The organism is Flexivirga sp. (genome assembly GCF_051955415.1).
GTDB lineage: Bacteria > Actinomycetota > Actinomycetes > Actinomycetales > Dermatophilaceae > Flexivirga.
On the sequence record NZ_JBQCGS010000108.1, the window covers coordinates 1 to 57,165 of the forward strand.

The 57,165-nt window shown below is 69.8% G+C and carries 50 protein-coding genes (1 of these 50 only partly in view); 16 read left to right on the forward strand and 34 right to left on the reverse strand.

Annotated features, from left to right (window positions below; genetic code table 11):
- Positions 1–143: 143 nt before the first annotated feature.
- The 3 genes from panD to ACTHL4_RS17600 are packed head-to-tail and all read left to right on the forward strand — an operon-like array spanning position 144 to position 1,854.
- Complete coding sequence (gene panD / locus ACTHL4_RS17590; protein ID WP_440284066.1) at positions 144–557, forward strand: aspartate 1-decarboxylase; 414 nt, start codon at positions 144–146, stop codon at positions 555–557.
- Positions 558–561: 4 nt separating this feature from the next.
- Positions 562–1,398, forward strand: coding sequence for an Fpg/Nei family DNA glycosylase (locus ACTHL4_RS17595; protein WP_440284067.1), 837 nt, complete (start codon positions 562–564; stop codon positions 1,396–1,398).
- Positions 1,399–1,431: 33 nt separating this feature from the next.
- Positions 1,432–1,854 (forward strand): PPOX class F420-dependent oxidoreductase, encoded by a 423-nt coding sequence (locus tag ACTHL4_RS17600; protein ID WP_440284068.1) that lies wholly within the window; start codon positions 1,432–1,434, stop codon positions 1,852–1,854.
- 24 nt (positions 1,855–1,878) lie between these two features.
- Here the strand turns inward: ACTHL4_RS17600 and ACTHL4_RS17605 are convergent, their stop codons facing one another.
- From ACTHL4_RS17605 to ACTHL4_RS17650, 10 genes are all read right to left on the reverse strand, one after another.
- Positions 1,879–3,510 (reverse strand): PucR family transcriptional regulator, encoded by a 1,632-nt coding sequence (locus ACTHL4_RS17605; RefSeq protein WP_440284069.1) that lies wholly within the window; start codon positions 3,508–3,510, stop codon positions 1,879–1,881.
- A gap of 70 nt (positions 3,511–3,580) precedes the next feature.
- The gene (menC, locus tag ACTHL4_RS17610) at positions 3,581–4,687 is read right to left on the reverse strand and encodes an o-succinylbenzoate synthase (RefSeq protein WP_440284070.1); all 1,107 of its coding nucleotides are present in this window, start codon (positions 4,685–4,687) and stop codon (positions 3,581–3,583) included.
- Positions 4,684–5,583 (reverse strand): GNAT family N-acetyltransferase, encoded by a 900-nt coding sequence (locus tag ACTHL4_RS17615; RefSeq protein WP_440284071.1) that lies wholly within the window; start codon positions 5,581–5,583, stop codon positions 4,684–4,686. The genes menC and ACTHL4_RS17615 overlap by 4 nt, the downstream gene beginning before the upstream one ends.
- Positions 5,580–6,719, reverse strand: a complete 1,140-nt coding sequence (locus ACTHL4_RS17620; protein ID WP_440284072.1) for a M20/M25/M40 family metallo-hydrolase — start codon at positions 6,717–6,719, stop codon at positions 5,580–5,582. The genes ACTHL4_RS17615 and ACTHL4_RS17620 overlap by 4 nt, the downstream gene beginning before the upstream one ends.
- A 1-nt stretch (position 6,720) precedes the next feature.
- Entirely contained in the window at positions 6,721–10,074 is a 3,354-nt protein-coding gene (locus ACTHL4_RS17625) for a serine hydrolase (RefSeq protein WP_440284073.1), read from the reverse strand.
- Positions 10,071–10,844, reverse strand: a complete 774-nt coding sequence (locus ACTHL4_RS17630) for an ABC transporter ATP-binding protein (RefSeq protein ID WP_440284074.1) — start codon at positions 10,842–10,844, stop codon at positions 10,071–10,073. The genes ACTHL4_RS17625 and ACTHL4_RS17630 overlap by 4 nt, the downstream gene beginning before the upstream one ends.
- On the reverse strand, positions 10,841–12,793 hold the full coding sequence (locus tag ACTHL4_RS17635; RefSeq protein ID WP_440284075.1) for a dipeptide/oligopeptide/nickel ABC transporter permease/ATP-binding protein: 1,953 nt from the start codon (positions 12,791–12,793) through the stop codon (positions 10,841–10,843). Before ACTHL4_RS17635 ends, ACTHL4_RS17630 begins: the two co-directional genes overlap by 4 nt.
- Before the next feature lie 3 nt (positions 12,794–12,796).
- Positions 12,797–13,828 (reverse strand): ABC transporter permease, encoded by a 1,032-nt coding sequence (locus tag ACTHL4_RS17640; RefSeq protein WP_440284076.1) that lies wholly within the window; start codon positions 13,826–13,828, stop codon positions 12,797–12,799.
- Positions 13,829–13,839: 11 nt separating this feature from the next.
- Positions 13,840–15,450, reverse strand: a complete 1,611-nt coding sequence (locus ACTHL4_RS17645; RefSeq protein WP_440284077.1) for an ABC transporter substrate-binding protein — start codon at positions 15,448–15,450, stop codon at positions 13,840–13,842.
- Between the two features lie 528 nt (positions 15,451–15,978).
- Positions 15,979–17,589, reverse strand: coding sequence for an ABC transporter substrate-binding protein (locus tag ACTHL4_RS17650; RefSeq protein ID WP_440284078.1), 1,611 nt, complete (start codon positions 17,587–17,589; stop codon positions 15,979–15,981).
- A 197-nt stretch (positions 17,590–17,786) separates the two neighbouring features.
- Between ACTHL4_RS17650 and ACTHL4_RS17655 the strand changes: the two genes are divergently transcribed.
- Positions 17,787–19,175: a serine hydrolase domain-containing protein gene (locus tag ACTHL4_RS17655; RefSeq protein ID WP_440284079.1), complete on the forward strand. Its 1,389-nt coding sequence runs from the start codon at positions 17,787–17,789 to the stop codon at positions 19,173–19,175.
- 179 nt (positions 19,176–19,354) lie between these two features.
- On the forward strand, positions 19,355–23,254 hold the full coding sequence (purL, locus tag ACTHL4_RS17660) for a phosphoribosylformylglycinamidine synthase (RefSeq protein ID WP_440284080.1): 3,900 nt from the start codon (positions 19,355–19,357) through the stop codon (positions 23,252–23,254).
- Here the strand turns inward: purL and ACTHL4_RS17665 are convergent.
- On the reverse strand, positions 23,251–24,141 hold the full coding sequence (locus ACTHL4_RS17665; RefSeq protein WP_440284081.1) for a phosphoribosylaminoimidazolesuccinocarboxamide synthase: 891 nt from the start codon (positions 24,139–24,141) through the stop codon (positions 23,251–23,253). The genes purL and ACTHL4_RS17665 overlap by 4 nt on opposite strands.
- A gap of 108 nt (positions 24,142–24,249) precedes the next feature.
- On the opposite strand from ACTHL4_RS17665, the gene ACTHL4_RS17670 reads away from it, so the two are divergent.
- The gene (locus tag ACTHL4_RS17670; RefSeq protein WP_440284082.1) at positions 24,250–24,456 is read left to right on the forward strand and encodes a CsbD family protein; all 207 of its coding nucleotides are present in this window, start codon (positions 24,250–24,252) and stop codon (positions 24,454–24,456) included.
- A 91-nt stretch (positions 24,457–24,547) separates the two neighbouring features.
- On the opposite strand, the gene purD is transcribed toward ACTHL4_RS17670, so the two are convergent.
- Entirely contained in the window at positions 24,548–25,822 is a 1,275-nt protein-coding gene (gene purD / locus ACTHL4_RS17675) for a phosphoribosylamine--glycine ligase (protein ID WP_440284083.1), read from the reverse strand.
- A 398-nt stretch (positions 25,823–26,220) separates the two neighbouring features.
- Here purD and ACTHL4_RS17680 point away from each other — a divergent pair, with 398 nt between their 5' ends.
- The 3 genes from ACTHL4_RS17680 to ACTHL4_RS17690 all read left to right on the forward strand — a co-directional run bounded on the left by ACTHL4_RS17680 (position 26,221) and on the right by ACTHL4_RS17690 (position 29,789).
- Complete coding sequence (locus ACTHL4_RS17680) at positions 26,221–27,237, forward strand: response regulator transcription factor (RefSeq protein WP_440284084.1); 1,017 nt, start codon at positions 26,221–26,223, stop codon at positions 27,235–27,237.
- Positions 27,238–27,303: 66 nt separating this feature from the next.
- Entirely contained in the window at positions 27,304–29,508 is a 2,205-nt protein-coding gene (locus tag ACTHL4_RS17685) for a HelD family protein (RefSeq protein ID WP_440284085.1), read from the forward strand.
- Positions 29,505–29,789 carry a chorismate mutase gene (locus ACTHL4_RS17690; protein ID WP_440284086.1) on the forward strand — a complete coding sequence of 95 codons (285 nt, stop codon included), beginning with the start codon at positions 29,505–29,507 and terminating at the stop codon, positions 29,787–29,789. The genes ACTHL4_RS17685 and ACTHL4_RS17690 overlap by 4 nt, the downstream gene beginning before the upstream one ends.
- A 185-nt stretch (positions 29,790–29,974) precedes the next feature.
- Here ACTHL4_RS17690 and ACTHL4_RS17695 read toward each other — a convergent pair whose 3' ends face one another.
- A complete protein-coding gene (locus ACTHL4_RS17695; RefSeq protein WP_440284087.1) occupies positions 29,975–30,337 on the reverse strand; it encodes an ArsR/SmtB family transcription factor in 363 nt (120 codons plus the stop codon).
- 84 nt (positions 30,338–30,421) lie between these two features.
- Between ACTHL4_RS17695 and ACTHL4_RS17700 the strand changes: the two genes are divergently transcribed.
- Both ACTHL4_RS17700 and ACTHL4_RS17705 read left to right on the forward strand, forming a co-directional pair.
- Positions 30,422–31,399, forward strand: coding sequence for a cation diffusion facilitator family transporter (locus ACTHL4_RS17700; protein ID WP_440284088.1), 978 nt, complete (start codon positions 30,422–30,424; stop codon positions 31,397–31,399).
- A 67-nt stretch (positions 31,400–31,466) separates the two neighbouring features.
- On the forward strand, positions 31,467–31,931 hold the full coding sequence (locus ACTHL4_RS17705) for a nitroreductase family deazaflavin-dependent oxidoreductase (protein WP_440284089.1): 465 nt from the start codon (positions 31,467–31,469) through the stop codon (positions 31,929–31,931).
- Positions 31,932–31,936: 5 nt separating this feature from the next.
- Here the strand turns inward: ACTHL4_RS17705 and lysS are convergent, their stop codons facing one another.
- The 14 genes from lysS to ACTHL4_RS17775 form a co-directional block, all read right to left on the reverse strand.
- Entirely contained in the window at positions 31,937–33,676 is a 1,740-nt protein-coding gene (lysS, locus tag ACTHL4_RS17710; RefSeq protein WP_440284090.1) for a lysine--tRNA ligase, read from the reverse strand.
- A 24-nt stretch (positions 33,677–33,700) separates the two neighbouring features.
- A complete protein-coding gene (locus ACTHL4_RS17715) occupies positions 33,701–33,910 on the reverse strand; it encodes a hypothetical protein (RefSeq protein WP_440284091.1) in 210 nt (69 codons plus the stop codon).
- An 81-nt stretch (positions 33,911–33,991) separates the two neighbouring features.
- Complete coding sequence (locus tag ACTHL4_RS17720; RefSeq protein WP_440284092.1) at positions 33,992–34,273, reverse strand: hypothetical protein; 282 nt, start codon at positions 34,271–34,273, stop codon at positions 33,992–33,994.
- Between the two features lies 1 nt (position 34,274).
- Positions 34,275–35,579 (reverse strand): adenylosuccinate synthase, encoded by a 1,305-nt coding sequence (locus tag ACTHL4_RS17725; RefSeq protein WP_440284093.1) that lies wholly within the window; start codon positions 35,577–35,579, stop codon positions 34,275–34,277.
- Positions 35,580–35,634: 55 nt separating this feature from the next.
- Entirely contained in the window at positions 35,635–38,157 is a 2,523-nt protein-coding gene (ptsP, locus tag ACTHL4_RS17730) for a phosphoenolpyruvate--protein phosphotransferase (RefSeq protein WP_440284094.1), read from the reverse strand.
- A complete protein-coding gene (dhaL, locus tag ACTHL4_RS17735) occupies positions 38,154–38,780 on the reverse strand; it encodes a dihydroxyacetone kinase subunit DhaL (RefSeq protein ID WP_440284095.1) in 627 nt (208 codons plus the stop codon). Before dhaL ends, ptsP begins: the two co-directional genes overlap by 4 nt.
- The gene (gene dhaK / locus ACTHL4_RS17740; RefSeq protein ID WP_440284096.1) at positions 38,780–39,781 is read right to left on the reverse strand and encodes a dihydroxyacetone kinase subunit DhaK; all 1,002 of its coding nucleotides are present in this window, start codon (positions 39,779–39,781) and stop codon (positions 38,780–38,782) included. Before dhaK ends, dhaL begins: the two co-directional genes overlap by 1 nt.
- A 68-nt stretch (positions 39,782–39,849) precedes the next feature.
- A complete protein-coding gene (locus tag ACTHL4_RS17745; protein ID WP_440284097.1) occupies positions 39,850–41,211 on the reverse strand; it encodes a TerD family protein in 1,362 nt (453 codons plus the stop codon).
- A 55-nt stretch (positions 41,212–41,266) separates the two neighbouring features.
- The gene (locus tag ACTHL4_RS17750) at positions 41,267–42,220 is read right to left on the reverse strand and encodes a hypothetical protein (protein ID WP_440284098.1); all 954 of its coding nucleotides are present in this window, start codon (positions 42,218–42,220) and stop codon (positions 41,267–41,269) included.
- Between the two features lie 12 nt (positions 42,221–42,232).
- Positions 42,233–42,637 (reverse strand): DUF3151 domain-containing protein, encoded by a 405-nt coding sequence (locus ACTHL4_RS17755; RefSeq protein WP_440284099.1) that lies wholly within the window; start codon positions 42,635–42,637, stop codon positions 42,233–42,235.
- Positions 42,634–43,662, reverse strand: coding sequence for a class II fructose-bisphosphate aldolase (gene fbaA, locus ACTHL4_RS17760; RefSeq protein ID WP_440284100.1), 1,029 nt, complete (start codon positions 43,660–43,662; stop codon positions 42,634–42,636). The genes ACTHL4_RS17755 and fbaA overlap by 4 nt, the downstream gene beginning before the upstream one ends.
- An 81-nt stretch (positions 43,663–43,743) precedes the next feature.
- Complete coding sequence (locus ACTHL4_RS17765) at positions 43,744–45,036, reverse strand: RNA polymerase sigma factor (protein ID WP_440284101.1); 1,293 nt, start codon at positions 45,034–45,036, stop codon at positions 43,744–43,746.
- Positions 45,033–45,386 (reverse strand): YciI family protein, encoded by a 354-nt coding sequence (locus ACTHL4_RS17770; protein ID WP_440284102.1) that lies wholly within the window; start codon positions 45,384–45,386, stop codon positions 45,033–45,035. Before ACTHL4_RS17770 ends, ACTHL4_RS17765 begins: the two co-directional genes overlap by 4 nt.
- On the reverse strand, positions 45,379–45,741 hold the full coding sequence (locus ACTHL4_RS17775; protein ID WP_440284103.1) for a YciI family protein: 363 nt from the start codon (positions 45,739–45,741) through the stop codon (positions 45,379–45,381). The genes ACTHL4_RS17770 and ACTHL4_RS17775 overlap by 8 nt, the downstream gene beginning before the upstream one ends.
- A 162-nt stretch (positions 45,742–45,903) precedes the next feature.
- Between ACTHL4_RS17775 and ACTHL4_RS17780 the strand changes: the two genes are divergently transcribed.
- On the forward strand, positions 45,904–46,467 hold the full coding sequence (locus ACTHL4_RS17780; RefSeq protein WP_440284104.1) for a dihydrofolate reductase family protein: 564 nt from the start codon (positions 45,904–45,906) through the stop codon (positions 46,465–46,467).
- A gap of 4 nt (positions 46,468–46,471) precedes the next feature.
- Here the strand turns inward: ACTHL4_RS17780 and ACTHL4_RS17785 are convergent, their stop codons facing one another.
- Positions 46,472–47,107, reverse strand: a complete 636-nt coding sequence (locus ACTHL4_RS17785) for a TrmH family RNA methyltransferase (RefSeq protein ID WP_440284105.1) — start codon at positions 47,105–47,107, stop codon at positions 46,472–46,474.
- Positions 47,108–47,113: 6 nt separating this feature from the next.
- Entirely contained in the window at positions 47,114–48,067 is a 954-nt protein-coding gene (locus tag ACTHL4_RS17790; RefSeq protein ID WP_440284106.1) for a helix-turn-helix transcriptional regulator, read from the reverse strand.
- A gap of 123 nt (positions 48,068–48,190) precedes the next feature.
- Between ACTHL4_RS17790 and ACTHL4_RS17795 the strand changes: the two genes are divergently transcribed.
- Both ACTHL4_RS17795 and ACTHL4_RS17800 read left to right on the forward strand, forming a co-directional pair.
- The gene (locus ACTHL4_RS17795; protein ID WP_440284123.1) at positions 48,191–48,841 is read left to right on the forward strand and encodes a DedA family protein; all 651 of its coding nucleotides are present in this window, start codon (positions 48,191–48,193) and stop codon (positions 48,839–48,841) included.
- 238 nt (positions 48,842–49,079) lie between these two features.
- On the forward strand, positions 49,080–50,360 hold the full coding sequence (locus ACTHL4_RS17800) for a hypothetical protein (RefSeq protein ID WP_440284107.1): 1,281 nt from the start codon (positions 49,080–49,082) through the stop codon (positions 50,358–50,360).
- Between the two features lie 10 nt (positions 50,361–50,370).
- Here ACTHL4_RS17800 and ACTHL4_RS17805 read toward each other — a convergent pair whose 3' ends face one another.
- The 4 genes from ACTHL4_RS17805 to ACTHL4_RS17820 form a co-directional block, all read right to left on the reverse strand.
- Positions 50,371–51,114 carry a sirohydrochlorin chelatase gene (locus ACTHL4_RS17805; protein WP_440284108.1) on the reverse strand — a complete coding sequence of 248 codons (744 nt, stop codon included), beginning with the start codon at positions 51,112–51,114 and terminating at the stop codon, positions 50,371–50,373.
- Positions 51,111–51,854, reverse strand: a complete 744-nt coding sequence (gene cobA, locus ACTHL4_RS17810; RefSeq protein ID WP_440284109.1) for a uroporphyrinogen-III C-methyltransferase — start codon at positions 51,852–51,854, stop codon at positions 51,111–51,113. Before cobA ends, ACTHL4_RS17805 begins: the two co-directional genes overlap by 4 nt.
- A 171-nt stretch (positions 51,855–52,025) precedes the next feature.
- Entirely contained in the window at positions 52,026–52,583 is a 558-nt protein-coding gene (pyrE, locus tag ACTHL4_RS17815; RefSeq protein WP_440284110.1) for an orotate phosphoribosyltransferase, read from the reverse strand.
- Positions 52,584–52,621: 38 nt separating this feature from the next.
- Positions 52,622–53,389, reverse strand: coding sequence for an SDR family NAD(P)-dependent oxidoreductase (locus tag ACTHL4_RS17820; protein ID WP_440284111.1), 768 nt, complete (start codon positions 53,387–53,389; stop codon positions 52,622–52,624).
- A 121-nt stretch (positions 53,390–53,510) separates the two neighbouring features.
- On the opposite strand from ACTHL4_RS17820, the gene ACTHL4_RS17825 reads away from it, so the two are divergent.
- A complete protein-coding gene (locus ACTHL4_RS17825) occupies positions 53,511–54,302 on the forward strand; it encodes an exodeoxyribonuclease III (RefSeq protein WP_440284112.1) in 792 nt (263 codons plus the stop codon).
- 66 nt (positions 54,303–54,368) lie between these two features.
- The gene (locus tag ACTHL4_RS17830) at positions 54,369–55,895 is read left to right on the forward strand and encodes a flavin-containing monooxygenase (protein WP_440284113.1); all 1,527 of its coding nucleotides are present in this window, start codon (positions 54,369–54,371) and stop codon (positions 55,893–55,895) included.
- Here the strand turns inward: ACTHL4_RS17830 and ACTHL4_RS17835 are convergent.
- Positions 55,879–57,165: the 3' portion of an MFS transporter gene (locus ACTHL4_RS17835; protein ID WP_440284114.1), read on the reverse strand. It continues 390 nt past the right edge of the window; 1,287 of the gene's 1,677 nt are visible here — the last part of the coding sequence; the start codon falls outside the window, past its right edge; it ends in the stop codon at positions 55,879–55,881. The two genes, ACTHL4_RS17830 and ACTHL4_RS17835, sit on opposite strands and share 17 nt — an antisense overlap.

A 57,165-nucleotide genomic window follows, 5' to 3' on the forward strand; every position in this document is an offset into this window, starting at 1 on the left:
TCCTGCCCGAGCGGAGCCCCTACTGACCGCGAGGATGACCGAAGCACCCCGAGCCGGTCATCCTCTCGGTCGTTTTCTACGCCTCTGGGTCAGACGGGTCGGGTCGGTGGGAGACCGCCGGTACCGCCGGTACCCTCTACTCCATGCTCCGGACGATGATGAAGTCCAAGATCCACCGCGCGACCGTGACCCAGGCCGACCTGGACTACGTCGGCTCGATCACCATCGATGCCGACCTCATGCACGCCGCGGACCTGCTCGAGGGCGAAAAGGTCGACGTCGTCGACGTCACCAACGGCAGCCGCCTGTCGACCTACGTCATCACCGGTGAGGCGGGCAGCGGCATCATCGGCATCAACGGCGCCGCGGCGCACCTGGTGGCGCCCGACGACCTGGTCATCATCATCGGCTACGGCCAGGTCGACGACGCCGAAGCACGCAACTTCAAGGGTTCGGTCGTCTTCGTCGACGCCACCAACAAGCAGGTCTCCATCGGCGACGACCCCGGCTTCGCCCCCGCCGGCAGCGGCCTGAAGTCCGCACGCGTCGCCTCCTGAACGTATGCCGGAGGGACATGTCACCCACCGCATCAGCGGTGAGCTCAACCGTGAGTTCGGTGGCAGACAAGTGCGATCCACCTCTCCGCAGGGCAAGTTCACCGGCGCCGTGCTGGTCGACGGCCACGTCTTCGACACCGCCCAGGCCTTCGGCAAGCACATGTACATCGCGTTCGAGGACCTGCCCGAGCAGGTGCACATCCATCTCGGACTGATCGGGAAGTTCTCCTTCTTCCCCGAAGCCGACCCGGCGACCGACAACGCCCGCTGGCGGCTGACCGCCTTCACCCCGGACGTCACCATGGAGCTGCGTGGGCCCAACGTGTGCGAGCTGAGTTCGCCCGAGCAGATTGCCGCGACGGTCGCCGCGCTCGGCCCCGACCCGCTGCGCGCCGACGCCGACCCCGAGGTCGCGCGGGCCCGGATCCGCAGATCCGCCAGTCCGATCGGCGTGCTGATGATGGACCAGAAGATCTTCGCCGGTGTCGGGAACATCTACCGCGCCGAGACGCTCTATCGGCACCACATCGACCCGTTCATGCCCGGGAAGTTCCTGCGCGGTGCGGAATTCGACCTGCTGTGGGACGACCTGATCGAGTTGATGCCCCTGGGCGTGCGCGACGGCCGGATCGACACCGTCCACCCGGAGCACACTCCCGAGGCGATGGGGCGTGACCCGCGGGTCGACAAGCACGGCGGCGAGGTCTACGTCTACCGCCGGGCCGGCCAGGCGTGCCTCGTGTGCGGCACGCCGGTCAGCACCACGATCCTCGCCGGCCGGAACCTCTTCTGGTGCAAGCAGTGCCAGCCTCGGTCTCGCAGGCGCACCGTCAGGGACTGACCATCTCGCCCGACACGCGGCAAGATGGGGACCATGACCGACGACGCATTGCGCGACCTGCTCGCCGACAGCAACTTGGCCACACTCGCCACGATCCGCCGCGACGGGCGACCGCAACTGTCCAACGTCAGCTACACCTACGACCGCGAACGCGACCTGATCCGCGTATCGGTCACCGACGGTCGCGCGAAAACCGCCAATCTGCGCCGTGATCGGCGTGCCACGGTGCTCGTCAATGCCAAGGAGGGCTGGTCGTATGCCGCCGCCGACGTGACGGCGAGCGTCCTGCCGGTCGCGGCCGCTGCGGACGACGCCAGCGCCGACGAACTGGTGTCGATCTACCGGTCCATCGCCGGTGAGCACGACGACTGGGACGACTATCGTCGCGCGATGGTCGCCGATCACCGGGTGCCGCTGCACCTGCGGGTGGAGCGGGTCTACGGCCTGGTCCGCTGAACCACCGCGCGTGGGCCGGAGCGGTCAGCGCGAGACGACGGCGCGCAACTGCAGCATCGCCGCGAAGCGGGCTTCGGAGTCGTCCAGGTCGAGCTGGCCGATCTCGGCGACACGGCGCAGTCGGTAACGGAACGTATTGGGGTGCACGTACACGCTGGCCGACGCCGCAACGGTGTCGCCGAAGTTGTCCAGCCAGGCGCGAAGGGTCTGCACCAGGCTGGTGTTGTGGGCGGCGTCGTAGGACAGCAGCCGGGCGACCGGCCCGGTCGGCTGGTCACCACGGGCCGCCACAAGGTCCCGCAGTTCGAGCATCCACGACTCCACGTGCACGTCCGCCAACTGCGCCACCCGGGGACCCTTGCGCTCGCGCAGCACCCGCAGCACGCGGTCCACCGCACCTCGGGCACGCGCCAGCCCCGAGATGTCCTCGGCGACCGGGCTCACGCCGATGAACGCATGCTGCCCACGGCCGCCGATGCGGTCCAAGAACTCGGTCGCGATGCCGACGGCATACCGCTCGCCCTGGTGCGGCAGCGGCACCAGCCCGTAGACGACGTCGCTGAGGGCGGCCACGGCCGACGACGGGTGGACCGCACCCAGGTGCATCGCGAAGGCGTCACTCAACCGCTGCCGCTCGCCGACCACCTCGGCGCCGGCCGGGCCGCTCGGGGTGGCCTGACCGTCGACCGTGAGCGCCAGCACCACCATGGGCTGATCCGCCAGGCCCAGACGGTCGAGGGCACCGCGCGCGCCGACGCCGCCCTCCAGGGCGGTCCCCAACAGGTCGGCCCGCAGCCGTCGCTCGACATCGGATCCGGCACGCTGTTGCAGCAGGTGCAGGGCGATGAGTTTGGCCGCCTCACAGAAGGCGCGATGCCGCTCGGGGCTGAGCCGTTCGTGCACCGCCGCCCACAGGGAACCGAGCAGTTCGTCGCCGGCACGGACCGCGATCGCGGCACGCGCCATGGTGACGCCCGTCGCCGGCAGCGGCTCGATGTAGACGGGCTGGTCGGTGCGATAGAGCTCGCGGAAGACCCCCTGCTCGGACAGCAGGCGTGCATAACGCTCGGGCACCTGGCGCCCCAGGATGGTCTCGACTCGAGACGAATCGGCCTCGTCCTGGCGCCCGGAGAAGGCCAGCACACGGGAGTTGCGGTCCTCGATCGTGATCGGTGCGTCCAGCAGGGCCGCGATCGCGTTCGCCACCGCGAACAGGTCGCCGGACGGCAACCCGCCCAGGGTCTCCGACTCGGTGGCGCCGACCTCGCCCTCGGCGAGCAACGCCCGCAGCAGCGCGCTCAGCTGCGTCCAGGACGCACCTCGCGTGAAGGCCAACAGCGCCACACCGCTCTCCTCGACGGCGGCCCGTAGTTGCGGGTCCGGGGCGACCGGCGCACGGACGACGAGCCCGGCCGCTGCCTGTTCACCGAGGTCGCGCAGCAACGCAACGATCCGGTCGGTGCCGGACACGCCGACACCGAGCACCAGTGCATCGGGGAGGACCTGTTCCCGGTCGACCGGGTCATGGATCGGTGCGGCCGAGATGGGGCCGCGGACGCCGCCGGGTGAGGACGCCGGCGCATGCACGAGCTCGAGCAGCGTGCTGCCCAGCTCCTCGAGCAGCCGCGTCAGGTCGGCTCCGGGCCGTCCGCTCATCGACACCACCACCAGATGACGCTACAAGGTCCCGCGTACCGTGCGGGCGGTCCTGCTGAAAATCGTTGTGTTACAGCGGGATCCATTCGGTGGACGTGGTGAACTCGGCCAGCCGGTCCGGCTGCGGCGCAACGCCGAGCCCGGGACCGGTCGGCACCGGCAGGTGCCCGTCCTGCAGCACGAACGGCTCGGTCAGGTCGGTGCTGAAATACCGGTCCGACGCGGACGTGTCGCCGGGCAGGGTGAAGCCGGGCAGCGCCGCGAGCGCGACGTTCGCGGCTCTGCCGATGCCGGTCTCCAGCATGCCGCCGCACCAGACCGCGATGCCGTGCGCGCGACATACGTCGTGGATGCGGCGCGCCTCGAGATAGCCGCCGACCCGACCGGGCTTGATGTTGACGATCCGGCAGGCACCCAGCCTGATCGCCGCGGCCGCCGTCGCGGCGGACGTGATCGACTCGTCCAGGCAGATCGGCGTGCGCACCGATTTCGCCAGCTCGGCGTGGCCCAGCACGTCCTCCTCGTCGAGTGGCTGCTCGATCAGCAGCAGCTCGAAGGGATCCAGTCGCGCCAGCTGCCCCGCGTCGGCCAGCGTGTATGCCGTGTTGGCGTCCACCTGGAGCAGCACGTCGTCCCCGAACCGTTCGCGGACCGCGCGGACCGGCTCGACGTCCCAACCCGGCTCGATCTTGAGCTTGATCCGCACATAACCGGCCTCCAGGTAACCACCGACCGCGTCCAGCAGCTGCGGGACCGAGTCCATGATCCCCACCGAGACGCCGCACGGCACCTGCTCCCGGACTGCACCCAGTTCTCTGGCCAGCGGCCGGCCCTCGGCCCGCAGTTCGGCGTCCAGGACGGCGGCCTCCAGCGCACACTTGGCCATGCGGTGTCCCTTGAAGCCGTGCAGCAGCGTGCCGACCCGGGCCGCGTCGAGCCGGTCCGGCTGCGCGAGCGCCGGGATGAGGAAGCGACGCATCACGTCGGCGGCGGCGTCGACATACTCGGGCGAATAGAGCGGGTCGCTCATCGCGACGCATTCGCCCCAGCCCTCCGACTGGTCACCGACGGCACGGACCAGCAAGATGTCGCGTGCGTGTTGCACCCCGAACGAAGTCCGGAAGGGCGCGACCAACGGCATCGCCACGCGGCGCAGTTCGATTCCGGTCAGCTTCATGGCGTTGTCTTTCCTCGTCGGTGATTCGGGGTCTCCGGTGTGCCGGTCTCGAGCACGTACCAGCCGTCCCGGGTGAAGGCGCGCGCACGGGCACCGCGGGCAAGCAGTCCGCCGAGCGCGTCGCGCACGGCGAACCGCCACGCCGTCGCCAGTGCCGGGTCGCTGCCGCGCAGCTGTTCCACGTCGGGCGGGACGGCGACGAGCAGGGTCGGCGCGTCCGTGACCCCGGGGATCGGCTCCCCGGCCGTCCCGCGTCCGAGGGCCACCGCGCAACCGGGCCCGTCCAGCCGGGCGACCTGCAGTGGCTGCCAGTGCGTGGAACAGGCGGCGACCACCGCGGGGGCCTGCAGGTGCCATTGCAGCAGCAGCCGGTCGGTGTCGTCGCCGGTGTTGATCCGGTCCCGCATCCCGCCGTAGAAGTTGGGCAGATACTCCGCCGGCCGTCCGCCGAGCTTGACCAGGTTGAAGTAGGCGTTGCGGGCGATCAACGGGTCGAAGGTCCATTCGATGACGTCGATCCCCCGGCGCAGTGCCCAGGCCCGCTGGTGCAACTTCAGCGCGTAGCCGACGCCGCGACGGGCGCTGCGCGGCAGCACCCCGGCGATGTGGCTGTGCAGGGTGCGATCGGACGGCGGTGCGAAGAAGCCCACGCACGCTCCGACCATCGCGTCACCGGCGTGGGCGACACCGATGTAGTTGCCGGCCTTCGACAGCGCCCGGAGCATCTCGGTGCCGATCGGCGCGTTGTCCTGCGAACGCCATATCTGTTCGTAGAGCTCCTCGACCGCAGTGAGTTCGTTCAGTCCGGTCGCCGTGCGGACGGTGATGCCGGCGGCACGGGCGGCCCGGGTGGCCTGCTCCTCGGCCAGGATCGCCGGCGCGTCCAGGCTCGTCACCGGTCCACCGAACCCTGCGGAATGCCGAGCAGATCCGCCAGCAGTGCGGCCAACAGGGCGATGCGAGAAGGTAGTTCGCCCACCAGCACATGTTCGTCGTCGGCGTGCGCCCCGCCGCCGCTGGCGCCCAGGCCGTCGAGCGTCGGTACGCCGACACCGGCGGTGAAGTTGCCGTCCGAGGCGCCCCCGACCGACACCTGCGCCGGCGTCGGGAGACCCTGCTCGGCCGCAATGCGGCATACCCGTTCGAAGAGCGCAGCGGACGAAACCGCTTCCAGCACCGGACGATTCGGTCCACCGGTGATCTCCAACTGCGCTCCGGGCAGGTGCGGCTGCAGCGACCTGATAACGGTGTCGACACGCTCCTGCTCCGCTGCGGTGCGGGCGCGCACATCGACCGCGAAGTGCCCGCTCGCCGGCACGGTATTGGTGGTGGTTCCCGCGTGCAGCGCCGTGGGGGTGACGGTGGTGCCCAGCTCGGGCCGGCTCAGCGCGGCGACCCGGGTGAGCTGGCAGGCCAGCTCGAGGCTCGCGTTCACTCCCCTCTCGGGCTCGAGACCGGCGTGCGCCGCCCGTCCGGCCGCGGCCACCCGATAGAGCGAGACGCCCTTCCGTTCGGTCTTCAACGCCCCTGCGGGCCCTGCGGATTCGAGCACCAGGGTGGCGTCGCAGCCACGCGCCTCGTCCTCGATCAGCGACCGGGAGCTCGGCGAACCGAGCTCCTCGTCACCGGTCACCAGGACGGTGACACCGTCGGTGTCCGGCAGCGTCGCCAGCGCATGCAGGGCCATCACCGTCCCGGTCTTCATGTCGAAGCAACCCGGACCGCGCAGCACCCCATCGGTCACCTCGCACGGGTGCGTCGCCAGACTCCCGACCGGCCAGACCGTGTCGTGATGACACAACACCAGCACCCGCCGCGGGCCGGCCCCGAGACGCCACCGCAGATGGGTCCGGCCGTCCAGCACGATGCGCTCCGGTTCGTGCCCGAGCCGGGCAGTGCCGAGCTCGGCGGTCAGCTCGGCACTCGCGGCCACTGCCGCCAGATCATCCGAGGGCGACTCGCAACGCACCAGTGTCCGTATGTCGTCGACGATCCGCGGCAGTGCGTCCTCGAAGCGCTGGAGCAACTCCACGTCAGGAGACTTCCGGCGTGGCGCGTGCCCCGAAGTGGACGTAACGCCGCTGCCCGTCGGGCCGGTAGAACGTCACGGGCGTCCACGTCTCGACCCCCGGCAGACGCATCACGAACAAGTCGGTGTCCACCGGCACCAGCCGCGCCTCCTCGGTCGGGTCCTCCATCGTCGCGGCGACCGGGCCGCTCACCGTGGCCCGCAGCCGCGGCCCCACCGCGTCCGCGAGGACCTCGATGGTCATCGACTCACGGCGGTAGGTGCCCACCCACGGCGTGATGTCCACGTCGACCGGCTCGGCCGGGGGCGCCAGCGGTTCCTGCATCTCGATCCCGGCCACCTCGGCGAAGATCTCGCGGTAGAGGTCCTGATAGAGGTCGCGGGTGTTGCCGCCGTTGGTCAGCAGCGCGACCGCGAGCTTCTGCCCGGGCAGCACCCGCAGGAACGCCGACTGGCCGATCGTGTTGCCGTCGTGCCCGAAGAGACGCTGCCCCGACCAGCCGAAGCGGATCCAGCCCAGCCCCCAGGAGTCACCGAGCGAGTGCGTGTCCGGCAACTGCGCGTGCTGTTCCTGCATCGCCGCGGTGGTCTCCGGGCGCAGCACCGAGCCGCCGTCCGGGGACGCACCGCCCATCAAATGCATCCGGGCGAAGGCCAGCACGTCGCCGACCGTGGAGGAGATGAGTCCGGCCGGCCCGACCGAGCGCGGCAGGAATGAGATGGGCGCGACCCTGGCCGGCTCGTCACCCTCTCCGAGGTGCCCGACCGCGGCACCGTGCAGCAACACTTCCTCCGGCAGGGTGACCGTGCACTTCAGCCCCAGCGGGGTGAACAACCGCTCACGGATCGCCGTGTCCCACGTCTGACCGGTGACCTTCTCGATCATCAGGCCGATCATCGAGAAGCCGGAGTTGCAGTAGGACCAGGTCGCTCCGAGCGGATGGTTCTGCGCTGCGTCAGCGAGCAGGTCGACATACTTGCTCAGGCAGTCGTCGCCGCGCCCGGTGTCGGTGAAGATGTCACCGTCGATGCCGCTGGTGTGGGTGAGCAGGTGCCGCAGGGTGACCTGCTTGGTCACCTCGGGGTCGGCGAGCTCCAGCTCGGGCAGCACGTCGAGCACGGGTGCGTCCAGCGACAGCTTCCCCTCGTCGACCAGCTGCATCGCGACGGTCGCGGTCCAGACCTTGGTGATCGAGCCGATCTGGAAGAGCGAGTCGGGTGTCACCTCGGCGCCGGTGTCGACGTTGAGCACGCCGGTCGCCACCTCGATCAGGTCGTCCTGCGACTCGTCGAGCCGCAAGATCCCGAGTTGGGCGCCGGGCACCTTGTGCCGGCGGGCCAGCGTCGTCAGCCGGCGCTGCCAGTGGGCCCGGTCCAGCTTCGGACGCCGGGCGCCGGTGCCGGCATACTGCTCGACCCAGTCCAGGACGCGGTGGTTGAAGTCGACCCGGTGCGACGGCCGGCCGTTCACCGGGAAGAGGTGCGACCCCTCCGGGTAGAGCACCAATGTCGTGGGCACGCCCTGCTCCCGCAGCGCGGAGAACCACTGTTGCGCCTGGCCGACCGGGCAGCGCACGTCGGCCGCACCCTGCAGGACCAGGGTCGGTGTGGTCACGTCGGTGACCTTGCTGAACGGCGACATCGCGTCCATCCGCGCCGACGGCTGCCGGGTCGGCTCGTCCAGTTCGTATGCCGCCAGCAGATGCCCTGCGTCGGAGGTTCCCGCGAGGCTCTGCAGGTCGGCGCACACCCCACCGGTGACGGCGGCCGCGAAGCGCGAGTCGCGACTGGTCAGGTAGCAGGTCATGAAACCGCCATAGCTGTAACCGCTGATCGCGAGATGGTCGGCGTCGGCGATGCCTTCGGCGACGAGTGCGTCCAGCGGCTCGAGGAAGTCCGCGGCGTCGCCGGTGCCCCATGCGCCGACGGTCGCGCTGAAGAAGCCGGCACCGTAGCCGTCGCTGGCGCGCGGGTTGAGCAGCAGCACGTTCCAGCCGCGCGCGACCAGCTCCTGGTGGTAGAGGTGCATGTCGTCGGCGGCGCCGTTCCACGCGTTGTGCGGGCCACCGTGCACGTCCAGCAGCAGCGGGCGTGGCCCGGTCCGCGCCGGGTCCCGCATCAACCAGCCCTGCACGACGGTGCCGTCGGAGATGTGGAACTCGCGTGAATCACGTTGGAACCACTCGACGTCCGCCAGCGGCGCGCCGTGCTCGGTCCGCACGACCTGCTCACCGGTCGCCAGGTCCAGGGTGACGACCTCGCCGAGCGAGGTCGGGGTGCTGAGCACCACGGCGACCGTCCCGCCGGCGGCCGACGCCCCGGCGACCACCCGGTCGGCGCCGCCCAGGACCAACTCCGGTGCGCCCGTCCCGAGGTCGGCCCGGTAGAGGTGGGTGCAGCCGCGGTCACGGACGCAGAAGAGCACGGCGCGGTCGTCGTCGATCAGTTGCGGCGCGGCGCCCGGGTATGCCGGGCCTCCGCTCATCACGTTGCGGTCCAGCGGCCCGGCGAGGTCGACGAGTTCGGCGGCGGGCACCGCGGCGGCCCCCTCTGCCGGCAACCGGTAGAGACCCGCCTGACCGGTCGGGCCGGTGGCACTGCCGATGACCAGCAGTTCCGTGCCGTCAGCGGTCCAGGTCGCTGATTGCGCGACTCCGTCGGCGAAGCCGAGCAGCTCCGGCTGCGACCAGGAGCCGGAGACGTCGACCCGGTAGACCGGGATGACCAGCCGCAGGTCCGCGTCGTCCGCCATACCGGCCGGGAAGGCGAGGTGTGTGCCGTCGGGCGACCAATCCGGTTCTCCTGCATGCCAATCGCCGTCGGTGACCTGCCGGCACGCCTTGTCCGCCACGGTGACGACGTGCAGCTGGTTGCGCATCTGGCGCAGGTAGCCGGCGCCGTCGGCCTGGTAGTCGACCCGGCTGGTGACGATCGGCGCGGCGGAGCTGTCCTTACCGTCCTGCGGGGCGGCCCGGTCCACCGGCGCTGCGAAGGCGATGCGCGTGCCGTCCGGGCTCCACACCGGCGCGCCCGCGCCGAGCGGCAGCTCGGTCAGCTGGGCGGCCTCGCCACCCGTGGCCGGCAGCAACCACACCTGCGGCGGTCCGTCCGACGCACGCAGGAAGGCGAGTTGCGACCCGTCCGGCGACCAGGCCGGCGCGCTGTCGGCGGGTCCCTGGGTCAGCCGCACCGGTGCCGTGCCGTCGGTGCCGACCTGCCACAGGCTGGTGACGGGTTTGTCGGCGGTCAGGTCCTGGGTCCGCAGCACGTAGGCCACCCGGTGACCGTCCGGGGACAGAGCGGGTTGCTCCGGGATCGCGATGTCCGCCAGATCGGCGATGCGCAGGCGACGGGTCATGATGCTCTCCTCGTGGGATGGACGGAGTCGGGTATGGCGGCCAGCAGCTCCTGGGTGTAGGGCTGCTGGGGATTGGTGAGAACCTCGGCGGCCGGGCCGTGTTCGACGATGCGGCCGTGGCGCATGACGGCGATGCTGCTGGCGACGTACCGCACGACCGCCAGGTTGTGCGAGATGAACAGCATCGAGGTGGACAGCTCACGCTGCAGGTCGCGGATCAGGTTCAGGACGGCGCCCTGCACCGATACGTCGAGCGCCGAGGTGATCTCATCGGCGATGACGACCTGCGGACGTGCGGCGAGCGCCCGGGCCAGGCCGACGCGTTGGCGTTGTCCCCCGGACAACTGGCTCGGGTAGGCAGCGGCGAGGTCGGGGTCCAGTTGCACCAGGTCCAGCAGCCGGGTCACCTCCTTGGCCCGGTCGGTCGGCGGCGCACCGCCGGCGTTCCGCCGCGGGATGGTCTCGCGCAGGCTCGCGCCGATCGTCATCCGCGGGTCGAGGCACGAGGACGGGTCCTGGAAGACCATCTGGATCGGCCGGCGGGCGCCGCGCAACGGCACCGGCTCGCCGTCGAGGGTGATCCGGCCGCCGGACAGCGGTGCCAGCCCGACCGCGGCGCGACCGAGCGTGGACTTTCCGGAACCGGATTCGCCCACCAGTCCGACGATCTCGCCGTCCGGCACGGTCAGGCTGACGTCGTCCACCGCCGTCGTGCCGTGCCGCTGGCTGCCGTAGTGCACGGACACGTGCTCGAAGCGCAGTTGAGTCATGACACGGCCTTCGCTTTCTCCGGAGTCAGCGGCTGCGGCTGGTCGGCGTGCCAGCACGCCACCCGCCGGCCGGCGGCGTCGGTCTCCAGTGGCGGCATCTGCTCCCGGCAGCGGTCGGTGGCCAGCGGGCAGCGCGCGGCGAAGGCGCATCCGGCCGGGAACGACGCCGGGTCCGGCGCCCGGCCCGGTATGACGGCCAGCGGCTCGTCCAGCGCGGTGTGCATGTCCGGCACCACCGAGATGAGTGCGCGGGTGTAGGGGTGGCGGGCCGACGCATGCAGGTCCTGCGTCGGCAGGTCCTCGACGATCTGCCCGGCATACATCACCAGCACGCGGTCGCACACCTGCCGCACCACCGAGATGTCGTGGCTGATCAGCAGCAGCGCGACGTCCTGCTCCCGGCGGATCGATTCCAGCAGCTGCAGCACCCGGCTCTGCACGGTCACGTCCAGGGCGGTCGTCGGCTCGTCGGCGACGATCAGCGCCGGGTCGCCCATCAGGCCCATGCCGATCATCGCGCGTTGCCGCATGCCGCCGGAGAACTCGTGCGGATACTGGCCGGCCCGCCGCTTCGGATCCGGGATCTGCACCGCGTCCAGCCGGTCGACGGCGCGGTCCGTCGCCTGCGCCCGGGAGAGGCCACCGTGCCGGCGGGCGACCTCGGCCAGCTGGCCGCCGACGCGCAGCGTGGGGTTCATCGACGTCATCGGGTCCTGGAAGATCATCGAGAAGCGGATGCCGAGCAGCTCGCGGTCGGCACGGGTGGCGCCGCGGCGCAGGTCCGTGCCCAGGAAGCTGAGTTCGGTGGCGCTGACCCGGGCCGGTCGCTCGATCAGCTGAGCAACCGCGAGCGCGGTCAGCGACTTGCCCGATCCGGATTCGCCGACGACGCCGACGGCCTCGCCACGCGCCATACCGAAGCTGACACCGCGGACCGGGGTGATCGCCCCGTGCGCGGTCGGGAAGCTGACGCGCAGATCCTGCACCCGCAGCACCACGTCGTCGGCGTGCTCCTTCCTGGGTATGGCGCCCTCCTCCGGAGGCTTGACCACCGGCAGCCGCAGCTTGCCGAGGGTGGTGGTGACGCCGATGCCCTTGGCCATCGCCTCGCCGAAGAAGTTGAACGCCAGCCCGGCCAGCACCACGGCGATGCCGGGTGCCAGTGCGGCGATCGGGTGCTCGAAGATGCCGGTCAGGCCGTTGCCCAGCAGCTGCCCCCAGTCGTAGTTCGGCGGCTGCACGCCGAGCCCGAGGAAGGACAGCCCGGCGAAGGCCAGCAGGGCGGCACCCGCGCCGATCGTGGCGTTCACGATCAGCGCCTCCCCGACGTTCGGCAGCACGTGCCGCACCAGGATCCGGAACCGGTTGACGCCGGCGACGCGGGCGGCGAGCACGAAATCGCGCGGCTCGACCCCGGCGACCAGCGTCTGGACCAGCCGGGCGAAACCGGGTGCACCGGCGAATCCGATCGCCAGCACGGCTCCCTTGGTGCCGATCCCGAAGATGACCGCGAAGAACAGCGCCAACAGCAGCCCCGGGAACGCGACCGCGATGTTGATCACCGCCGCCACGACCCGTCCGACCCGTCGGCCGAAGAGCACGCCGAGGGTGCCGAGCACCAGGCCGGCCGCCACCATGATCAGCGTGGCGAGGAGTGCCAGCTCGACCGACAGCCGGGTGGCGACCAGCACCCGCGCGAGGATGTCCCGGCCCAGGTTGTCGGTGCCCGCCCAGTGTTCGCTTGAGGGGCCGTGCAGGATCTGCGCGGTGTCCGTCCGGTTCGCCCAGTCCGACCAGAGCATCGGGGCGACGACCGCGAGCAGCAGCAGCGCGGACAGCGCCACCGTCGCGGCGGCTCCCACGGGTGTCGCGACCACCGTCAGCCACCTGGAGCGGTTGCCGCGTCGTGTCCTGGTCGAGACGATCTCCGTCGCGAGATTGGCTGCCATGGCTCAGTTCTCCCGGATCGTCGAACGTGGATCGAGCAGCGCGAGCGCGATGTCGACGACCAGGTTGATCAGCAGCACCAGTACGCCATACACCAGCACGATGGCCTGTACGACGGGGTAGTCCTTGTTCTGGATGGACGACACGATGGTGCTGCCCAGTCCCGGCCAGGCGAAGACGTTCTCGACCAGGACCGTGCCGGCGATGAGTCCACTGAGCAACAGCCCGCTGAGCGTCAGCGTCGCGGTCAGCGCGTTCGGCAGCGCGTGCTTGAGGTAGATGGTGACGGCCGGCAGCCGCTTGGCGCGCGCCGTCCGGACGTAGTCGGCGCGCAGCACCGCGATCATCTCCACGCGCAGGATCCGGGCCAGGATCACGCCGGGGCCGACCGCCAGAGCGACCACCTGCAGCACGTAGGAGTCCAGCCCGAACTTGCCGGCCACGGGGAGCAGGTGCAGGTTCACCCCGAAGATCCAGACCAGGATGACGCACACGACGAAGTCGGGGATGGCACCGATGATGACGCTCACGGTGGTGAAGCCGAGCTCGGTGCGCTGCGCGCGGCCGCCGCGGGTGAGCACCCCCATGAGCGCGCCGAGCGGTATGGCGATCAGCAGCGCCAGCACGAACGCGGCCACCGCGAGGGACAGGGTCGCGGGCAGCCGCTGCGAGATGACCTGTGACACCGGCAGTTGTGACGACATGGAGATGCCGAAGTCGCCGGAGAAGAGGTCGCCCAGGTAGTGCCAGTACTGCACCAGGAGCGGGTCGTCGAGCCCCAGCTCCTGCCGCCGCGCGTTGACCAGCGCCTGCGGCGCCGTCATACCGAGCGACGCCCGCACGGGATCGCCGGGCACCAGGTGAATCATCAGGAACGACGCCGTGACCAGCGCCCACAACGAGACGAGCAGTTGGCCCGCACGCCGGATCCCGAAGCGCACCCACGCGTTGTCCCGCAGACCGGATGCCGTCGGGCGGGCCGGCGCGACCGGAGCCGGCGGGGTGGTTGAGGAAGTTGCCGATGAGGTGGTTGTCACGGCCGCGGACCTCAGCGGAACATCCGGAACGTGGTCGGCAGGAGATCGCCGCCGACCTGCTGGAACGTCGCGCCCTTGCCGAAGGTGTAGGCGTTCAGGTTCGCGAACGGGATGACGTCGAAGTTCTCGACGAGGCCGGCTTCGGCGGCCAGCCACGCCGGGCAGCTCGCCCGGCCCTGCTGGGTCTCGGCCAGCGCGACCTTGCTGTTGTAGGTGGCGTTGTGCACGCCGGAGAAGTTGCTGCCGTTCGGTGCGACCGGCCCGGAGAGAAAGCCGATCAATTGGTCGGGCGCGCTGACATTGAGGCCTTCCCAGGCGATGTCCCAGTTGCCGGTGCTGAACAACGTGCTGATCAGGGTCGCATGGTCCTGCGGGGTCAGGGTGGCGTTGACGCCCAGCTTCTTCCACTGCGCCGCGGCCAATTCGGCCGCCGACGCACCCGCAGCTCCGGAGTCGGTGTTGTAGACGAAGGTGAGGGCGAGTTGCCGGCCGCCCTTGTGCCGGTAGCCGTCGGTACCCATGGCCCAGCCGTCGGCCTCCAGCAGTGCCTTGGCTCCGGCCAGATCGGTCTTCGGCAGCGCCGGGCCGATCGAGTTGCCGGGGCACACGGCCGGCGAGGTGGCGGCGAACGTCGTGGGCGCCGATCCCTGGTCGGAGGTGAGGACCCGCCGCAATTCGGTGTAGTCCACGGCCCGGCTCAGTGCCTCGCGCACCTTCGGGTCGACGGTCGGACGTGTCGAGTTGTGGTTGAACCACTGCTGCCCGACGACGGCCGGTGAGGCGACCGAGTAGAGCTTCGCCGCCTGCACGCGCTTGAGGTCCGGGCCGGTGATGGTGGCCGCGTTGAGTTGGCCGGCGAGCAGCAGGTTGGCCTGGGTGCTCATGTTCGGGACGATCTGCACCACGACCTTGTCCGGCATGCCCTTGGTCGCGGTGCCGGCTCCGGCCGGACCCCAGCTGTACCCGGCGCGCTTACGGAAGGTGTATCGGCTGTTGGGCTGGGCCTGCTCGAGGACGTAAGGGCCGGTGCCGTCGCTCGCGGCGGCCAACGACGCGCGGTGGGTCAGGCCCTTGGCGCACACCATCGGCATGGTCGCCAGCGAGTTGAGGATGAAGGGTGCCGGCGTTGGGACGGTCAGCGTCACGGTGTTGCCGGCTGTGTCGCTGGTCGCCTTCGCTCCGGCCGGGATGAAGACACCGGCGAACGGACTCTTGTTCTTGGGGTCGGTGATGAAGTTGATGTTCGCAGCGGCGGTCGCCGCGGTGAACTCCGAACCGTCGGAGCAGGTGATGCCCGGTGCGATGGTCAGCGTCGCCTTCTTGCCGGCCACCTTCCAGGAGCTGGCCAGCTGGGGCACGATCTTGCCGTGCGAGTCCTGCCCGAGCAGCGAGTCGTAGGCCAGCATGCTCATCTGGAAGAGGGCGCTGGAGGTGTTCATCTGCGGATCCAGGTTGCCGGGGTCCGAGCTCATGCCGAGGGTGAAGGTGCCTCCGGTGACGACCGATCCGGAGCCACCGGCCGAGCTGCCGCCAACTGAACATCCGGTGATCGCGGTGACCGTGGCACATCCGACGGCGAGCGGGACGGCAAGCCCGCGGCGATTGCGGTTCGACGTGCGCATGACGCTCCTCGTACTCGGGTGCTCGTACTCGGGGTCCGGTACCGAGCGGGCGGTGATGGTCGAACAGCCTGCCCCCGTGCCGCCGGCCGCGGTTCGTGCAGCGCGACGAAATGCATGGCCCGGACTTGTCGTTGCCCACCATCCGCGCCCGTCGACGCCCGGGGCGCCATACACCCGTACCGATGTCTGCCCTGGGGAAGGTTTGGTACGGGCTGCGGGCCGGGCCCGTACCGATCTCTGCCCCGGGGAAGGTTTGGTACGGGCTGCGGGCCGGGAGCCGGACCCGTACCGAAGTCTCCCCAGGGGACGGTTTGGTACGGGCTGGGAGCCGGACCCGTACCAAAGTCTCCCCAGGGGAAGGTTTGGTACGGGCTGGGAGCCGGACCCGTACCAAAGTCTCCCCAGGGGAAGGTTTGGTACGTGCTGGGAGCCGGACCCGTACCGATCTCTGCCCCGGGGAAGGTTTGGTACGGCGCCGGAGTACTGGACCAGACCTCCCCGGCCGAGGGGTTCGGGCCCCGGCAGAGGTCAGCGGACCATGCGGATGCTGGTCGGCTGCAGGACGCCGTTGAGTTCGAACGTCGTTCCCTTGCCGAAGGTCAGCCGGTTCTGGTTGGCCCACGGTATGACGTCGGCGGCCTTGACCAGGCTGCTCTCCGCGGCGAGCCAATGACCGCAACCGGCTGCACCGGCCATGGTCTCCGCCTTCGCCACTTCGGCCCGGTATGTCGGGTTGTCGATCCCCGCGAAGTTGTTGCCCTTCGGCGCCGCCGGGCCGGACATGAAACCGACCAGTTGATCGGGGGAATTGACGTTCAAGGGCACCCAGCCGATGTCCCAGTTGCCGGTCGTGAAAATGGTCGACAACAGCGTATTGGTGTCCTGTCCCGCCATATCCACCTTCACCCCGAGCTTCTTCCACTGCGCGGCGGCGAGCTCGGCGGCCGATGAACCGGCCGACCCGAAGGTCGTGCTGTAGAGGAACCGGACCGACAGTTGTTTGCCGCCCTTGCTGCGGTAGCCACCCGACCCGGCGGTCCAGCCGTCCGCCTCGAGGAGCGACTTCGCCTTCGCCAGATCGAATGTCGGCATCGCCGGGGCGACCGAATTGCCGGTGCATGCGGCCGGCGGTGAGACGGCGAAGGTGGTCGGCGCGGACCCGCGGCCCGAGGTCAGCACCTTCTGCAGCTGCGTGTTGTCGGTGGCCATCGCAAGTGCTTGACGCACCTTCGGATCGGAAGTGGCGCGGGCCGCCGCGTGGTTGAACCACGTCTCCCCGATGATCGTCGCGGTCGACACGGAGAAGAGCCCCGCCGACTGCAACCGGGAGATGTCGGGGCCGATGAACGTGCCCGCATTGAGCTGCCCGGACAGCATCAGGTTGGCCGCCGTCGACTCGTTGGTGATGACGCGCAGCTCGATCTTCGCCGGCATACCCGCGGTCGAGGTCTTCGCGCCCGCCGGTCCCCAGCGGTAACCGGCCCGCTTGACGAAGGTGTAGGAGCTGTTGGGTGTGGCGTTGGTCAGCTGGTAGGGACCGGTGCCGTCGGTCGACCGGCTCAGCGACGTGCGGTCGGCCATGCCCTTGGCGCACACCATCGGCAACGAGGCCAGGCCGTTGAGGACGAACGGAGCAGCACCCGGCAGCGTGATCGTGACCGTGCTGCCCGCCGCTTCGGCCGTGGCCCCCGCCGGGAGGAAGGCGCCCGCGAGCGGGCTCTTGTTCTTCGGGTCTCCGACGTAGTTGATGTTCTGCGCCGCCTGCGCAGCGGTGAAGGCGGAGCCGTCCGAGCAGGTGACCCCCTGCTTCAGCGTCAGGCTGACGGTCTTGCCGCTGACTTTCCAGCTGCTGGCCAGCTGCGGCTGGATGGTGCCTTTCGCGCTCACACTGACCAGTGAGTCGTAGGCCAGCGCCGCAATCTGCAGCACGTTGTTGGACGCCGATCCCTGCGGATCCAGGTTGCCCGGGTCGGAGTTCAGCGCCATCGCGAACGTCGCACCGTCGATCACCTTGCCACCGGATCGGGAGCCGGTGGCGCCCTGCGATCCTGAGGAGCACCCGCTGATGGCGACGACGACGGCACAGCCGCCGGCGAGCAGCCCCCACGTCATGGAGCTGCGAGTGGTTGAACTGGCCATGTGGCGCTCCTTGTGCGAGGCGGGATGCAACCGTTGCCGGCCAGCCTGCCCCCGGTCCGGTGGCGGTGGTTCGTCGCGCGCGACGAATCGGTGTGCGCCATGTTGTCGCCGCGGACAAGGCACGGTCGGCGCGCATCGACTTCACTGGGTGTCGGCCGGTGACTGCTGTCCGGTCGGTCGATCGCGAGAGGAAGACCATGTCGACACTGCAAGAGCTGGATTCCTGGCTCGGCGCCGCATTGCCCCGTCTCATCGATGAGGCACAGATCCCTGCCGCCGCCGTCGCCATACTCGCCGACGGCACGGTGGTGAGTCACGCGACGGGAGTGCTGAACAAGGGGACCGACGTCGCAGCCACCGACGACTCCGTGTTCCAGATCGGCTCTGCCACCAAGGTGTTCACCGCGACCCTGGTGATGCAACTGGTCGACGACGGGCTGGTCGACCTGGACCGGCCGTTCCGGACCTATGTCCCCGACTTCGTCATCGCGGACGAGGATGCCGCGGCCAGCCTCACGGTGCGGCAATTGCTCTGCCACACAGCAGGTTTCGAGGGTGACTACTTCGACGACACCGGCATGGGCGACGACTGCGTGGAGAAATTCGTGCCGTTGCTCGCGAAGGCACCGCAGCTCTTCCCGCCGGGTGAACGCTTCTCCTACAACAACGCCGGCTTCATCATGCTCGGCCGCCTGGTGGAGGTGCTGCGGGGCGCGCCGTACAACACCGTCCTGCGGGAGCGCATCGCCGAACCACTCGGTATGGCGCACTTCGCGACCGATGCGTACGAGGCGATCCGCTTCCGCGCGGCGCTCGGACACGTCCCCGGACCGGATGGCGACTTCGTGCCGGCGCCGGCCTGGAACCTGGCCCGCTCCAATTCCCCGGCGGGGTCGATGCTGTCGATGAGTGCTCGGGACCTGGTGACTTTCGCGGCCATGCACATGGCGGGCGGCACGGCGCCGGACGGCACCAGGGTGCTGTCCCAGGCCTCGACCACGGCGATGCAGCAGCCGCAGGTCCACCTCCCGGACCTCGGACTGCTCGGCACCGACTGGGGATTGGGCTGGGAGTACAACGCGTGGGACGGCGGCCCCGTCATCGGGCACGACGGCAACACCGTCGGCCAGGCGTCCTTCCTGCGGCTGGTGCCGGACCAGGACGTCGCGGTCGCGATCCTCACCAACGGCGGCAACCCGTTCACCCTGTATGACGCGCTCATTCCTCGAATCCTCAGCGAACTCACCGGTGTCGTCGTCCCGGCGAACCCCGCACCCCAGGAGGCGACCGGCCCGGCGCCGGCCCCGCACCGGATCGAGGGCACCTACAGCTCGTCGGTGTCGGACTCGACGGTCACGGTCGACCAGCAGGGCCGCATCTGGCTGGAGCAGGTGATGAAGGGCATCTTCGCCGAGATGGCGCCGAACCCGGAGCCGGTCGAGTTGCTGCCCTGGCGCGGCGACACCCTCCTGCCGAGCACTCCGACGATGGGCATGTACATGCCGCACGCCTTCGTCGGCGACGACGGACACGGCCGCGCTCTCTACCTGCACACCGGGCGTGCCGACCGCCGCGTGACCGCGTGAGCGGGACGCACTCGGCGTCGGCGGCATACTCGCTGCCGGACGAGGGCAGGCGATCGCACCGACCGGAGCTGCTTTCGCGGTGGCCGCCGGCGTCGAGTTGATGCTCCCCTGAGGCTGCGCGGGCCGCTCGATACCCTGGACCCGCCACACTCCGCCTCGTCGAGGAGCCTTCACATCCCATGACGCCGACCCACGGCCCGGTGCTGACCACCTTCGACGGGGGCTCGGCCCTGTCCGCGTTCCGCCGGGCGGCCCTGCTCGCGCGCATCCGGCAGGTCGCGCCGCAGGTCACTGCGGTCGGCGCCCGCTTCCTGCACGTCGTGGCCACCGACGCGGTGATGGACACCGCCACCCGTCAGCGGGTGCACGACCTGCTGACCTACGGTCCGGCACACGAGCCCGTCACCGGGTCGGTCGAGACCGTCGTGGTCGGACCACGACTCGGCACCGTGTCCCCCTGGGCGTCCAAGGCCACCGACATCGCGCACAGCTGCGGCCTGGCCATCCACCGGGTCGAGCGGGTCACCGAATTCACCCTCACCACGAGCGAAATGACCTCCGACGAGCAACTCCGGGTCCTGCGACTGCTGCACGACCCGATGACGCAGACGGTGCTCGGCTCGCGCGATGCCGTCGCCGCACTCTTCCAGGAACCCGACGCCGAGCCGCTGCAACGCGTCGACGTCCTCGAGGGCGGCCGTTCCGCGCTCGAGGCCGCCAACACCGACTTGGGGCTCGCACTCTCCGACGACGAGATCGACTACCTGGTCGACGCTTTCCGCGGCCTGCGGCGCAACCCCTCCGACGTCGAGCTGATGATGTTCGCGCAGGCCAATTCCGAGCACTGCCGGCACAAGATCTTCAACGCCGACTTCGTCATCGACGGCGAGGCGCAGACGTCGTCGCTGTTCGGCATGATCCGGCACACCGAGCAGGTGTCCGGCCAGGGCACCGTGGTCGCCTACAAGGACAACGCCTCCATCATGGCCGGCGACCGGATCACCCGCTGGTTGCCCCAATCCCCTGACGCGCCCAGCAGTTACGTCGAACGACCCGATGACGTCCACGTGCTGATGAAGGTGGAGACCCACAACCACCCGACGGCCATCTCACCGTTCGCCGGCGCAGCCACCGGCGCCGGCGGTGAGATCCGCGACGAGGGCGCCACCGGGCGCGGGTCGCAACCCAAGGCCGGGCTGACCGGCTTCGTGGTGTCCAACCTCAACCTGCCGGACACCGACGAGCCCTGGGAGCGCGAGTCGTATGGCGCCCCAGGCCATCTGGCGACACCGCTCGACATCATGCTCGACGGCCCGATCGGCGCGGCGGCCTTCAACAACGAGTTCGGCCGTCCCGGGCTGGGCGGCTTCTTCCGGGTCTACGAACAGACCGTCGACGGCGTGCGGCGCGGCTACCACAAGCCGATCATGAGTGCCGGTGGGCTCGGTGCGATCAGCGCCGATCAGACCGAGAAGATCCGCTTCCCCGCCGGATCGCTGCTGGTGCAGCTGGGCGGCCCCGGCATGCGGATCGGGATGGGCGGCGGTGCCGCGTCGTCGATGGCGTCCGGGGTCAATGCCGCCGAGCTCGACTTCGACTCCGTGCAGCGCGGCAACCCCGAGATCGAGCGGCGCGCCCAGGAGGTCATCAACCACTGCTGGTCACTCGGCGACGCCAACCCGATCCTGGCCGTCCACGACGTCGGCGCCGGTGGCCTGTCCAACGCCTTTCCCGAGCTCGTCGACGACGCCGGCCTCGGTGCACGGTTCGACCTGTCCGCCGTCCCGCTGGAAGAGAAGGGCCTGTCGCCCAAGGAGATCTGGTGCAACGAGTCGCAGGAGCGGTATGTCCTTGCGATCGCACCTGATGCGCTGGACCGGTTCGTCGAGCTCGCCGCTCGCGAACGGTGCCCCTTCGCCGTCGTGGGCACCGCTGCCGACGACGGCCGATTGCTGGTCGTCGAAAGCGGGTCGAACGCGGAGGACGCCGCGTATCGAGACCCGGCTCCCATCGACATGCCGATGGAGGTGTTGCTCGGCAAGCCACCGCGGATGACGCGTGACGACCGGCGCGTCGAGCGCAGCACGTCCGAGTTGGACCTGTCCTCGACCGACGTGCGTTCCCTCGCGTATGACGTGCTGCGCCACCCCACGGTCGCCGGCAAGCGCTTCCTCATCACCATCGCCGACCGCACCGTCGGCGGCCTGACGCATCGCGACCAGATGGTCGGGCCGTGGCAGGTGCCGGTGGCCGATGTCGCCGTGACCCTTTCGGACCTGGTCGGATTCACCGGTCAGGCGATGTCCACCGGCGAGCGCACCCCGATCGCATCCATCGACGCGCCGGCCTCGGGCCGGATGGCAGTCGGCGAGGCGGTGACCAACCTGCTGGCGGCTCCGGTCGCCACGCTCGAGGGCGTGAAGTTGTCCTGCAACTGGATGGCGGCGTGCGGGCGCGACGGCGAGGATGCCGCGCTCTACGACACGGTCCACGCAGTGGCCATGGAGCTGTGCCCAGCTCTGGGCATCGGTGTGCCGGTCGGCAAGGACTCCCTGTCGATGAGCACCCGGTGGACCGACGGCGACGAGCCCCGCGAAGTGCGGTCGCCCGTCTCGCTGGTCGTCACGGCCTTCGCCTCATTGCCCGACGTGCGCCGCACGCTCACCCCGCAGCTGCACCCGGAGGGCGGCACCGAGCTGCTGCTGATCGATCTCGGTGCGGGCAACGCGCGGCTCGGCGGCTCGATCGCTGCCCAGGTACAAGGCGAATTCGGTGGTGCGCCAGCGGATCTGACCGATCCCGCCCACCTGCTCGGCCTGGTCCGCCTGCTCGCCCGGCTGCGCGAGCAGGGTCTGGTGATGGCCTACCACGACCGCTCGGACGGCGGCCTGTGGGCGGCTGTCTGCGAGATGGCGTTCGCGGGCGGGTGCGGCGCCACGATCGAGGTGCCGTCCGTGGCCGCGCTCTTCACCGAGGAGCTGGGTGCGGTGCTCGAGGTGCCGGCCGACCGCCGCGCCGCGGTCGAGGCTGCCGTGCACGACGCCGGCCTGGCCGACCTCGCACACTTCGTCGGGCGTCCCACGACCGCCTCGACGCTCGAGGTCACCATGGACGGCCGACCGGTGCTGAGCGAGCCCACCGTCGAACTGGCCCGCGCCTGGGACGAGGTCTCCTGGCGGATCAGTGCGCTGCGCGACAATCCGGAGTGCGCCGACGAGGAGCACGCCGAGGTCGGCACCCGCCGTGGTGGGCTGGTCGTCCAGCCGTCGTTCGACCCGTCGGAGGACATCACCGCGCCATACGTCGGCCGCGGCGTCAAGCCACGCGTCGCGATCCTGCGTGAGCAGGGCGTCAATTCCCACGTGGAGACCGCATTCGCCTTCCACCGCGCCGGATTCGACGCTGTCGACGTGCACATGACCGACCTCCAGGCCGGTCGCCACGACCTGACCGACGTCGTCGGCCTGGTCGCGTGCGGCGGGTTCTCCTACGGCGACACGCTCGGCGCCGGTGAGGGCTGGGCACGCTCGGTGCTGTTCAACGATCGCCTGCACGAGTTGTTCGCCGGCTTCTTCGGGCGGCCCGACACCTTCGGCCTGGGCATCTGCAACGGCTGCCAGATGTTCGCCGCCCTGGCCGACCTCATCCCGGGCGCACACGACTGGCCGCGCTTCACCCGCAACCTGTCCGAGCAGTACGAGGCCCGGCTCAGCCAGGTCGAGGTGCTCGCCTCACCGTCCATCTTCTTCACCGGTATGGCGGGCAGCCGGCTGCCGATCGCGGTGGCCCACGGTGAGGGCCGGGCCGACTTCACCGAGCGCGGAAACCTGCAAACCGTCCAGCAGGCAATGCGTTTCGTCGACGCCGACGGTTCGCCGGCCACGCGCTACCCGCGCAACCCCAACGGCTCACCGGACGGGCTGACCGCGGTGACGACCCCGGACGGACGGTTCACCGCGATGATGCCGCACCCGGAGCGGGTGCAGCGCAACGTCCAGCTGTCCTGGACCGACGGTCCGATCGACCAGCCGAGCCCTTGGTTGCGGATGTTCCGCAACGCCCGCGCACACGTCGGCTAGGAGAACGTCCTGCCGGTGAGCGTCTCGTAGGCCTCGACATACTTCGCGCGGGTCTGCTCGACCACCTCGTCGGGCAGCGCGGGCGGCTCCTGGCCGGACTCCCTGGACCAGCCGCTGGCGGCCGAGGTGAGCCAGTCACGCACGAACTGCTTGTCGTATGACGCCTGCCGGCGGCCCGGCTCCCAGTCCGCCGCCCGCCAGAAGCGCGACGAGTCGGGGGTCAGCACCTCGTCGGCCAAGACGACGGTGCCATCGGGACGGATCCCGAACTCCACCTTGGTGTCCGCGATCAGGATGCCGCGGGGGGCGGCGATCTCGTTGCCCCGCTCCAGGATCCGCACGGTGAGGTCGCGCAGCTGGGCGGCGCGGTCGGCACCCACTTCGGCGACGACGTCGGCATACGGCATCGGCTGGTCGTGTTCGCCGAACGGGGCCTTGGTCGACGGCGTGAAGAGCACCTCCTCGAAGCGGGAGGCGTCCACCAGGCCGGGGGGCAGCTGCAGCCCGGACACCGTGCCGGTGGCTTCGTATTCGGAGAGGCCACCACCGGTGAGGTAGGCCCGTGCCACACACTCGACCGGCACCATGTCCAGGCGCTCGACCAGCACGGCCCGTCCGGCGACGGCTTCGGGCACGTCGGTCGAGACGATGTGGTTCGGGATCAGCGACTCCAGCTGCTCGAACCACCACAGCGACAGCTGGGTGAGCACCTTGCCCTTGTCCGGGATCGGCGTGGACAGGATGTAGTCGTATGCCGAGATGCGGTCCGAAGCGACCAGCAGCACCTGGTCGGAACGTGGCTCTCCGTTCTGACCCATAGGGGTGTAGAGATCACGGACCTTTCCGGAGTACACATGCGTGAAGCCCGGCAACTCAATCGCGCTCATGGATCCGAGTGTTCCAGTGGCCGAGAACGCGGGCGTCAGCAGGTAATGAAATCCGGTCCACATACGTTGGACAGAACGCAATCGCACCATCGACAAGAGGAGTCCGAGATGGGCCTGAAGGACAACATGAGCCACCTGGCAGAAGAAGCCAAGGGCAAGGCGCAGGAGGCCATGGGCAAGGCACGAGGGGACAGGGACCAGCAGGCCGAGGGCGAGGCCACGCAGTCGTCGGCCAACGTCAAGCAGGCCGGCGAGAACCTCAAGGACGGCGACCTGAAGGGTGCCGTGGGCGACGCCAAGGACGCGCTCGACTGAGACCCGCCGTCCCTGCATCCGTGGCAGACGACGGGGCCCGGCGAGCAGTCAGTTGCTCGCCGGGCCCCGTCACGTTCTCAGGCTGCCGTCCTCACGCGGTCGGCACCGTGAGGGTGCCGTCGGCCGCGGCCTGTGCGATGTCCGTGCGGTGCTGTGACCCGCGCAGGCGCACCTCGTCGACCACCCGGTACGCCGCGGCGCGCGCCGCACCGAGCGACGGGCCGACGCCGACGGCGGACAGCACCCGCCCACCGGCGGACACCAGCTCGCCGGCGTCCGTGCGGGTCCCGGCGTGCAGCAGGTAGGCCTCGTCCGTGCTGTCGGGCAGGCCGGCGATCAGGTCACCGGTTTTCGGCGACGACGGGTAGCCCTCGCTGGCGATGACGACGGTCACCGCGGCCTCGTCGCGCCAGGCCAGCGGCGGCAGCGCGTCGAGCGTCCCGTCGGCCGACGCGCGCAGCAGCGCCCCGAGCGGTGAACGCAGCCGGGCCAGCACCACCTGGGTCTCCGGGTCGCCGAACCGGGCGTTGAACTCGATGACGCGCGGCCCCGCGGTCGTCAGCGCCAGTCCGACATACAGCACCCCGCAGAACGGCGTGCCACGCCGGCGCATCTCGTCGATCGTCGGCTGCGCGACGCGCGTCACGACCTCCTCCACCAGTCCCTCCGGCACCCACGGCAGCGGCGAATATGCCCCCATGCCACCGGTGTTGGGCCCTTCGTCGCCATCACCGACCCGCTTGAAGTCCTGCGCGGGAGCCAGCGGCAGCACGGTGGTGCCATCGGTGACGCAGAAGAGCGACACCTCCGGACCCGACAGGAACTCCTCGACCACCACGGTGCCGCCGGCGGCGAAGCAACTGCGTGCGTGCGCCAGCGCGTCCTGCCGCGAGTCGGTCACCACGACCCCTTTGCCGGCGGCCAGGCCGTCGTCCTTGACGACGTATGGCGCACCGGTGGCCTCCAGCGCTGCGGTCGCCTCCGCTTCGCTGGTGCAGACGTAGCAGCGAGCCGTCGGCACGTCGGCCGCGGCCATGACGTCCTTGGCGAAGGCCTTGCTGCCCTCCAGTTGTGCGGCGTCGCCGGATGGGCCGAACGCTGCGATCCCTGCGGCGCGCACCGCGTCGGCGACTCCGGCGACCAGCGGCGCCTCCGGGCCGATCACCACCAGGTCGCTACCCAGGCTGCGGGCCAGTTCCACGACAGCCGACCCGTCGGTCAGGTCCGGCAGCGGATGACACTGCGCGACGACGGCGATCCCCGGGTTGCCCGGCGCGGCGTCGACCTGGGTGACGTCCGGGTCGCCCAGCAGGCCTCGAACGATGGCGTGCTCACGAGCACCGGATCCGATGACAAGGGCCTTCACGGGGCTTGAGCCTAACGTGGAGAAGGGGATTCCCGATGGCCGACATCGCTGGACGACGTCCGGAGCCCCCGCGAAGCATTCGGAGGAGCGAGCGGGGAGAAACTTCGTGGGGTCGTATGGCGGTGGGCCCTTCCCGAAAGTCAGGGGGGAGGTCTCCCGGGAAGGGGCCCACCAACGAACACAGGGTCAGCCGGAGGGGGACTCGGCGACGCTTCCGCGTTCGTCACGACACGAGGTCGTTGAACCCACTATGACATGCGCACGCCGATCTTGTGAATCGGTTCCTGTCGGACTGTCGCCAATGTCGGAGATCCGACATACTCACTGCATCCCCACCCCGTCATACCGCACCGTCCGCCCTGAACGCCGGCTGGACGCCGCCCGAGGAGTGACCGTCCGTGGCCAAACGCCGCACCTCCGCAACAGCCATCCCGAGCGACGCGCTCGACCCCGCGGACGAAGAGGTCGCACCGCTCTATCTGGCACTGCTCGAGACGCGTCACCCGACGCGCGATTCCCTGCGCAGCCAAGGATTCTCGTCGCAACAGCTGGACCGGTTGCTACCGGTCCTGGAGCACCGCCGGATGATCCAGCCGGTCGACGGCAGCACCTGGTCGGTGGTTCCTCCGGACGTCGCGATGCCGGCCTTCGCAGCGCAGTTGGAAGCGCGCGCCCGGATGGTGCGCACGACCGCGCAGGCCATGTCGCGGGTCTACCTGCGTTCGCGGGCGGCCGACCGCACCGACGCCACGTCCGGCGTGGTGCTGCTCGAGTCGCTGGTGGACGTCGCGGAGGCGTTGCACCAGGTCACCACCACGGCCCAGGAGTGGGTGTTGTCCAGTCGGGTGGACTCGCCGCTGTCGCGCTATCTGCTCGAGGCACCCCGGCCGATCTCGACCACGCCGTTCCTCAACAGCCGGGGCGAGCCGCTCGACGTGCGGCTCGACATCGATCCGGCGCTGCTGCCGGAGCCCGACGTGCTGGAGATCATGCAGGCCCGGGTCGATGCCGGTGACGTCATACGGCTCACCAGTGGCCTGCCGTTCACCGGCGCCGTCAACGACGAGGGGTTGGCGATGATCGATCTCGGCGACGACGGCGGGGCCCCGGTGGGCATCCTGCTCAACCGCGCCGCGGGCGGGGGACGGGTGCGGGCGGTGCTCGAATTCGCCTGGCAACTGGGCACACCGTGGCTGCCGGCGACCACCCCAGCCTCGGACAGCGACCACCTGGAACCGCGTGACCGGAGCATCCTGCGCCTGATGGCCGGTGGCGTCTCGGACGCGGCGATCGCCCGCCAGCTGGGCATCTCGTCCCGCACCGTCGAGCGACGGGTGCGGGTCCTGCTGGACCGGCTCAATGCGACCACCCGCTTCCAGGCCGGGGTGCTCGCCGCCCGGCAGGGTCTGATCTGACTGTCCTATTAGACTTGGCGATTCGCTGCATTCGCAGTGTGTCGTCACTCATCTCATGGGGGCCTTGTGAGCGCTGACCGATCCGGGGTGTCGCCCGCCGTCGCAGCGGAGATCGCCGCCGAGCAGGCGCACGTCGACCAGGTTTACGCCGAGTTGACCAAGGCCGGCGAGCGGGCCGCACTCGTGGAGGCGGAGGGGCTGGCCCGCGGCCGCACCGACCGCACCGGGGAGGCGCGGGAGGAGGAGATCACCGGACTCTTCGAACGCGACGCGCTGGTCTTCAACGCCGGACGCCGGCGGCAGAGCCTGCAGACGCAGTACGAAGGCCTCGTCTTCGGCCGTCTCGACCTGGAGCACGACAAGCCCGACGAGCACGGCGACACCCGCGAGGTTCGCTACATCGGCCGTCTCGGCGTGCGCGACGACACCTATGAGCCGCTGGTCATCGACTGGCGCGCACCCGCCGCCGCACCGTTCTACCGGGCGACACCGGTCGAGCCGCAGGGCGTGGTGCGCCGCCGGGTGCTGCGCTGCCGCGACTCCCGGGTGCTCGGCGTCGAGGACGATCTGATGGTGCCGGAGGCGCCCGAGGGCATGGTGATCGTCGGCGACGGTGCGCTGATGGCGGCGCTGACTCGCTCCCGCGGAGCTCGCATGCGTGACATCGTCGCCACCATCCAGCGGCATCAGGACGAGGCCATCCGTGCCGACAGCTCCGGCGTCACGGAGATCACCGGCGGCCCCGGCACCGGCAAGACGGTTGTCGCGTTGCACCGGGCGGCATACCTGCTCTACTCGCAGCGACGCAAGTTCGAGGCCGGCGGCATCCTGGTGGTCGGGCCGTCCGCGGCATACACCGCCTACATCGAGCGGGTGCTGCCCTCCCTCGGCGAGGACAGCGTCACGCTGCGCTCGCTCGGCGACCTCGTCGAGGGTATGACGGCCACTCGCCTGGACTCCCCCGCTGCGGCCGAGGTCAAGGGCTCGACCCGCATCCGGCAGGTCCTCGGCCGGGCCGCACGGGACATCGCGCCGGACGCGGCGACCCAGTTGCGGGTCATGGTCGACGGCCAGCCGATCCGCATCGACGCCCCGGAGTTGTTGCGCATCCGGCGCCAGGTGCTGCGCCACCACCAGCACAACGCGGCCGCCGACGCGGCGACCGCTGCGTTGGCCGAAGCCGCTTGGCGGCAGGTCAACACCGGCGAGAAGCCTGAGTTCATCGACCGATTCATCGATCACCGCGAGGTCGAGGCGTTCGTGCGCGACTGGTGGCGGCCGACCGACCCGCGCGAGGTGCTGCTGTGGCTCGCCGACGAGGAGCGCGTCGCGTCATACACGCACGGCATCCTCTCGGCGGAGCAGACCGCCCTGCTGCGCGACTCGATGCGGGTGGCGCTGGCCGAGGGCACCTGGTCGGTCGCCGACGTGGGCCTGGTCGACGACGTGCTCTCCCGGGTCGGGGTCGTCCCGGACGCACCGCGCGAGGAGCGCGGGTTCTACGAGATCGAGGAGCTGGACTCACTCGGAGTCGCCGAACCCGGCCCGCAGCAAGGCTTCCGGGCCGACCAGGTCGGTTACCAGGTCACCCCGGCAGACCCGCGTGAGCGGCTGCTGACCGGGAAGGTCTCGCGGTCCGACGACTACGCTCACGTGCTGGTCGACGAGGCACAGGACCTGTCGCCGATGCAGTGGCGGATGCTCGGCCGTCGCGGCCGCTACGCCTCCTGGACGGTCGTCGGTGACGCCGCACAGAGCTCGTGGCCGCTGGCCGACGAAGCTGTCACCGCACGCGACGAGGCGTTCGGCAACAAGCAGCGGCGGCGCTTCCACATGGACACCAACTACCGCAACGCCCGTGAGATCTTCGACTATGCGGCGACACGCATCCTGCCGGTCGTGCCGGATGCCGACATCCCGCACGCCGTCCGGGAGACCGGGATCGATCCGGTCCAGCTCACCTCGTCACCCGACACCCTTGTCGACGACGTGCGCGGAGCCGTGAAGAGTCTGCTCGAGGAGGTCGAGGGCAGCATCGCGATCATCTCCCCCGAGCGTCACCGCCGGCTGCTGGCCGAGGTGCCACAGGAAGCGTCCGACCGGGTGGTCCTGGTCGACCCGATGTCGACCAAGGGCCTCGAGCACGACGCCACCGTCGTGGTCGACACCGAGGAGATCATCGCCGAATCCCCCGGCGGCGCAAGGGTGTTGTATGTCGCCCTGACCCGCGCCGCTCACCGCATGACAGTCCTGGAGGTGCACGACGTATGACGGACGAACGACTCGAGGCATACCGCCGCTCCATCGACAACTTCGACGCTGCGCTGATCCATATCCTCGCCGAACGCTTCCGCATCACCCAGGCGGTCGGCGAATACAAGGCGACCCACGAGCTGCCACCGGCGGACCCGGCCCGCGAGGAGCAACAGATCGCCCGGTTGCGAACGCTGGCAACCGGATCCGGCCTCGATCCGGAGTTCAGCGAGAAGTTCCTGCGGTTCGTGATCGACGAGGTCATCCACCACCACGAGCGCATCCGCGAGTCCGGCTGAGTCGGCGAGACCGGCTGACTCCCCTGGCTCCGCTGAGTCCGCCGGGTCCGCCGGGTCCGCTCCCCCACTTTCACACCGAGCGGACACAAAACGATCGAGCGGACAGGAAAAATCGCGGCCTACCGGCGAGTATTCGTGTCCGCTCGGTGTGTTTGTTGTCCGCTCGGTAATGGCACGGCCGCGACTCAGTCGCTGACCTGGTGGTCGGCGTGGAAGAGTGCCTCGGTGAGCAGCGCCCGCAGGTGCGCGTCCTGCAACCGGTAGACCACCCGGCGGCCGTCCCGCTCGCCCACGACCAGTCCGGCGAGCCGCAGCTTGGCCAGGTGCTGGCTGGCCACGGTCGGGCGACATCCCGCGATGTCGGCCAGCGTCGCGACGTCGAGTTCGGCATCGCGCAGCGCCCACAGCATGCGCACCCGGGTGGCATCGGCGAGCAACCCGAACGCCGTGACGGCCGCATCGACCTGCTCGACGGACAATTCCTCGGTATGCCGCCCCGCCGGCTCTCCGGTGTTCACCGCCGTCCTCTCCCGCCTCTTCGCTGCCATGACGATCGACTATAGTTGTTCATATATTCGCAACTGCGCATATGACGATAATGAGACCCACAATCATTCTCCCGTGAGGCGACCATGACCGACCCGACACCACTGTGCGGTGGCGAGCCCGGCCCGCAGCCGAAGACGGCTGCACCCGATGGTGGCCACGGTGGCCACAGTCACGGTGTCAGCATCAACGCCGACCGCCGGTATCTCGTCGGGGCACTCGCGCTCCTCGGCGCCTTCATGGTCGCCGAGGTCGTGGTGGCGTTCCTGTCCGGGTCCCTGGCGCTGCTTTCGGACGCCGGACACATGCTCAGCGATGTGGGAGCGATCGGGGCGGCCCTGTGGGCCATGCACTTGGCCGCCCAACCCGCCCGCGGCAGTTGGACGTTCGGCTGGAAACGTGCCGAGATCCTGTCCGCCGCAGGTAATGGCGTCACGCTGCTCGTGGTGTCGGGCATCGTGGCGTTCGAGGCGATCCGCCGGCTCGTCCATCCGCCGGAGGTCGAGGGCGGCGCGGTCGTGGCGGTCGCCCTGGTGGGCGTCGTGGTCAACATCGCCGCCGCCTGGCTGCTGGCGCGGGCCAACCGCTCGAGCCTCAACGTCGAGGGCGCCTACCAGCACATCCTGACCGACCTCTACGGCTTCATCGGCACCGTCGTCGCCGGCGTCGTCATACTCCTGACCGGCTGGACGCGCGCCGACCCGATCGCGTCCCTGGTCGTCGTCGCCCTCATGCTGTATGCCGCCTGGGGCCTGCTCCGGGACAGTGGTCGCATCCTGCTGGAAGGCGCACCGCGCAACGTCGACCTGGATTCACTGAGCACGCATCTGCTGGAAACACAGCATGTTCGGGCCGTTCACGACCTGCACGTCAGGACGGTGACCTCCGACCTGCCGGCGGTGTCGGTGCACGTGGTCGTGGAGGACGAGTGCTTCGCCGACGGCCACGCGCCGCAGCTGCTGGACTACCTGCAGGCGTGTCTGCAGGGGCACTTCGACGTGGAGCACTCGACGTTCCAACTCGAGCCGACTAGTCACTCCGCCCACGAACCCGGCACGCACTGAGTTCAAGCGGGGGGTGTATCGAAACCGGTCGCCGCACCGGAGAATGGGATCAGCGTAGGGTCGTCAAATGGCCTCGCTCGTGGACAGGGTTGGCGCACGCCTGCTACAGAACCGCCGATGCGTGCGCGCCCCGATCTGGCTCTACCGCCATGGTTTGGGATGGCTCCTCGGCGGCCGCGTCCTGATGCTGGAGCACATCGGCCGGCGTTCCGGACGTCCCCGCTACGTCTGCCTTGAAGTGGTCTCCCGACCGGATTCCGACGTGATCGTTGTGGTCAGCGGCTTCGGCGAGCGCGCCCAGTGGTACCGAAACCTCCGGGCCAACGGCAGCTGCGCAGTCAGTATCGGAAGAGCACGACGCGTCCCCGCACAGGCCCGGCTGATGGGTGCCGCCGAGTCCGCGGCCATCCTGCAGGAATATCAGCGGGCGCACCCGCACGCATGGCGTCGACTGCGAAGCGTCATCGAGGAAGCCGTCAGCGGGCAGGTCACCGAGTTGCCGATGGTGGAGCTTGGACTCGACCGCCGATAGAACGCTCAGCCGCCGAGCAGAGTCCGCACCCGCTCGGCCCCAACCGCCAGCAGCAGCGTCGGCAGCCGCGGACCGGTGTCCTTGTCGACCAACAGGTTGTAGAGCAGCTTGAAGAACTGCCGCTGCGCCGCGCCGAGCTCCTTGTCACCCTTGACGATCTGGTCGGCGGCCAGCCCGCGTTGCACCTTGGGCACTCCGTACACCTGGTGAGTCAGCCCGTCGAGCGACCAGGCGTCCTCCAGCCTGGGCAGCTGAGCGTCCTTGCCGTCCAACAGCATTCGCAATGCATCGCGCTCCTGGTCGGTCAGCGCGCCGAGTCGCTCGACGTCCGCGGCCGACCGCACCACCGTGCGCTCGTCGTCGGACATCTGCGTCGCCACCCAGTGCTCGACGCAGGTCAGCCGCGGCCGCAGCTGGTCCAGCGACTCCACCGGGTCGGTGTCGAGCGCGCTGACGATCCGCAATGTCTGGTCCGCGTCACCGGTGGTGATGTCGACGATCGAGGCGAGCGTGCGGTAGGACACCGGCCGCGGGGTCTCGCGCAGCGACCCGGCTGCACTGGACGAGGCCCGTGTGTATGCCGCCACGTCACCGGCTTGGCCCTTCCCGGCGGCGACCTTCCTGGCGAGGGAGTCCCACTCGTCATACATCCGCTCGACCTCGGCGTCGAAGGCGACGCTGAAGGACTGCGCCGGCTTGCGCCGAGCGTAGAGCCAGCGCAGCAACTGCGGCTCCATGATCTGCAACGCGTCACTGGGCGTCGGCACGCCGCCACGCGACGACGACATCTTGGCCATGCCCTTGATGCCGACGAAGGCATACATCGGCCCGAGCGGCCGCTCCCAGCCGAACATCGGCGCGAGTTCCTTGCCCACGACGTATGACGACCCCGGCGACTGGTGGTCGACCCCGGAGGGCTCGAAGGTGACCTTCTCGTAGGACCAGCGCATCGGCCAGTCCACCTTCCACACCAGCTTGCCGCGCCGGAACTCGCGCAGGTTGACCGTCTCGGTGTGGCCGCAGCGACACGTGTAGGTCAGCGAGGTGGTGGCATCGTCATACGCGGTGACGGTGGTGAAGTCGGTGCCGCACTCGGTGCAGTAGGGCTTGTAGGGGTAGTAGCCGGTGGCGCCGCGTCCGTCGTCCTCGGCGGCCGCGCCGGATCCCTCTTCGGCCTCGGCCGCCGCGGCGGCTTCCTCCTCGGACAGCTTCGCCGGTTTCTTGGCCTTCTGCGGGCCGAGCGTGCGGTACTGGTCCAGCACCTTGTCGATCTCGGCGCGCTGCGACATCGCGAAGATGATCTGCTCGGTGTAGGCGCCGGAGAGGTACTGCCCGGTCTGGCTGATGCCGCGGTAGGTGATGCCCAGCTCGGTGAGGCTGCGCTCCAGCTGGTCGCGAAAGTGCTCCGCCCAGCTGGTCGCGGTCGATCCGTGCGGCGGCGGCACATCGGTCAGCGGCTTGCCGATGTGCTGCTCCCAGGAGCTATCGACACCGGGGATGCTGGGCACCTTGCGGAAGCGGTCGAAGTCGTCCCAGCTGATGATGTGCTCGACCTCGATGCCGCGGCGGCGGATCTCGTCGGCGACCAGGTGCGGCGTCATCACCTCGCGCAGATTGCCCAGGTGGATCGGCCCGGACGGCGAGATGCCGGAGGCGCACACGACCTTGGTGCCCTTGGCCTGCGCGTCGGCGATGGTCTCGTCGGCGAGTCGGGACACCCAGTCGTCAAGCTGCTGATCAGTCACGACCGATCAGTTTACGGGCGCCGCTCAGCCGCCGAGCACCGTCCCGGCGCACACCATCACGAAGACTGCGATCAGCCCCAGTGCGAGCCAGGCGATGATCCGGTGCGAGCGCTTGTCGGCGCGCAGCGAGCTGGCGAACTGCAGACCCGGCGCGACCACGGGTGTCAGTCCTTTGCGGCGTGCGTCGTCCGGCAGTGGTGGCTCGAGTTCGAGCCCGCGGTCGTGCTCATCCATGAGTCCTCCCCAGAACCTCGGGGTATGGCGCCCGTCCAGCGTCCCACAGCGGACGGCATTTTCCCAGGAGCGCGTGACGTCTCAGCTGACCTGGATCGCCCAGTCCAGCAGGAAGAGACCGAACAGCAGCGCCGGCACCGCGCCGGCCATCAGGCAGCCCGCGCGGCCGCGCTTGGCCTGTTGTTCCTCGCCGGCGGGTAGCTGCTGCACCTGCCGGCGCAGCCGCCACCAGGTGATCGCCGCGGCCACCGCCACGCCGAGGAAGAAGACGACCAGCAACCACAGGGTGATCCGGAAGGCCAGCGGCGGCGTCTTGCCGCTGATGGTGCGGGTGGCCAACCGGGCAGCGACCTCCGGGAGCACCTCAGTCCTCGAGCTGGTCGTGCCGCACGATGACCTCGGACCGGCCCGGGCCGACGCCGATCACCGAGATGCGAGCGCCGATGCGCTCCTCGACGAACTCGACGTAGGCGCGGCAGGTGGCCGGTAGCTCCTCCCAGGTGCGGCACTGCGAGATGTCCTCGAACCAGCCGGGCAGCTCTTCGTAGATGGGCTTGGCGTGGTGGAAGGCCGTCTGGTCAGCCGGCATCTCGTCGTGGCGGACGCCGTCGACGTCATACGCGACACAGACCGGGACCTTCTCCAGCCCGGACAGCACGTCCAGCTTGGTGAGCACGAAGTCGGTGACGCCGTTGATGCGGTAGGCGTAGCGGCCGATGACCGTGTCGATCCAGCCGCAACGGCGGGGACGGCCGGTGGTGACCCCGAACTCGGCGCCGGTCTTGCGCAGGAATTCGCCTGAGTCGCCCGTCAGTTCGGTCGGGAACGGGCCCTCACCGACGCGGGTGGTGTAGGCCTTGAAGATGCCGATGACGCGGTCGATGCGGGTGGGCGGTATGCCGGCGCCGGTGCACGCGCCGCCCGCGGTCGCGTTGGACGAGGTGACGTAGGGGTAGGTGCCGTGGTCGACGTCCAGCAGCGTCGCCTGGCCGGCCTCGCACAGCACGACCTTGCCCTCGTCGAGGGCGTGGCCGATCTCCAGCGAGCTGTCGGCGACCATCGGGCGCAGCCGGTCGGCATACGACAGGAGCTCGTCGACGACCTCGTCGACCGGGATCTCGCGGCGGTTGTAGAGCTTGACCAGGATCTGGTTCTTGACCTCGAGCGCGGCCTCGACCTTCTGCCGCAGGATCGACTCGTCGAAGATGTCCTGCACCCGGATGCCGGTGCGGTTCATCTTGTCCGCGTAGGTCGGGCCGATGCCTCGGCCGGTCGTGCCGATCTTGCGGGAGCCCAGGAACCGCTCGACCGTCTTGTCCAGCACCCGGTTGTATTCGGCGATCACGTGCGCGTTGCCGCTGACCCGCAGCGCCGAGGTGTCGATGCCGCGCTGCTCGAGGCCCTCGATCTCCTCGAAGAGCACGCCCAGGTCGACCACGACGCCGTTGCCGATGACAGGGGTGACGCCCGGCGACAGGATCCCGCTGGGCAGCAGGTGCAGTGCGTACTTCTCCCGGCTGCCGTCGGGTTGCTCGATGACCACGGTGTGGCCGGCGTTGTTGCCGCCGTTGAACTTCACGACATAGTCGATGCGGTCGCCCAGGAGGTCGGTCGCCTTGCCCTTGCCCTCATCGCCCCACTGGGCGCCCACGAGCACGATCGCTGGCATGCTGCTGCCCCTATCCGGTCGGTGGTGAGCAGTGACCGGGACGGGCTGCTCGTCGTCAGCAGTGTCTCAGGCTACCGGGGTCGGCGAGCAACTCCCGCACGGCCTGCGCCGAGGATGCGCGCAGCGCCTGCTCCGCCAGCCGGCGCGCGCCCGCGGCATTCGTATGGCGGACCGCCTGCTTGACACGCGGGATCATCGGGCCGACCACGCTCAGCTCGCGTATGCCGAGTCCGATCAGCAGCGGGACGGCGTCGACCTGGCTCGCGAGATCGCCACAGACACCGACGTCCACCCCCTCGGGCACCTCGTCGACGACCCGTCCGATCAGTTGCAGGACAGCGGGATCCAGGCTGTCGGCGACGTCGCTGACGCCGGCATTGCCCCGGTCGGCGGCGAGCGTGTATTGGGTCAGGTCGTTGGTGCCGATGCTCACGAAGTCAAGACCGTCAGCGAGTTCGGCGACGCGCAGCGCCGCCGCCGGCACCTCGATCATGATGCCGATCTGGAGCTCGGGTGTGCCGACCATCGCCCGTGCCGCGGCCAGTCGGCCCAGCGCCCAGTCGACCTCGTCGCGGGAGGTGACCATCGGGAACATCACCCGCACCGGCCCGTGTTCGGCGGCCCCGCACACGGCCAGCAATTGTTCGTCGAACAGCTGCTGGTGCTCGCGCATCAACCGCAGCCCCCGCACACCGAGCATGGGATTGGCCTCCCGCGGACCCGGCAGGAACGCCAAGGGCTTGTCGCCGCCGACGTCCCAGGTCCGGATCGTCACCGGCTCCGCCCCGAGCGTTCGGCCGATCGCACTGAACGTGGTGGTCTGATCGGTCGCCGACGGCGGGTGCGTCAGCGCGCCGAAGAGGATCTCGGTCCGCAGCAGCCCGCAGCCCTCCGCCCCGTGGGCGGCGGCGGCTGCCGCGTCGGCCTCACTGGTCAGGTTGGCGCCGACCCGGACCCGGGCTCCGTCCGTGGTGAGCGCCAGCTCCGTCGCCCGGCGGGCGGCCTCCTCCGCACCTGCTCGTCGCCCCGCGAGGGTCGCGGTCAGTCGATCCCGCTGCGCCGGGTCCGGATCGACGACGAGTTGCCTGGTGGTCGCGTCGAATCCGACGATCATGTCGTCCTGCACGGCGGCCGCGACGTCGCCGCCGTCGGTGTAGATCGGTATGCCGCGCGAGCGCGCCACGATGACTCCGTGCCCCGTGCTGCCGCCGCAGACGGTGACGATGCCGGCCAGTCGTGACGCGTCCAGCCCAGCAGCTGTGGCGGGGTCCAGTTCATCGACGACCAGCACCGCGCCGTCCGGAACGGCCTGGCGATCCAAGGATTCCGGCCCGTGCGCCAGCGCCTGGAGCACCTGCCGCTCGATGGCTCGTACGTCCTGGGCGCGGGCCCGTTGGTAGGCGTCGGTGAGTCCTTCGAAGTCCGCTGCGAGCTCTTGGAGCACTGCCTGCCACGACTCGGGCGCCGTTCTGCCGCGCTCGATGCGGTCCGCGACGTCGGCGAGCATCGCGTCGTCCTGGAGCAGCACGAGGTGCGCGCCGAGGATGTCTGCGGCGGCGGCATCGCTCCCCTGTTGCTGGCGGCGGATGTGGTCCACCACCGCGGCCACCGCCCGGTCGGACCGATCCTGCTCCTCGCGCTCCGAACCCGCCTGGTAGTCCTGCAGATCCACTGCACCTCGCAAGACGTGCGCCGGGCCGAGCGCGGCATCCAGCCCGGACCCTTCGGCGGCGGGCGGCGCCGCGTCCGGGGCGCTGCCCGTGCTGCCGCTGGCCGTGGTGTCGTCCTCGAAGTCGCGATCCGCGAGGTCACGCACGGCCGCCAGGACTTCGCTCGCCTGTGGGCCGGCGGCGCTCACCCGAAGTCGGGCGCCCTGGCCGGCGTTCAGCGTGGCCACCTTGCTCAGGCTGGTCGCCGGCACCGGTCCGGCATCGCTACCGAGGTCGGCGAGCGTCACCTCGGCGTCATACGAGCGGACGAGCGCGACCAGCTTTGCCGCGGGTCGCGCATGCAGTCCGTGCGGATCGGTGATGACGATGTCGACGACCGCTGGTCGAGTAGCAGCCGACGAACGAGGCTGCGTATCGAGACCAAGGGACGCTCGGTGGTCTCGATACGCTCCTTCGTCGCTACTCGACCGACGTGGTTTACCGGTGTCCAGATGCGCCCGCTTCGCATCGAGCCCCTCCTCAGCCTCACCGGCGACCTCGTCCAGCCCCGCGCCGGAGGCCGCCGACACAATGGCCGGGACGATCCCCTCCACCAGCGGCGCGGCGGAGATCCGCACGCGCTCGGCCAGTTCGGGATCGATGAGTTCACACGCCATTTCGGCGCTGAGCACCGAACTGCCGATGTCGACCAGCACCAGCACGGCGGCGTCCTCGGCGCCTGCCTCCTCGATGGCCGCCGCGACCGCAGTGGCATCGGTGCCGAACGTGTCCTCGTCGAGTCCGGCGGCCACCGCTATCGGCGGGGCGTCCGACCCACCGGCCATCTCCCTGGCCAGCTCAGCGACCGCTTCGCCGAGGGCGCGGCTGTGCGAGACGATGACGATGCCGACCATGGGTCTGCTGCTCAAGCCAGCGTGTCCACGGCGGCGTCGAGCAACAGCACGGTGGAGGTGGCACCGGGGTCCTGATGGCCCGCGCTGCGCTCCCCCAAATAGCTCGCCCGACCCTTGCGCGCGGCCAGGTCGGTCGCCGTGTCACGACCCTGCGCCGCCGCCTCTGCCGCAGCCCGCAGCGCCGCGCCGACGCCGTCGGACTGTGCGGCGTCATACGCCTCGAGCGCCGGCATCCAGGCGTCGATCATCGTCTTGTCGCCCACCTCGGCCTTGCCGCGCTGGACGATCCCCTCGACGCCGGCGTGCAGCGCGGCGCCGAGCGCCGCCGCATCGATCTCGTCCTCGGCGAGTTTGCCGGCGAGCCGGAGGAAGAACGTGCCGTAGAGCGGCCCGCTCGCCCCACCCACGGAGCTGACGAGGGTCATCCCGACCTTCTTGAAAACGTCTGTCGCGGAGTCGAATTCACCCGCGTCGAGAGCCTTGACGACTGCTGCCATGCCACGGTCCATGTTGCTGCCGTGATCGGCGTCGCCGATCGCCGAGTCGAGCTCGGTCAGATAATTGGCGTTGTCATGTATGGCGCTGGCGTAGCGCCGCATCCATTCGATGAACTGGCTGGTTTCGACGACGTCCGCCATCAGATTCCCCACCGCAGGCCCGGGGTGTTGACCGGGGCATCCCACAGGTCGACCAGCTCGTCATCGGCCTTGACGAGAGTGACGGAGCACCCGGCCATCTCCAGCGAGGTGATGTAGTTGCCGACCAGGCACCGTGCGACGGTGATGCCCGCCTGCTCGAGCAGGCGGTGCACTTCGCCATACATCAGGTAGAGCTCGATCAGCGGGGTGCCACCCATCCCGTTGACCATCGCGATCACCGAATCCCCTGTGCCATACGGCAGATCGGCGAGGATCGGGTCGACCAGCTGCTGGGCCGCCTCGGCTGCCGACGCCATGGGGACCTGCTTGCGGCCGGGCTCACCGTGGATGCCGATGCCCAGCTCCATCTCGTCCTCGCCCAGCTCGAAGGTGGGCTTGCCCGCGGACGGCACCGTGCAGGAGGTGAGCGCGAGCCCCATGCTGCGGCCGACCGAGTTGACGTGGTCGGCGAGTTCGGCCACCTCGTCGAGGGAGCGGCCACTCTCGGCGGCGGCTCCGACGAGCTTCTCCAGCAGCACCGTGGTGCCCACGCCGCGTCGGCCCGCGGTGTAGAGGCTGTCCTGGACGGCGACGTCGTCGTCGACGACCACCGACCGCACTCGGGCCCCGCTCTCGGCGGCCAGCTCGGCCGCCATCTCGAAGTTCATCACGTCGCCGGTGTAGTTCTTCACGATGTGCAGCACACCGGCGCCGCCGTCGACGCCGGAGGTCGCCGCGAGCATCTGGTCCGGCACCGGCGAGGTGAAGACCTCACCGCAGCAGGCGGCGTCCAGCATGCCGAGGCCGACATACCCGCCGTGCATCGGCTCGTGGCCCGAGCCACCCCCGGAGACGAGACCGACCTTGCCGGGACGTGGCGCGTCCTTGCGGAAGATCACCTTGTGCTCGTGATCGACGCGCAGCCGGTCGGCGTGGGCGGCTTCCACACCGAGCAACGCTTGGGACACGACGTCCGCCGGATCGTTGATGAGCTTCTTCATCTCCTCATCCGACCACTCTTCCGGTCCGCCGACAAGGAGTCAGCCGACGAGTCGCCCGAGAAGTCAGGTCAGGGAGCCAGGGCGTGCTCGGTGGCGGGCTTGACCAACTTCTTGACGGTGCGGCCGTCGTGGAAGTCACCGATGGCGCGCATCTGCCAGCTCTGTGGCCCGGTGCGGCGCATCGCCGCCATCAGCACACCGGTCGCCGGTTGTGAGTCGGACAGGTCGAAGCGGACCAGCTCCTGGCCGGTCGCATCGTCGACCAGCCGGCAGAAGGCGCGGCGGATGTCGGTGAACTTCTGACCGCTGAACGAATTGATGGTGAAGACGAGGGTGTTCACCTGCGGTGGGATGGCGAGCAGGTCGACCTTGATCTGCTCGTCGTCGCCCTCACCGGCGCCGGTGAGGTTGTCACCGGTGTGCTGGATGGCGCCGCCGAACTCCCGCTTGTGCATGAACCAGACGATCTCCAGCTTCTTCCCGGAGCCGTCGTACGCGATGACCGATGCGTCCAGGTCGATCTTGCCGCGTCCCGGTGCCGGGTCCCAGCCCAGGCCCATGGTGACCTTCGCCAGCGGCGGAGCGCCGGTCTTGGTGAGGTCGACCCTGGCCTTCTTGGTCAGGTCGACGCGCCCCTTGTCGAGGTTGACGACCCCCGGGGTGCCCGGCCGCTGCCCACCCGGCGGTGCCGGCGGCTGCGTGGGCGGGGGCGGCTGCGTGGGTGGGGGCGGCTGGTGCGGCGGGGCCGGTTGGGTCGGCGGCGGTGGTGGCATCGGCAGACCGGTCGTCGGCATCGGCGCCGACGGGACACCCTGCGGCGCGATGCCCGGCATGCCGACCGGTGGCGGACTCGGCGGCGGCGCGGCGGGCATCGGCGCCGGGGGGAGCGGCACGGCAGGGTCGGCAGCCGGTGGCGGCTGGTCCACTGCGATGCCGAAATCGGTTGCCAGTCCGGCCAGTCCGGAGCTGTAGCCCTGTCCGATGGCGCGCAGCTTCCACTGTCCCCCGCGCCGGTAGAGCTCTCCGCTGACGAAGGCGGTCTCGTTCTCGGCGCTCATCGCGAAGGTCGCCAACTCCTCGCCGGAGGCGGCGTCGGACGCGACCAGCCGCAGGTCGGGCACCTGGCCGAAGGCGCCTCCGTCGGCCGACGCGGCCAGCACCACCCTGGCGGTGTCCGGTGGCAGCTGGGTCAGGTCGACCTCGAGCGCGTCGGCGCCGGGCTGCTTGCCGAGATGGCGTACCGCGCCACTCGGGTGCCCCGGCTGGTTGTAGAAGACGAAGTCGTCGTCCGAGCCGACCTTGCCGCTCTCCCCCAGCAACAGCGCCGAGGCATCGACGTCGGGCACACCTGGCCCGGTACTCCAGTGCAGGGTGATCCGGACCCGGCCGGCGTCGAGTGGTGTGTTCGAGCCCTTGGTCAACTCGCTCATACAGTTCATCCTCACATGCGTGGCCGGCCTGCCGACGGCGTTCGGTGAAGCGACGTCAGGACTTGTGGCGGCGTTCCGCGATGCGCAGGGCGAGCTGGAAGCGGGTGCTGACGTCGTGCTCGCTCATCAGCGCGGCGATGCGCCGGCGCACCGTGCGCAGCGAGATGCCCATCGCGCGAGCGATCGCCTCGTCGGTGAGGCCTTGCTGCATCCAGTCGATCAGCGCGGTGCCGGACGAGTCGTCGGCGTGTCCGGTGGGTGCGGCGGCCGCCCACAACCGGTCGAAGAGCTCGATGAAGGCGGCGACGACCATCGGGTCGCGCAGCAGGACGTAGTCGCCGCCACCCCGGCCCCACTCGGTCGTCCCGATCGCGGCTTCGTCGCCGAAGACCACGAACTCCGACGGCAGCGCACCGGCGACCCGCTGCTGCTCACCGAGCGCCGCCCAGCCGGCGACCGCGGCCGCGTGCTCGTGGAGCGGCTCGGGCAGATACAGCGTCCGCTGCTCGCGTCCGGAACCCAGCTGTTGCCGAACGGTTGGGTAGTCGTCCAGCGCACGCGGCGCACCCGCGCAGGCCTGGCGTATGACGCCGACGGTCGAGGCGACCAGGTGCTCGTGCACCGAGGTCAACACTGCCTGGTCGACCCGCTCGCGCAACGGCTGATCGGAGGTCGAAAGCTCTTGCCCCGCACGGTGATCGGTGACGAAGCTGTCGATCGCGTCGCGCACCCGGGCAAGGTCCTGGCGACGGGTGGCGAGCCGTGCTTCCTCCGCACTGACCACCCGCTCCAGGGCGGCCCGCGGATGGTCGGCGACGACTTCGCCGAGATCGGTCAGCCGCACCAGCCGCCGGGCGCGCAGTTGCTCGATGGCGTGCTCGGCCTCGTAGTCGGTCCACCCCAGTTGCGCGACGTGTGCTGCCAGGGTCAGGCCGGGTGAGCGCAGCACGTGCCGGTAGAGCTCTTCGCCCTGCGCTCCGACGCCGAGCACGCCCAGCCGGCCGTCCATCGGGTCGGTCCCCTACAGGCCCAGTTCGCGTGCGGCGGTCGCCGACGAGTCGCGCAGGAAGTCGGCGCACCGGCGCTGCTCGTCGGTCTCGCCGATCTCACCGGCTGCTTTCGCCAGGGCCGCGAGCGCCCGCAGGAACCCGCGGTTGGGCTCGTGCTCCCACGGCACCGGCCCCTGCCCGCGCCAGCCGGAGCGGCGCAGCGCGTCGAGGCCGCGGTGATAGCCGGTGCGCGCGAAGGCGTAGCTCTCGATCACGTCACCGTCGGCCATCGCGTCCTCGGCGAGGCTCGCCCAGACGAGCGACGAGCTCGGGTAGGACCGTGCGACGTCACGCGGGTCCACGCCCTGGTCCAAGGGTGAACTCGCCGGATCGACAGGCAGTTTCGTCTCGGGTATGCCGAGGAGGTTCTCGCTCATTTCGAGTGCTTCCCTGCCGAGCCGAGGTTCTCGCATGCCTCGACGACACGTGCCGACATACCGGCCTCGCCCGCCTTGCCCCAGGCACGCGGGTCGTACTGCTTCTTGTTGCCGACCTCGCCGTCGATCTTCAGCACGCCCTCGTAGTTGCCGAGCATCCAGCCGGCAATGGGGCGGGTGAAGGCGTACTGGGTGTCGGTGTCGACGTTCATCTTCACCACGCCGTAGGAGACGGCTTCCTCGATCTCCTGGGGATCCGACCCGGAGCCACCGTGGAAGACCAGGTGGAAGGGCTTGTCGTCGGCGGTCTTGAACTCCTCGTGCACGGCCGCCTGTGCCTTCTTGAGCACCTCCGGGCGCAGCTTGACGTTGCCCGGCTTGTAGACACCGTGCACGTTGCCGAAGGTCAACGCGGTCATGTAGTAACCGTGGTCCCCGGTGCCGAGCGCCTTCGCGGTCTCGATGGCGTCCTCCGGGGTGGAGTAGAGCTTGTCGTCGATCTTGCCCTCGACGCCGTCCTCCTCGCCGCCGACGACACCGACCTCGATCTCCAGGATGATCTTGGCGTCGCGGCACTTGGCGAGCAGTTCCTCTGCGATCTGGAGGTTTTCGTGCAGTTCGACCGCGGACCCGTCCCACATGTGCGACTGGAAGTAGGGCGGCCCACCCTGCTTGACCCGCTCGGTGGACGCCGCCAACAACGGGCGGACGAAGCCGACCAGCTTGTCCTTGGGGCAGTGGTCGGTGAGCAGTGCGATGTAGACGTCATACGCCTTGGCCACCTCGTGCGCGAACGCGGAGAACGCGAGCGCACCGGTCACCATGTTCTTGACGCCCTGGCCGGAGAAGTACTCCGCCCCGCCGGTGGACACCTGGATGATGCCGTCGCTGCCCGCGTCGGCGAAGCCCTTGATCGCGGCGTTCAGGGTCTGACTGCTGGAGACGTTGATGGCCGGGTAGGCGAAGCCGCCCTTCTTGGCCCGATCGAGCATCTCGGCATACTTCTCAGGGGTCGCGATCGGCATGGAAGCCCTCCTGCAGGCGTCGGCGAACGTTCTTCGGCCCCATCCAACCATCCGCGGCCCCCGCGGTGGACCGCCCGCCGGTCAACCACCGGCAGCGCTCACCCGGCGGGCCAGCAGCTGTTCGCGCTCGCGCGCGTTGGCGCAGCGCTCGATCGCCAGGTCGTATGCCGCCACCGCCTCGGTATGCCGCCCTGCCCGCACCAGCAGCTCGGCGCGGACCGCGGGCAGCCGGTGCGAATGCGCCAGCGCCTCGTCGAGTCCGTCGAGCAGCACGAGCGCGGTCGGCAGGTCGCCCGCCTCGGCCACGGCGACGGCCCGGTTCAGGCGGACCACCGGCGACCCGGTCAACTGCTCCAGCTGCCGGTAGTAGTCGGTGATCGTCGGCCAGTCGGTGTCCGTGGCCCGGCCGGCTCGCGCGTGCTCCGCGGCGATGAGCGCCTGCAGCACGTACTCCGCGGCGAGCGCACTCGACAGGGCGACTCCACCCGGCACGCTGGTCGAGTGCCTGGGGGAGCGCAGCGGAGGAGGGTGTATCGAGACCGAGTGCCCGCCGGTCAACTCCCTCAGCAACGCCAAACCCTGCTGGATCTCGTCCCGGTGCCAGGTGCTCCGGTCCTGCTCCGGCAACAAGACCAGCGACCCGTCCGCCGCAACTCGGGCATCCCGGCGCGCGTGCTGCAGCAACATCAGCGCGAGCAACGCCTGCAACGCGGGACTGGTCGCCGCCGCCCGCCCGGTGGCTCGCACCAGCCGGACCAGCCGGATCGCCTCCCCCGCGAGCTCGGCTCGGACGACGTCGTCGCCACTACCCGGGGCGTAACCGGCCGTGAACGCCAGATAGGCAACACGGGCAACGGTTTCCAGTCGCTGGGGCAGCACTTCCTCCTCGGGTATGGCGAGCGGGACCCCCGCTGCGACGACCTTCTTGCGCGCCCTGGTCAGCCGGGCCGCCATCGTCGGCTCGGGCACCAGGAAGAGCCGGGCGATGTCCGCGGTGGGGATGCCCAGCACAAGCCGCAGCGTCAGCGCGGCACCGGCTTCCTCGTTGAGCGACGGATGCGCCGCAAGCAGCACCAACCGCAGCAGGTCATCAGACTCCTCGCACCGGTTTCCTTCCTCCACCGCAAGCAGCGGCTGCTTCCGTGCGGCGACCGCCTCGGCCCGCAACCGATCCAGGATCCGCCGCTTCGCCGCCGTCATCAGCCACGCCGGCGGGCTGTCCGGCATACCGGCCTGCGGCCAGACTCGGGCAGCCCGTTCGAAGGCGTCGGCCAGCGCATCCTCGGCCAGGTCCAGCCGACGGGTCTGCGCCACGAGCAGGGCCAGCAGCCGGCCCCACTCGTCGCGCCATACGACCTCGAGCGGTTCGATCAATCCGTGAGTCCCTCGATCGGGACGCACGGCCGGATCTCGAGCGAGTAGATCTCCGGCAGCACCGCACACCACGACACGACCCGATCGAGATCGGCCGCCTCGACAAGGTAGAAGCCGCTGATCTGCTCGGCCGTCTCGGCGAAGGGTCCGTCGGTGAGTTCGACGGTCCCGCTCCGGCGGCGCACCGTCGTCGCCGTGCTGGCGCCGTCGAGCGCCTCACCGGCCAGGATCGCCCCGCCGACCTCCTGGGCGAACCGGACGTGGTCCTGGTGCCAGCGCTCGCGATCCGCCGGTGCGGCGTTGTTCCACGCGTCGGCCGCGCCGGCGAGGAAGATCAGGTATTTACTCATCGCTGCCCTCCAGTTCGCGCAATTCGATCAGGTCGCCGGTGCTGGCCAGTTGCCGACAGCACGCCTCGACGCCCTCGCGGTCGTCGCTCTCGACGAGGTAGAAGCCGACGATCTGCTCGGCGGCCTCGGTGAACGGCCCGTCGGTGACGGTCGTGCCACCGGCGCCGTCCGGCCGCATCGAGACCGCCTGCGCGGACGGCCGCAGCGGCGACGCGGTGATGATGCGGTGACCGCCCTCGGCCAGCTCGTGGTGGAAGCGCTCGTGTGCGCGCATGCCCTTCTCGTGCTCCTCCGGCGGCAGCTTGGCCCACTCGGCCTCGGGTGCCGGCAGCAGGACCAGGAATCGCTTGGCCATGGTGACCCTTTCGATCTGCGTTGTGTACATCCTCTGACAGCCCGATGACGCGTGAGCCGATGTGGAATCGACAACTCTCGACGAAATTCTTCGCGGACTGTCGATTCGCGAGCGCCCAACGCGTCATCGTGGTGTCAGTACCCGCACTCCGGAAGGCTTCCCATGGGCAAGCTCGTGCTCTACTCCATCTGTTCGCTCGACGGCGCGGTCGACGATCCGAACCGCCTCTTCCCGCCGAGCACCCCCGAACCCGCGCCCCCGGAGTTCGAGGACGCCATGGAGGAGCCGTTCCGCCGGCTGATCGGCAGCCAGACCGCCGTGCTGCTCGGCCGCGGGATGTATGACGAATGGGCGCGTTTCTGGCCGACGTCGCAGGACCTGTTCGCGGATTTCATCAACAACGTGCCGAAGTACGTCGTCACCTCGAGTCCGCTGGACGGTGGTTGGACCAACGCAGAGGCGGTGTCCGGACCGCTGGCCGACATCGTCGCGTCGGTGAAGGCGAACACCACCGGGGACGTGGGAGTGCACGGCAGCATCGCGCTCGCGCAGTCGTTGCTGGCCGAAGGCCTGGTCGACGAACTGCAGCTGACCGTCGCGCCGGTCCTCGATCCGGTGGGCCGGCGACTCACCGAACGGATCACCGACCTGACCCCGATGACGCTGACCGATGCCCTCATCCTGCCGAGCGGCGCGATGTGGCTGACCTATCGGATGGGCCGCTGACCCTTCAGCTGCCGAAGCCGTGCACGTGCCGCAGCACCCACACGTGCATGGCGATGGCTGCAGCGGCACCGGCGTTGATCGATCGGGTGGAGCCGAACTGCTCGATGTGCAGCACGTCGACACATGCCTGCTGCATCGCGGGAGTCAGCCCGGGACCTTCCTGCCCGAAGACGAGCACGCACCGCTCCGGCAGCTCATAGATCTCGATCGGTTTGCTGCCGGGGGTGTTGTCGATCCCGATCAGCGGCAGGTCCTGCGACGCGGCCCACGACGCCAGCGCGGCGACGTCCGGATGATGATGCTCGTGCTGGTAGCGGTCGGTCACCATGGCGCCGCGCCGGTTCCACCTGCGCTTTCCGACGATGTGAAAGGCCTTGGCGCCCATCGCATTCGCGGTCCGGATCACCGAACCGACGTTGAAGTCGTGCCCCCAGTTCTCGACCGCGACGTGGAAACCGTGCCGGCGCGTGTCCAGGTCGGCGACGATCGCCTCGTGCGTCCAGTACCGGTATCGGTCCTCGACGTTGCGCCGGTCGCCATCGGCCAGCAGTTCCGGATCGAAGCGCGGGTCCGGGGTGCCGTCGGGAAGCGTCGGCCACTGCCCGTCATACGGCCCGACACCGACTGCTTGCTCGTTCACGAGAAGTCAGCCAACCGCATCCCCCGCCAGCGCCGCCGTCCGGGTCGCCAGCCGCCGGTATGCCGCCACCAGCTCGTCGTTGTCCAGCACCTCGAAGTCGTGCGGCATCCGCAGCAACCACCAGGCCATCATGTCGAGGTCCTGCGCGCCGACCCGCAGGTCGCAGTGCCCGTCGTCGACCGCCGTCAGCGCACCCCACCGGGCGACATACTCCTCGACCTCCTCGTGCGCACACGCCAGCCGCACGGTCGCCTCGTGCTCCCACCCCGAGCGGACCGACCGCCGGATGTACTCCTCCGCGTCGGGCGCCTCCCGGGGCGTGAAACCGAAGGTGGAGGCCCGCACGCCGGTCATCCGGTCGAGCCGGAAGGACCGCCAGTCGTCCCGGTCCAGGTCGAACGCCATGAGATACCAGCGGCGGCCGGTGGCCACCAGACGGTACGGCTCCGCCCTGCGATAGGACGCGGCGCCGTCGCGCGCGATGTAGTCGAAGCGGACCTGGTGGTGTTCGCGCACGGCGCGGGCGAGGGTGAGCAGCGCATCGGCGTCGACGGTGGTCGCCTGGTACTCCACCGTCACCGTCGCTTCCTGGACCGCCGTCACGTGCGCGCGTATGGCGGCCGGCATCACCTGGTCCAGCTTGGCCATCGTGCGCAGCGCGGCCTCGCCGACGCCGGCGACGGTCCCTCCCGCGGCCAGCCGCAGGCACACCGCGACCGCGACGGCCTCCTCCTGGTCGAGCAGCAGCGGCGGCAGCGCACGTCCGGCACCCAGCTGGTAACCGCCGCCGCTGCCGCGGCTGGACTGCACGGGGTAGCCCAACTCGCGCAACCGGTCGATGTCCCGCCGCACCGACCGGGTCGTGACACCGAGCCGATCCGCAAGGTCCTCGCCGGTCCACACCGCCTGCGCCTGCAACAGCCCGAGCAGCTGCAGCAGGCGTGCCGTCGTCGTCGCCATGAGCCCATCATCGACGACGCAGCGGACAGAAGTTGTCCTGTTGGCGCCGCGCCATCGAAGGACCACGGGGCCGCCTCGCTCTAAGCGTCCCCTCAGCGGCGCTCACGTACGCTTGCGCTCGTGATGCACTCCCTCGGCCCGAGCTTCATGGACCCGACCTATCTGCTCGACCAGTTCGGGGGCGCGTTCTTCGTCATCGCCCTGCTGATCGTCTTCATCGAGTGCGGAGTGCTCTTCCCGATCCTGCCGGGCGACTCGCTGCTGTTCGCGATCGGCCTGTTCAGCTCGAGCGCGAAGTACAACTTCCACGTGCCGCTCTACGTCTCGGTGCCGTTGTTGATGCTGGTGGCGTTCGCCGGCAACGTCGTCGGCTACGAGATCGGCCGCGTCGTCGGCAAGCCGATCTACGAGCGTGACGGCCGGATCCTGAAGAAGGAGTACTTCGCGAAGACCAACGACTTCTTCGACAAGCACGGCAACAAGGCGCTGGTGATCGGCCGGTTCGTGCCGATCGTGCGCACCTTCATCACCTTGGTCGCCGGCGCGAGCCGGATGGACCGCAAGCGCTTCTTCACCTGGAGCGCCGTCGGTGCCGTGCTGTGGGTCGGCATCGTCGTGGCCGCCGGCGTCGTGCTCGGCAAGGCATTCCCCGGCCTCGGGGACAAGATCGACGTCGCGATCATGGTGGTGGTGATCCTCTCGGTGATCCCGATGGCCTACGAATACCTCAAGCACCGCCGCGAGAAGGCAACGGCCGCGACCGCGGGAGACTGACCTGCACAACTTCGACGACCGGCACGACCCAGGCACCGCCCCGGCCGGTGCGCGCCGGCGGGACATCTACTGGCTGAACCTCCCCCGGGACTGAGCGCCGCGGCAAACACCTGGTCATTGCTTGGTAAGAACCTGGGAATCCTTCGGTAAGTACCTGCAATCTACCGGTGAGTCACTCTGACGATGAGCAGGCGACCGCGCACATCCCGTCGCGGTCGGTCAGAGGGAGAAACACACTGTGAAACTCACGCGCGTCTGCGCCTTCGCCACCCTGTCCGTCCTGACCGTCTCGCTCTCCGGAGCCGTCAGCACGAGCGCCTCTGCGGCACCCGCAGGCACTCACCGCGTTGCCGGCCTGCAGTCGCAAAGCGTTGACAGCAAGGCGATCTACCAGCGCATCCTGCAGAAGCTGCCGGCCGACTGGCAGACGCGACGCGACGCTGCGCGCACCCGGCTCGGGATAGAGGAGTCGCCGGTCACCGCGATCCTGAAGACCAAGGTCAGCAAAACGGTGGCCGCCGCGGGCGGTCGTTCGGCGCGGGCGATCGACCCCTCGCAGTACGAGTGCGGGCCGACCAAGCTCGACGCGTATGTCGACCAGCTGCTCGCACCGGTGGACGTCCTCAACCTCTTCTTCATCCAGTTGCTCGGCGGGCTGGACATCCCGACGTACGACGCGATCCTCAACGGCACACCGAAGGGTGCCGGCTTCCAGCTGTTGCCGGCATACAAGGACAGCCTGACCTCGACCTTCGGCATCGCCCAGCGGTTCTGGGACGTGCGCCTGAACAACGTGCAGCTGATGGCGATGCACGGCGGCATGCTGACCGACGTCAACCGGGTGACCTCCGTCGTGCAGTTCATGTATGGCGTGGGCCCCGCCGACGCGGCGGACATCGCCCAGGACATCATCACGATGGTGCAGAGCGACCCGGCGCTGAGCAACGGCGACAACGCGATCTTCACCCTCAACGCGTTCGCGTTCTCCGGCGAGGGCGACCCGGACCCGGTGATCCGCAAGCTCAAGGACAAGATGGTCTTCGGCGACGGCATCCTCGCGGCACTCAAGGCCATAGGGCTCAACAAGGTCGGCCCGAAGGCCGTGCTCGGGCACGAGATGTCCCACCACGTGCAGTACGAGGACAACCTCTTCGACAGCCCGCTCACCGGGGCGGAGGCGACCCGTCGGACCGAGCTGATGGCCGATGCGTTCGGCACCTACTTCGCCACGCACAAGAAGGGGCTGGGCATGAAGCCGGTCCAGGTGCTGCAGGTCGAGGAGTCGTTCTATGACGTCGGTGACTGCTCGTTCGACTCCCCCGGCCACCACGGCACCCCGAACCAGCGTCGCGCTGCCTCCTCGTGGGGCGCCGCGACCGTGGCCTACTCGAACAAGCCTCACAAGGTGATGCCCAGCCTCAAGCTGGCCGCGAAGTTCGACAAGGTGCTGCCCGAGTTGGTGAAGCCGGACGCGCCGACGTCGATCAGCGCCTACCGCAACCTCGTCGCCCAGCCGTAAGAGCGCAGCGTCAGGCGACCGACGCCGGCCGGCGGGCAGCAGCCCGTTCGGCCGGCGTTGCCATGCACGCCAGGAACCGGTCGCGCACCAGGCTCGCGATGCGCGGGTCAGCACCGAGCGGTTCGGTCACCGGCGGCCCGATCCGGCTCAGCATGCTGTGGAAGAAGCCGTGACCGAGCAGGTATGACGCCAGCCAGACACCGTCCGCGGCGTCGCCCGCTCGACCACCAGCCGCATCGTGGACGGCACCATCCACGGCCTCGCGCACGGAAGGCGATGCGGCGGCTGCGAACCCGGCGACGACCCGACCGGTCCGTCGGGCCTGCAGGTCGGCGGCGACCTCCCGGACCGCGTCCGCCGCCTCCGGCCGCGACGACCCGGCCGCCGCCAGCACGACCGGCGCCGACCGGGTGGCCCCCGCCGCGTCGAGCCGGTCACCGAGGATCTGCGCGAGGACCGGGTGCGGTCCCAGCGGAGGGGCGGCGGTCACCAGCGGCGACACCGCCGCGGCTCGGGCCACATCGACCTCGATGTGGTAGCCCGTGGACAGCAATGTCGGGACGATGACGGTTCGATCGCCTTGGCGGACCAGCGCATCCACCACGTCCGGCAGCCGCGGGCGCTGTACGTCGACATACGCGTCGAGGACACGGACGCCGGGCAGCAACCGGGCGACCTGGGAGCGGAGCGCGATCACGGTCTGCCGGCCGCGCGGGTCGGCCGTGCCGTGCGCGACGAGGACGAGCGCCGTCACAGCGGAACCGCCTCCAGGGCCCGGGTGACGTCCCCGATCACGATGGCTGCCGGGTTGCCGATGCCTTGTGCCGTAACGCGATCCGCGACGTCGTCCAGTGAGCCGCTGACGTGCCGCTGGTCGGCGGTCCACGCCGACTGGATCACCGTGACGGGCGTCTGCGGAGACTTGCCGGCCCGGATGAGTTCGGCAGCGAGCTCGCGCAGCCGCGCCATACCCATCAAGACCACGATCGTATGGCGCCACTGCGCCAGCAGGCTGGTGTCGATGTCGTCATGACCGGAGATGACCAGCACGCCGTGCGCGATGCCGCGGTGCGTGACCGGCACGTCGGCGGCCGCGGGCGCCGACAGGGCGGAGGTCACCCCGGGCACCACCTCGACCGGCACCCCGGCCGCCCGGCAGGCCAGCACCTCCTCGCCGCCGCGACCGAGCAGGAACGGGTCGCCGCCCTTGAGCCGGACGACGTGTTGGCCGCGCCGGGCCCGCTCGATGAGCAACCGGTTGATCTCGTGCTGCGGCACCGGGTGGTGGTGCGGCGTCTTGCCGACATCGATCACCTCGGTGCCCGGCGGCAGGTCACCCAACAGGCCGCGCGGGGCAAGCCGGTCCGCGATCACGACGTCGGCCTGTTGCAGCGCACGCAGTCCGCGCACGGTGATCAGGTCCTCGGCGCCGGGACCGCCACCGACGAGCACCACCCGTCCGACGCCTTCGGGCTGCTGCAGGATTTCGGACACGCGACACCTTCGGAACGATTCACCCACCCAACATTCGTGCGTGGGTGCCTCAGTGTCGCATAACGAAATATGCAGCTATGGATAATGTCGAGTGATGAGACAGTCCTGGCGACCTGGGGGCCGCCGGATTGGACCGTGGCCACCGCGGAGTATTCGGGCCAGCGCCGGGGTTCAGGCCAGTCCCAGATCCTCCAGACCGTAGGCGGTCAGGTAGGTGATCCCCTCGGACTCGATGCGCTCGCGCGCACCGGTCGACCGGTCGGCGATCACCGCGACGGCGACGACCTCCGCGCCGGCTTCCCGGGCGGCCGCCACCGCTTCGAGCGCCGAGGCGCCGGTGGTGGAGGTGTCCTCGACCACGACGACGCGACGCCCCTTGATCGAGGGTCCCTCGATGCGCTGCTGCAGCCCGTGCGCCTTGCCGGCCTTGCGGACCACGAAGGCGTCCAGCGTGCGCCCCTCCGCGGCCGCCGCGTGCAGCATCGCCGTCGCCACCGGGTCGGCACCCATCGTGAGACCGCCGACGGCGTCAGACGACAGGTCGGCGGTGAGTTCGAGCATCACCGCGCCGACCAGTGGAGCGGCGGCGCCGCTGAGAGTGATCCGGCGCAGGTCGACGTAGTAGTCGGCCTCCTTGCCCGAGGACAAGGTCACCTTGCCCCGGACGATCGCGTCGGTCTTGATGCGCTCCAACAACTCCTGCTTGGCCACTGCCGGCTCCTCGCTCATTCCTGGTTTCGTTCGCCCTGCGGTGGGCACTGCGGTTGTCACTGGGGACGATGTTTACGGCTGAGTCTCCCCATGCGCACGACCGGCCGGGGCAGCACCCGCAACGCGGTCGCGGCAACCTTGTACTGCGCGCCCGGGATCGAGACCACCTTGCCGCGGTCGACGTCGTCGAGACACTCCTTGACCAGCGAATCGGCCTGCAGCCACATGAAGTCCGGTATGCCGTGCCCCTTGATGCCGGCCCTGGCGTGGAACTCGGTTCGGGTGAATCCGGGGCAGAGCGCGGTCACCGTCACCCCGGTGCCGCGCAACTCGCTGGACAGGCCCTCGGAGAAGACCGTCACGTAGGACTTGGCCGCGGAGTAGGTGCCCGATGCCATGAATCCCGCGACGGAGGAGACGTTGATGATCGCGCCGCGGCGGCGGGCCCGCATCGCGAGGGCGGCGGCGTGGGAGAGCACGGTGACCGCGCGGACGAGCACGGTCAGCATCTCCTCCTCGGCACGGATCTCGTTGCGCAGGAACGGCTTCTTCAGTCCGAAGCCGGCATTGTTGACCAGCAGATCGACCGGCCGTTCGGCGTCGGCGAGCCGATCGGCAACCAATTGGATGTCGAGTCGGTCGCTCAGGTCTGCCGCAAGGACCTCGGCCGCGATGGAGTAGCGCTCCTCCAGTTGCTCCTTGAGCTCCTGCAACCGGGACTCGGTGCGCGCGACCAGGACGAGGTCGTGACCGCGCTGGGCGAGCTGGGTCGCGAAGGTCTTGCCGATGCCGGCGCTCGCGCCGGTGACGAGTGCGGTGGCCATGAGCGCCCACTGTAGCGAGAACCTGCGGGGTCCGGCCGAACACGGTCCAGCCTTCCCATCCATCGCCGGAACACCATGGGGCAGCTGAACGGCAGCGAGCCGTGAACCGTAAATTGTCCGGGTGCGCATCGCGACCTGGAACGTCAACTCCATCCGCTCCCGGATCGACCGCGTCGTCGGGGTGCTCGAACGCCACGACCTTGACGTGCTGCTGATCCAGGAGACCAAGTGCCGCGACGACCAGTTCCCCGAACTGCCGCTGCGCGCAGCGGGTTACCAGGTCGCGATGCACGGGCTCAACCAGTGGAACGGCGTGGCGATCGTGTCCCGGGTCGGCCTCGACGACGTCAGTGTCGGCTTCCCGGGGATGCCGGGCTACGGCGACGCTCTGGTGTCCGAGGCGCGGGCGATCGGGGCGACCTGCGGCGGTGTCCGGGTGTGGTCGCTCTATGTGCCGAACGGCCGCGAGGTCGGGCATCCTCACTACGCCTACAAGCTCGACTGGCTGGCCCGGTTGCGGGACGCCGCCGCCGGGTGGCTGGCCGAGGACGAGGGTGCGCAGATCGTGCTCGCGGGCGACTGGAACATTGCGCCGTTCGACGAGGACGTCTGGGACATCGGCTTCTTCGCCGGTCGCACCCATGTCACCGACCCGGAGCGAGCCGCGTTCCGTGCGGTCGTGGACGCCGGGTTCTCCGACGTGGTGCGGCCGTTCACGCCGGGGCCGGGCACCTACACCTACTGGGACTACACCCAGTTGCGCTTCCCCAAGCGGCAGGGCATGCGGATCGACTTCGCGCTGGCCTCTCCCGCACTGGCCGGCCGGGTGACCGAGGCGGCCATCGACCGCGAGGAGCGCAAGGGCAAGGGCGCCTCCGACCATGCGCCGGTCATCGTGACGCTCGGCGACTGAGGTCGTTCTGCATGCTCGCGGCGTTGCCCCACGTCTGCGACGCCACGCCGAAGTAGCCTGATCGTCATGGGTGTTCGCGTCGATCACAACCTGGTCATCGTCGGCTCGGGCTTCTCCGGCATCGGGATGGCGATCGCGGCCAAGAACCGCGGTCGCGATTTCGTCGTCCTGGAGAAGGCCCAGGAGATCGGCGGCACCTGGCGCGACAACCGCTACCCCGGTTGCGAGTGCGACGTGCCCAGTCATCTCTACTCCTTCTCTTTCGAGCTCAACCCCTACTGGTCCAAGGCCTACGCGACCGCCGACGAGATCCAGGACTACCTGCTCTTCTGCGTGGAGAAGTACGGCCTGCGCGAGCACATCCGCTTCGGCAGCATCGTGGAGCGGATGACGTATGACGAGGGCCTGGCCGCCTGGCATCTGAGCGTCACCACCGGCACCGGCGAGACCCAGCAGCTCGTCGCGGGCGCGGTGGCGCTGGGCGTCGGCGCACTGCACGAGCCGGTGATCCCGCACATCCCCGGCATCGAGACGTTCCGCGGCGAACTGTTGCACACCGCGTCCTGGGATCCCGGCACGACGGTGGTCGGCAAACGGGTTGGGGTCATCGGCACCGGCTGCAGCGGCGTGCAGGTCATCCCACCGCTGGCGGAGGACGCCCGGCAGTTGACGGTCTTCCAGCGCACGCCCACCTGGGTGCTGCCGAAGGTCGACCCGGCATACCCGGACTGGCTGATCGATCAGTACGAGAAGCGGCCCTGGTTGATGAAGGCGCACCGCGCGAAGCTGCGGGCCGCCGGGGAGGTGCGGGTCGGCGGCTTCACCAAGGCGCCCGCGGCCCTGAAGGCCGCCTCGAAAGCCGCGGTGGCGCACATGCATTCGGTCGTCAAGGACCCAGAGCTGCGCGCGAAGCTGACACCCGACTACACCATGGGCTGCAAGCGGGTCACGATGTCCAACACCTACTACCCGACGCTCGCGTCCGACCACGTCACCGTCGAGACCTCCCCGATCCTGGACGCCGACGCCACCGGCGTCACCACGCAGGACGGCACCACCCACGAACTCGACGTGCTGGTCTTCGCCACCGGCTTCGATGTCACGGGCTCCTACCGGCACCTGAACATCACCGGGGTCGACGGACGAAGCCTGCAGGACGACTGGGCGCAGGACGCGCAGACCTACTACGGCGTGACCGCGCCGGGCTACCCCAATCTGTTCTTCCTGCTCGGTCGCAACACCGTGCTCGGACACACCTCCGTGGTGCTGATGATCGAGGCGCAGATCGGGCTGGTCACCACGCTGCTGGATGAGCGGGACGCCCGCGGCGCGACAGCGGTCCGGGTGCGCCCCGAGGTGGTGCCGGCGCACATGCAGCGGCTCGACGAGCGCAGCGCCCAGTCGGTGTGGGAGTCCGGCGGCTGCACCAGCTGGTATCTCGACGACCAGGGTCGCAACCGGATGCTGTGGCCGGGCAGCGTCGGGGAGTACGAGCGCAGACTGGCCCGGCCGGATCTGGTGGACTACGAATTCACCGGATCCGAAGTCACCGGACCGGCACTCACCGGGTCACATCTCACCGGGACCGAGTGACCTCCGTCGACAGCGCCGGTTGGTCGGCCGGCGCGCTCACGTGCCGGCCGAGCAGCAGGGCGACCGCTGCAGCGGCCAACGCCACCACCGCCGCGCCCAGGAAGACGGTCTGCACCTGCAGTACGCCTGCGTCGGTCACCTGTGCCTGGGTCGGGTGCGGCAGCGACTGCACCCGGCCGTAGAACCGGTGCAGTCCGATCGCGGTCAGCAGCGCCAGGCCGACCACCATGCCGACCATCCGGGCCACGACCAGCAACGACGAGGCGACCCCGTGGGCGGCCTGCGGCGCGTCGTGCAACGCCGCGTCGTTGACCGGTGCGATCGCCAGCCCGACGCCCAGCCCGGCCAGCACCAGCAGGACCGTCGGCACCAGCCACGAGTCGAGCGCTCCGGCGTCCCACCGGGACATGCACGCCAGGGCGAGCGCCGTGACCAGCAGGCCGGGTGCCGCGATCAGCGCCGGACCGAGACGTCGCAGCAGCCATCCGCCGGCCAGCGCGCCCACCGGCACCGCGATCAGGAAGCGCAGCAGCACCAGGGCGGCCTGGGTCTGTGAGTCGGTGATCGTCAGCCGCGCCAGCACGGGTACGTCGACGACGATCGCCACGATGGCCGTGCCGACGCAGACCGACACCACCAGCGCCGGCCGCACGCGCCCGACCACCACGCCGGGCGCGATCAGCGGGTGTTCGCTGGCGCGGTGGCGCCATACGGAGAGCGCCGCGGCGACGACGGCGAGCGGCAGCAGCCACCAGCCGAGCGGGCCGACCACCTGCTTCTCGGGATCGGAGGCGGCGAAGGTGAGCACCAGCGCGCCGAGCGCGACGGCGATCAGCACGGCGCCGATCACGTCGACGCTGCGGGCGATCGGCCACCAGAAGCGCACCGACAGCGCCAGCACCACCGCGAGCGCGGCCAGTCCCCACACACCGATGGGTGTCAACAGGTGGGCTGTGTGGTCGCCATACGGGACGAACGGACCGCCCCACCGGATCGACGTCGTCAGCGCATCGGGCGCCCACAGGGCGAGACCGAGCAGGATCACCGTGGCGACGGCGGCGAGCGCGGTGAGCGCCCGCCACCACACCGGCACCGGGGCACCGACCCGTTCACGTGGTGCGCGACGCCCGCAGGCGACGATGCACAGGGCGAGCACGATCCCGGCGAAACCGTTGACCCAGAAGATCATTCGCCAGTCGGACACGGCAAGGATGAGCGCACCGAGCAGCGGACCCACCACGCTGCCGATCTCCTGCACCGCACCGACCAC

Excerpts from the sequence above, each read along its gene's own strand:
- panD (WP_440284066.1), top strand. The coding sequence starts at position 144 with ATGCTCCGGACGATGATGAAGTCCAAGATCCACCGCGCGACCGTGACC.
- ACTHL4_RS17595 (WP_440284067.1), top strand. The coding sequence starts at position 562 with ATGCCGGAGGGACATGTCACCCACCGCATCAGCGGTGAGCTCAACCGT.
- ACTHL4_RS17600 (WP_440284068.1), top strand. The coding sequence starts at position 1,432 with ATGACCGACGACGCATTGCGCGACCTGCTCGCCGACAGCAACTTGGCC.
- ACTHL4_RS17605 (WP_440284069.1), bottom strand. The coding sequence starts at position 3,510 with ATGAGCGGACGGCCCGGAGCCGACCTGACGCGGCTGCTCGAGGAGCTG.
- menC (WP_440284070.1), bottom strand. The coding sequence starts at position 4,687 with ATGAAGCTGACCGGAATCGAACTGCGCCGCGTGGCGATGCCGTTGGTC.
- ACTHL4_RS17625 (WP_440284073.1), bottom strand. The coding sequence starts at position 10,074 with ATGACCCGTCGCCTGCGCATCGCCGATCTGGCGGACATCGCGATCCCG.
- ACTHL4_RS17630 (WP_440284074.1), bottom strand. The coding sequence starts at position 10,844 with ATGACTCAACTGCGCTTCGAGCACGTGTCCGTGCACTACGGCAGCCAG.
- ACTHL4_RS17635 (WP_440284075.1), bottom strand. The coding sequence starts at position 12,793 with ATGGCAGCCAATCTCGCGACGGAGATCGTCTCGACCAGGACACGACGC.
- ACTHL4_RS17645 (WP_440284077.1), bottom strand. The coding sequence starts at position 15,450 with ATGCGCACGTCGAACCGCAATCGCCGCGGGCTTGCCGTCCCGCTCGCC.
- ACTHL4_RS17650 (WP_440284078.1), bottom strand. The coding sequence starts at position 17,589 with ATGGCCAGTTCAACCACTCGCAGCTCCATGACGTGGGGGCTGCTCGCC.
- ACTHL4_RS17655 (WP_440284079.1), top strand. The coding sequence starts at position 17,787 with ATGTCGACACTGCAAGAGCTGGATTCCTGGCTCGGCGCCGCATTGCCC.
- purL (WP_440284080.1), top strand. The coding sequence starts at position 19,355 with ATGACGCCGACCCACGGCCCGGTGCTGACCACCTTCGACGGGGGCTCG.
- ACTHL4_RS17665 (WP_440284081.1), bottom strand. The coding sequence starts at position 24,141 with ATGAGCGCGATTGAGTTGCCGGGCTTCACGCATGTGTACTCCGGAAAG.
- ACTHL4_RS17670 (WP_440284082.1), top strand. The coding sequence starts at position 24,250 with ATGGGCCTGAAGGACAACATGAGCCACCTGGCAGAAGAAGCCAAGGGC.
- ACTHL4_RS17690 (WP_440284086.1), top strand. The coding sequence starts at position 29,505 with ATGACGGACGAACGACTCGAGGCATACCGCCGCTCCATCGACAACTTC.
- ACTHL4_RS17695 (WP_440284087.1), bottom strand. The coding sequence starts at position 30,337 with ATGGCAGCGAAGAGGCGGGAGAGGACGGCGGTGAACACCGGAGAGCCG.
- ACTHL4_RS17700 (WP_440284088.1), top strand. The coding sequence starts at position 30,422 with ATGACCGACCCGACACCACTGTGCGGTGGCGAGCCCGGCCCGCAGCCG.
- ACTHL4_RS17705 (WP_440284089.1), top strand. The coding sequence starts at position 31,467 with ATGGCCTCGCTCGTGGACAGGGTTGGCGCACGCCTGCTACAGAACCGC.
- ACTHL4_RS17715 (WP_440284091.1), bottom strand. The coding sequence starts at position 33,910 with ATGGATGAGCACGACCGCGGGCTCGAACTCGAGCCACCACTGCCGGAC.
- ACTHL4_RS17725 (WP_440284093.1), bottom strand. The coding sequence starts at position 35,579 with ATGCCAGCGATCGTGCTCGTGGGCGCCCAGTGGGGCGATGAGGGCAAG.
- dhaL (WP_440284095.1), bottom strand. The coding sequence starts at position 38,780 with ATGGCGGACGTCGTCGAAACCAGCCAGTTCATCGAATGGATGCGGCGC.
- dhaK (WP_440284096.1), bottom strand. The coding sequence starts at position 39,781 with ATGAAGAAGCTCATCAACGATCCGGCGGACGTCGTGTCCCAAGCGTTG.
- ACTHL4_RS17745 (WP_440284097.1), bottom strand. The coding sequence starts at position 41,211 with ATGAGCGAGTTGACCAAGGGCTCGAACACACCACTCGACGCCGGCCGG.
- ACTHL4_RS17750 (WP_440284098.1), bottom strand. The coding sequence starts at position 42,220 with ATGGACGGCCGGCTGGGCGTGCTCGGCGTCGGAGCGCAGGGCGAAGAG.
- ACTHL4_RS17755 (WP_440284099.1), bottom strand. The coding sequence starts at position 42,637 with ATGAGCGAGAACCTCCTCGGCATACCCGAGACGAAACTGCCTGTCGAT.
- fbaA (WP_440284100.1), bottom strand. The coding sequence starts at position 43,662 with ATGCCGATCGCGACCCCTGAGAAGTATGCCGAGATGCTCGATCGGGCC.
- ACTHL4_RS17770 (WP_440284102.1), bottom strand. The coding sequence starts at position 45,386 with ATGAGTAAATACCTGATCTTCCTCGCCGGCGCGGCCGACGCGTGGAAC.
- ACTHL4_RS17775 (WP_440284103.1), bottom strand. The coding sequence starts at position 45,741 with ATGGCCAAGCGATTCCTGGTCCTGCTGCCGGCACCCGAGGCCGAGTGG.
- ACTHL4_RS17780 (WP_440284104.1), top strand. The coding sequence starts at position 45,904 with ATGGGCAAGCTCGTGCTCTACTCCATCTGTTCGCTCGACGGCGCGGTC.
- ACTHL4_RS17790 (WP_440284106.1), bottom strand. The coding sequence starts at position 48,067 with ATGGCGACGACGACGGCACGCCTGCTGCAGCTGCTCGGGCTGTTGCAG.
- ACTHL4_RS17795 (WP_440284123.1), top strand. The coding sequence starts at position 48,191 with ATGCACTCCCTCGGCCCGAGCTTCATGGACCCGACCTATCTGCTCGAC.
- pyrE (WP_440284110.1), bottom strand. The coding sequence starts at position 52,583 with ATGAGCGAGGAGCCGGCAGTGGCCAAGCAGGAGTTGTTGGAGCGCATC.
- ACTHL4_RS17820 (WP_440284111.1), bottom strand. The coding sequence starts at position 53,389 with ATGGCCACCGCACTCGTCACCGGCGCGAGCGCCGGCATCGGCAAGACC.
- ACTHL4_RS17830 (WP_440284113.1), top strand. The coding sequence starts at position 54,369 with ATGGGTGTTCGCGTCGATCACAACCTGGTCATCGTCGGCTCGGGCTTC.